This is a genomic window from Pseudomonas sp. W15Feb9B, from assembly GCF_000828175.1.
GTDB lineage: Bacteria > Pseudomonadota > Gammaproteobacteria > Pseudomonadales > Pseudomonadaceae > Aquipseudomonas > Aquipseudomonas parakoreensis.
On sequence record NZ_JTKF01000061.1, the window covers coordinates 1 to 56,776 of the forward strand.

55 protein-coding genes and 1 riboswitch (1 of these 56 cut by a window edge) are annotated in these 56,776 nt (G+C 60.3%); of the genes, 16 read left to right on the top strand and 39 right to left on the bottom strand.

What is annotated here, in order from left to right; genetic code table 11:
• The first annotated feature begins 171 nt into the window (after positions 1-171).
• The 3 genes from rdgC (at position 172) to sugE (ending at position 2,667) form a co-directional block, all read left to right on the top strand.
• Complete coding sequence (gene rdgC / locus OC71_RS24660) at positions 172-1,092, top strand: recombination-associated protein RdgC (RefSeq protein WP_003223096.1); 921 nt, start codon at positions 172-174, stop codon at positions 1,090-1,092.
• Positions 1,093-1,267: 175 nt separating this feature from the next.
• A complete protein-coding gene (locus tag OC71_RS24665) occupies positions 1,268-2,233 on the top strand; it encodes a bile acid:sodium symporter family protein (protein WP_041074305.1) in 966 nt (321 codons plus the stop codon).
• Between the two features lie 119 nt (positions 2,234-2,352).
• Positions 2,353-2,667: a quaternary ammonium compound efflux SMR transporter SugE gene (sugE, locus tag OC71_RS24670; protein ID WP_003223093.1), complete on the top strand. Its 315-nt coding sequence runs from the start codon at positions 2,353-2,355 to the stop codon at positions 2,665-2,667.
• Positions 2,668-2,790: 123 nt separating this feature from the next.
• Here sugE and OC71_RS24675 read toward each other — a convergent pair whose 3' ends face one another.
• The 4 genes from OC71_RS24675 to OC71_RS24690 form a co-directional block, all read right to left on the bottom strand.
• A complete protein-coding gene (locus OC71_RS24675; protein WP_041074307.1) occupies positions 2,791-4,665 on the bottom strand; it encodes an MFS transporter in 1,875 nt (624 codons plus the stop codon).
• A 97-nt stretch (positions 4,666-4,762) separates the two neighbouring features.
• The gene (locus tag OC71_RS24680; protein ID WP_041074309.1) at positions 4,763-5,914 is read right to left on the bottom strand and encodes a TDT family transporter; all 1,152 of its coding nucleotides are present in this window, start codon (positions 5,912-5,914) and stop codon (positions 4,763-4,765) included.
• 105 nt (positions 5,915-6,019) lie between these two features.
• On the bottom strand, positions 6,020-6,331 hold the full coding sequence (locus OC71_RS24685) for a cupin domain-containing protein (RefSeq protein WP_041074310.1): 312 nt from the start codon (positions 6,329-6,331) through the stop codon (positions 6,020-6,022).
• A 50-nt stretch (positions 6,332-6,381) separates the two neighbouring features.
• The gene (locus OC71_RS24690) at positions 6,382-7,569 is read right to left on the bottom strand and encodes an MFS transporter (protein WP_041074312.1); all 1,188 of its coding nucleotides are present in this window, start codon (positions 7,567-7,569) and stop codon (positions 6,382-6,384) included.
• 91 nt (positions 7,570-7,660) lie between these two features.
• On the opposite strand from OC71_RS24690, the gene OC71_RS24695 reads away from it, so the two are divergent.
• Both OC71_RS24695 and OC71_RS24700 read left to right on the top strand, forming a co-directional pair.
• Entirely contained in the window at positions 7,661-8,203 is a 543-nt protein-coding gene (locus OC71_RS24695) for a TetR/AcrR family transcriptional regulator (protein WP_041074314.1), read from the top strand.
• A gap of 247 nt (positions 8,204-8,450) precedes the next feature.
• Positions 8,451-11,921 carry a PAS domain-containing hybrid sensor histidine kinase/response regulator gene (locus tag OC71_RS24700; RefSeq protein ID WP_041074315.1) on the top strand — a complete coding sequence of 1,157 codons (3,471 nt, stop codon included), beginning with the start codon at positions 8,451-8,453 and terminating at the stop codon, positions 11,919-11,921.
• Between the two features lie 86 nt (positions 11,922-12,007).
• On the opposite strand, the gene rmuC is transcribed toward OC71_RS24700, so the two are convergent.
• Both rmuC and OC71_RS24710 read right to left on the bottom strand, forming a co-directional pair.
• Positions 12,008-13,372: a DNA recombination protein RmuC gene (gene rmuC, locus OC71_RS24705; protein ID WP_161794919.1), complete on the bottom strand. Its 1,365-nt coding sequence runs from the start codon at positions 13,370-13,372 to the stop codon at positions 12,008-12,010.
• A 175-nt stretch (positions 13,373-13,547) separates the two neighbouring features.
• Complete coding sequence (locus OC71_RS24710) at positions 13,548-13,871, bottom strand: sel1 repeat family protein (RefSeq protein WP_084234297.1); 324 nt, start codon at positions 13,869-13,871, stop codon at positions 13,548-13,550.
• A gap of 1,011 nt (positions 13,872-14,882) precedes the next feature.
• Here OC71_RS24710 and OC71_RS24720 point away from each other — a divergent pair.
• From OC71_RS24720 to OC71_RS24730, 3 genes are all read left to right on the top strand, one after another.
• The gene (locus OC71_RS24720) at positions 14,883-15,107 is read left to right on the top strand and encodes a hypothetical protein (RefSeq protein WP_007962908.1); all 225 of its coding nucleotides are present in this window, start codon (positions 14,883-14,885) and stop codon (positions 15,105-15,107) included.
• A 274-nt stretch (positions 15,108-15,381) separates the two neighbouring features.
• Positions 15,382-15,864: a hypothetical protein gene (locus tag OC71_RS24725; RefSeq protein WP_041074321.1), complete on the top strand. Its 483-nt coding sequence runs from the start codon at positions 15,382-15,384 to the stop codon at positions 15,862-15,864.
• Between the two features lie 146 nt (positions 15,865-16,010).
• On the top strand, positions 16,011-17,282 hold the full coding sequence (locus OC71_RS24730) for an OmpP1/FadL family transporter (protein ID WP_041074323.1): 1,272 nt from the start codon (positions 16,011-16,013) through the stop codon (positions 17,280-17,282).
• A gap of 179 nt (positions 17,283-17,461) precedes the next feature.
• Here the strand turns inward: OC71_RS24730 and OC71_RS24735 are convergent, their stop codons facing one another.
• The 14 genes from OC71_RS24735 to cobO form a co-directional block, all read right to left on the bottom strand.
• The gene (locus OC71_RS24735; protein WP_041074325.1) at positions 17,462-18,022 is read right to left on the bottom strand and encodes a glutathione peroxidase; all 561 of its coding nucleotides are present in this window, start codon (positions 18,020-18,022) and stop codon (positions 17,462-17,464) included.
• A gap of 54 nt (positions 18,023-18,076) precedes the next feature.
• Complete coding sequence (locus tag OC71_RS28600) at positions 18,077-18,202, bottom strand: hypothetical protein (RefSeq protein WP_256198942.1); 126 nt, start codon at positions 18,200-18,202, stop codon at positions 18,077-18,079.
• Complete coding sequence (locus OC71_RS24740; protein WP_041074326.1) at positions 18,199-19,407, bottom strand: MFS transporter; 1,209 nt, start codon at positions 19,405-19,407, stop codon at positions 18,199-18,201. Before OC71_RS24740 ends, OC71_RS28600 begins: the two co-directional genes overlap by 4 nt.
• 53 nt (positions 19,408-19,460) lie before the next feature.
• Positions 19,461-19,865 carry a MarR family winged helix-turn-helix transcriptional regulator gene (locus OC71_RS24745; RefSeq protein WP_007950413.1) on the bottom strand — a complete coding sequence of 135 codons (405 nt, stop codon included), beginning with the start codon at positions 19,863-19,865 and terminating at the stop codon, positions 19,461-19,463.
• A gap of 201 nt (positions 19,866-20,066) precedes the next feature.
• Entirely contained in the window at positions 20,067-20,798 is a 732-nt protein-coding gene (locus tag OC71_RS24750) for an adenosylcobinamide-GDP ribazoletransferase (protein ID WP_041074328.1), read from the bottom strand.
• A 1-nt stretch (position 20,799) separates the two neighbouring features.
• Complete coding sequence (gene cobC, locus OC71_RS24755; RefSeq protein WP_041074330.1) at positions 20,800-21,375, bottom strand: alpha-ribazole phosphatase family protein; 576 nt, start codon at positions 21,373-21,375, stop codon at positions 20,800-20,802.
• Positions 21,372-22,427, bottom strand: coding sequence for a nicotinate-nucleotide--dimethylbenzimidazole phosphoribosyltransferase (gene cobT / locus OC71_RS24760; protein ID WP_041074332.1), 1,056 nt, complete (start codon positions 22,425-22,427; stop codon positions 21,372-21,374). The genes cobC and cobT overlap by 4 nt, the downstream gene beginning before the upstream one ends.
• A complete protein-coding gene (gene cobU / locus OC71_RS24765) occupies positions 22,424-22,945 on the bottom strand; it encodes a bifunctional adenosylcobinamide kinase/adenosylcobinamide-phosphate guanylyltransferase (protein ID WP_041074334.1) in 522 nt (173 codons plus the stop codon). Before cobU ends, cobT begins: the two co-directional genes overlap by 4 nt.
• A gap of 138 nt (positions 22,946-23,083) precedes the next feature.
• On the bottom strand, positions 23,084-24,535 hold the full coding sequence (locus OC71_RS24770; RefSeq protein ID WP_041074336.1) for a cobyric acid synthase: 1,452 nt from the start codon (positions 24,533-24,535) through the stop codon (positions 23,084-23,086).
• Complete coding sequence (gene cobD, locus OC71_RS24775) at positions 24,532-25,524, bottom strand: threonine-phosphate decarboxylase CobD (protein WP_041074338.1); 993 nt, start codon at positions 25,522-25,524, stop codon at positions 24,532-24,534. Before cobD ends, OC71_RS24770 begins: the two co-directional genes overlap by 4 nt.
• Positions 25,517-26,425 (bottom strand): adenosylcobinamide-phosphate synthase CbiB, encoded by a 909-nt coding sequence (gene cbiB / locus OC71_RS24780; RefSeq protein WP_041074340.1) that lies wholly within the window; start codon positions 26,423-26,425, stop codon positions 25,517-25,519. Before cbiB ends, cobD begins: the two co-directional genes overlap by 8 nt.
• Positions 26,422-27,072: a 5,6-dimethylbenzimidazole synthase gene (bluB, locus tag OC71_RS24785; RefSeq protein WP_041074342.1), complete on the bottom strand. Its 651-nt coding sequence runs from the start codon at positions 27,070-27,072 to the stop codon at positions 26,422-26,424. Before bluB ends, cbiB begins: the two co-directional genes overlap by 4 nt.
• Positions 27,069-28,469 (bottom strand): cobyrinate a,c-diamide synthase, encoded by a 1,401-nt coding sequence (locus tag OC71_RS24790; RefSeq protein ID WP_041074344.1) that lies wholly within the window; start codon positions 28,467-28,469, stop codon positions 27,069-27,071. The genes bluB and OC71_RS24790 overlap by 4 nt, the downstream gene beginning before the upstream one ends.
• Positions 28,466-29,077 (bottom strand): cob(I)yrinic acid a,c-diamide adenosyltransferase, encoded by a 612-nt coding sequence (gene cobO / locus OC71_RS24795; protein WP_041074346.1) that lies wholly within the window; start codon positions 29,075-29,077, stop codon positions 28,466-28,468. Before cobO ends, OC71_RS24790 begins: the two co-directional genes overlap by 4 nt.
• Before the next feature lie 79 nt (positions 29,078-29,156).
• Positions 29,157-29,388: riboswitch (cobalamin riboswitch) on the bottom strand.
• Between the two features lie 164 nt (positions 29,389-29,552).
• Here cobO and OC71_RS24800 point away from each other — a divergent pair.
• Both OC71_RS24800 and OC71_RS24805 read left to right on the top strand, forming a co-directional pair.
• Positions 29,553-30,137 (top strand): hypothetical protein, encoded by a 585-nt coding sequence (locus OC71_RS24800; RefSeq protein WP_041074348.1) that lies wholly within the window; start codon positions 29,553-29,555, stop codon positions 30,135-30,137.
• A 66-nt stretch (positions 30,138-30,203) separates the two neighbouring features.
• A complete protein-coding gene (locus tag OC71_RS24805; RefSeq protein WP_041074350.1) occupies positions 30,204-31,517 on the top strand; it encodes a sorbosone dehydrogenase family protein in 1,314 nt (437 codons plus the stop codon).
• Between the two features lie 127 nt (positions 31,518-31,644).
• On the opposite strand, the gene OC71_RS24810 is transcribed toward OC71_RS24805, so the two are convergent.
• From OC71_RS24810 to OC71_RS24830, 5 genes are all read right to left on the bottom strand, one after another.
• The gene (locus tag OC71_RS24810) at positions 31,645-32,181 is read right to left on the bottom strand and encodes a C40 family peptidase (RefSeq protein WP_034156233.1); all 537 of its coding nucleotides are present in this window, start codon (positions 32,179-32,181) and stop codon (positions 31,645-31,647) included.
• A gap of 219 nt (positions 32,182-32,400) precedes the next feature.
• Positions 32,401-33,018 (bottom strand): C40 family peptidase, encoded by a 618-nt coding sequence (locus tag OC71_RS24815; RefSeq protein ID WP_041074354.1) that lies wholly within the window; start codon positions 33,016-33,018, stop codon positions 32,401-32,403.
• A gap of 225 nt (positions 33,019-33,243) precedes the next feature.
• Positions 33,244-33,948, bottom strand: coding sequence for a DnaA regulatory inactivator Hda (hda, locus tag OC71_RS24820; RefSeq protein ID WP_025111852.1), 705 nt, complete (start codon positions 33,946-33,948; stop codon positions 33,244-33,246).
• A gap of 219 nt (positions 33,949-34,167) precedes the next feature.
• On the bottom strand, positions 34,168-35,241 hold the full coding sequence (locus OC71_RS24825) for an AI-2E family transporter (RefSeq protein WP_041074356.1): 1,074 nt from the start codon (positions 35,239-35,241) through the stop codon (positions 34,168-34,170).
• 31 nt (positions 35,242-35,272) lie between these two features.
• Positions 35,273-36,331, bottom strand: a complete 1,059-nt coding sequence (locus OC71_RS24830) for a DUF2066 domain-containing protein (protein WP_041074357.1) — start codon at positions 36,329-36,331, stop codon at positions 35,273-35,275.
• 374 nt (positions 36,332-36,705) lie between these two features.
• Here OC71_RS24830 and purM point away from each other — a divergent pair, with 374 nt between their 5' ends.
• Genes purM through OC71_RS24845 form a run of 3 tightly spaced genes read left to right on the top strand, consistent with a single transcriptional unit; the run spans position 36,706 to position 39,136 of the window.
• Positions 36,706-37,764: a phosphoribosylformylglycinamidine cyclo-ligase gene (gene purM, locus OC71_RS24835; protein WP_041074359.1), complete on the top strand. Its 1,059-nt coding sequence runs from the start codon at positions 36,706-36,708 to the stop codon at positions 37,762-37,764.
• Positions 37,764-38,414: a phosphoribosylglycinamide formyltransferase gene (purN, locus tag OC71_RS24840; protein WP_041074361.1), complete on the top strand. Its 651-nt coding sequence runs from the start codon at positions 37,764-37,766 to the stop codon at positions 38,412-38,414. The genes purM and purN overlap by 1 nt, the downstream gene beginning before the upstream one ends.
• Before the next feature lie 8 nt (positions 38,415-38,422).
• A complete protein-coding gene (locus tag OC71_RS24845) occupies positions 38,423-39,136 on the top strand; it encodes a DUF3108 domain-containing protein (protein WP_041074363.1) in 714 nt (237 codons plus the stop codon).
• Positions 39,137-39,330: 194 nt separating this feature from the next.
• On the opposite strand, the gene OC71_RS24850 is transcribed toward OC71_RS24845, so the two are convergent.
• Complete coding sequence (locus OC71_RS24850; RefSeq protein WP_041074365.1) at positions 39,331-40,956, bottom strand: methyl-accepting chemotaxis protein; 1,626 nt, start codon at positions 40,954-40,956, stop codon at positions 39,331-39,333.
• Between the two features lie 130 nt (positions 40,957-41,086).
• On the bottom strand, positions 41,087-42,142 hold the full coding sequence (locus OC71_RS24855; RefSeq protein ID WP_041074366.1) for an amidohydrolase family protein: 1,056 nt from the start codon (positions 42,140-42,142) through the stop codon (positions 41,087-41,089).
• A gap of 129 nt (positions 42,143-42,271) precedes the next feature.
• Between OC71_RS24855 and OC71_RS24860 the strand changes: the two genes are divergently transcribed.
• Both OC71_RS24860 and OC71_RS24865 read left to right on the top strand, forming a co-directional pair.
• Complete coding sequence (locus OC71_RS24860; RefSeq protein ID WP_041074368.1) at positions 42,272-42,688, top strand: OsmC family protein; 417 nt, start codon at positions 42,272-42,274, stop codon at positions 42,686-42,688.
• Between the two features lie 61 nt (positions 42,689-42,749).
• Entirely contained in the window at positions 42,750-43,613 is an 864-nt protein-coding gene (locus OC71_RS24865) for a pirin family protein (RefSeq protein WP_041074370.1), read from the top strand.
• Positions 43,614-43,770: 157 nt separating this feature from the next.
• Here the strand turns inward: OC71_RS24865 and OC71_RS24870 are convergent, their stop codons facing one another.
• From OC71_RS24870 to OC71_RS24885, 4 genes are all read right to left on the bottom strand, one after another.
• Positions 43,771-44,499, bottom strand: a complete 729-nt coding sequence (locus OC71_RS24870; protein WP_041074372.1) for a dienelactone hydrolase family protein — start codon at positions 44,497-44,499, stop codon at positions 43,771-43,773.
• A gap of 68 nt (positions 44,500-44,567) precedes the next feature.
• Complete coding sequence (gene htpG / locus OC71_RS24875) at positions 44,568-46,472, bottom strand: molecular chaperone HtpG (protein WP_041074394.1); 1,905 nt, start codon at positions 46,470-46,472, stop codon at positions 44,568-44,570.
• A gap of 81 nt (positions 46,473-46,553) precedes the next feature.
• Positions 46,554-47,006, bottom strand: a complete 453-nt coding sequence (locus OC71_RS24880) for a PaaI family thioesterase (RefSeq protein ID WP_041074374.1) — start codon at positions 47,004-47,006, stop codon at positions 46,554-46,556.
• Positions 47,003-47,479, bottom strand: a complete 477-nt coding sequence (locus tag OC71_RS24885; RefSeq protein WP_041074375.1) for a PaaI family thioesterase — start codon at positions 47,477-47,479, stop codon at positions 47,003-47,005. Before OC71_RS24885 ends, OC71_RS24880 begins: the two co-directional genes overlap by 4 nt.
• A gap of 158 nt (positions 47,480-47,637) precedes the next feature.
• On the opposite strand from OC71_RS24885, the gene OC71_RS24890 reads away from it, so the two are divergent.
• On the top strand, positions 47,638-47,874 hold the full coding sequence (locus OC71_RS24890) for a hypothetical protein (protein ID WP_007962865.1): 237 nt from the start codon (positions 47,638-47,640) through the stop codon (positions 47,872-47,874).
• Between the two features lie 88 nt (positions 47,875-47,962).
• Here OC71_RS24890 and OC71_RS24895 read toward each other — a convergent pair whose 3' ends face one another.
• The 8 genes from OC71_RS24895 to OC71_RS24930 form a co-directional block, all read right to left on the bottom strand.
• The gene (locus OC71_RS24895) at positions 47,963-48,364 is read right to left on the bottom strand and encodes an MAPEG family protein (RefSeq protein WP_041074377.1); all 402 of its coding nucleotides are present in this window, start codon (positions 48,362-48,364) and stop codon (positions 47,963-47,965) included.
• Positions 48,364-49,101, bottom strand: coding sequence for a DUF599 domain-containing protein (locus OC71_RS24900; RefSeq protein ID WP_003223022.1), 738 nt, complete (start codon positions 49,099-49,101; stop codon positions 48,364-48,366). The genes OC71_RS24895 and OC71_RS24900 overlap by 1 nt, the downstream gene beginning before the upstream one ends.
• Before the next feature lie 257 nt (positions 49,102-49,358).
• Positions 49,359-50,672, bottom strand: a complete 1,314-nt coding sequence (brnQ, locus tag OC71_RS24905) for a branched-chain amino acid transport system II carrier protein (RefSeq protein WP_041074379.1) — start codon at positions 50,670-50,672, stop codon at positions 49,359-49,361.
• Positions 50,673-51,126: 454 nt separating this feature from the next.
• Complete coding sequence (gene sucD, locus OC71_RS24910; protein ID WP_003223019.1) at positions 51,127-52,008, bottom strand: succinate--CoA ligase subunit alpha; 882 nt, start codon at positions 52,006-52,008, stop codon at positions 51,127-51,129.
• Positions 52,008-53,174, bottom strand: a complete 1,167-nt coding sequence (gene sucC, locus OC71_RS24915; RefSeq protein ID WP_003223015.1) for an ADP-forming succinate--CoA ligase subunit beta — start codon at positions 53,172-53,174, stop codon at positions 52,008-52,010. Before sucC ends, sucD begins: the two co-directional genes overlap by 1 nt.
• A 199-nt stretch (positions 53,175-53,373) precedes the next feature.
• The gene (lpdA, locus tag OC71_RS24920; protein WP_041074385.1) at positions 53,374-54,810 is read right to left on the bottom strand and encodes a dihydrolipoyl dehydrogenase; all 1,437 of its coding nucleotides are present in this window, start codon (positions 54,808-54,810) and stop codon (positions 53,374-53,376) included.
• Positions 54,811-54,907: 97 nt separating this feature from the next.
• Positions 54,908-56,131, bottom strand: a complete 1,224-nt coding sequence (gene odhB, locus OC71_RS24925) for a 2-oxoglutarate dehydrogenase complex dihydrolipoyllysine-residue succinyltransferase (protein WP_041074387.1) — start codon at positions 56,129-56,131, stop codon at positions 54,908-54,910.
• Positions 56,132-56,173: 42 nt separating this feature from the next.
• Positions 56,174-56,776: the 3' end of a 2-oxoglutarate dehydrogenase E1 component gene (locus tag OC71_RS24930; protein WP_041074389.1), read on the bottom strand. The gene runs 2,229 nt beyond the window's last position; the window shows 603 of its 2,832 coding nt (coding positions 2,230-2,832); the start codon falls outside the window, past its right edge; its stop codon occupies positions 56,174-56,176.

Consider the following 56,776-nt stretch of genomic DNA (forward strand, 5'->3'; position numbering starts at 1 on the left):
AGCTAATCACCCTTCGCTTCGGTGTGGCGCGCATTCTACGGAGCGACCCAACCTCTGGCAAGCACTTTTTTAATTAATTTTCTCAGGCCTTCCAAAGGCTTAGAGAAGGGTTGGCCTATGCCACGGCGAAGACAATAATGCCCCCCTTTGTATAAAGGAGAGACTCACCCCATGTGGTTCAAAAACCTGCTGATCTATCGCCTGACCCAAGACCTGCCTGTCGATGCCGAGGCGCTGGAAACTGCACTGGCCACCAAACTGGCGCGTCCATGTGCAAGCCAGGAGTTGACCACCTACGGTTTCGTCGCGCCATTCGGCAAAGGCGAAGATGCGCCACTGGTGCACGTCAGCGGCGACTTCCTGCTGATCGCTGCGCGTAAGGAAGAACGTATTCTGCCGGGCAGCGTCGTGCGCGACGCGGTCAAGGAAAAGGTCGAAGAGATCGAAGCCGAGCAGATGCGCAAGGTCTACAAGAAGGAACGCGATCAGATCAAGGATGAAATCATCCAGGCGTTCCTGCCGCGTGCCTTTATCCGTCGTTCGTCGACCTTCGCTGCCATCGCGCCGAAACAGGGCCTGATCCTGGTCAACTCGGCCAGCCCGAAACGCGCCGAAGACCTGCTCTCCACAATGCGTGAAGTGCTCGGCACCCTGCCCGTGCGTCCGCTGACCGTGAAAACCGCGCCGACCGCCGTGATGACCGAGTGGGTCACCACCCAGCAAGCGGCCCCGGACTTCTTCGTTCTGGACGAGTGCGAGCTGCGCGACACCCACGAAGACGGCGGCATCGTGCGTTGCAAGCGTCAGGACCTGACCAGCGAAGAAATTCAGCTGCACTTGAGCACCGGCAAAGTTGTCACTCAGTTGTCGCTGGCCTGGCAAGACAAGTTGTCGTTCATGCTCGATGACAAGATGACCGTCAAACGCCTGAAGTTCGAAGACCTGCTGCAGGATCAGGCGGAGCAGGACGGTGGCGACGAGGCTCTGGGCCAACTGGACGCCAGCTTCACCCTGATGATGCTGACCTTCGGCGACTTCCTGCCGGCACTGGTCGAAGCGTTGGGTGGGGAAGAGACTCCGCAGGGGATTTAAACCTCTCTCCGGCGCCCTCCTTTATTGAGGGCGCCTGAAAAAAGCAAAGATCGCAGCCTTCGGCAGCTCCTACATTTGGAATGTGTTTCCCTGTATGAGCTGCCGAAGGCTGCGATCTTTTTGCTGGCACCGTATGCTTGGCTTCCTAACGCTTTCACATAATAAGGAACACGCCATGCGAGCACTGGCTGTACTGAGCCGCTTTGTCGGCAACACTTTCGCTTACTGGGTTCTGATTTTCGCCGTGATCGCGTTCCTGCAACCGGCGTGGTTTCTCGGTCTCAAGGGTGCGATCGTGCCGCTGCTGGGGCTGGTGATGTTCGGCATGGGTCTGACCCTCAAACTTGACGACTTTGCTGCCGTCGCCCGCCATCCGTGGCGTGTGGCGTTGGGCGTGGTCGCACATTTCGTGATCATGCCCGGTGTGGCGTGGTTGCTCTGCCAGATCTTCCATCTGCCACCGGAAATCGCGGTCGGGGTGATTCTGGTGGGCTGCTGCCCAAGCGGCACCTCCTCCAACGTCATGACCTGGCTGGCCCGCGGCGATCTGGCACTGTCGGTGGCAATTGCCGCTGTCACCACCCTGCTCGCCCCGCTGCTGACCCCGGCGCTGATCTGGCTGCTGGCTTCGGCGTGGTTGCCGGTTTCATTCATGGAATTGTTCTGGTCGATTCTGCAAGTGGTGCTGCTGCCGATCGTGCTCGGCGTGGTCGCGCAACGCGTGCTCGGCGACAGGGTGCGCCACGCGGTGGACGTGCTGCCACTGGTGTCTGTGGTCAGCATCGTGATCATCGTCACCGCCGTGGTGGCCGCCAGTCAGGCGAAGATTGCCGAATCCGGGCTGCTGATCATGGCCGTGGTGATGCTGCACAACAGCTTCGGCTACTTGCTGGGTTACTTCACCGGGCGCCTGTTCAAGTTGCCACTGGCGCAGCGCAAGTCGCTGGCGCTGGAAGTCGGCATGCAGAATTCGGGGTTGGGCGCGGCCTTGGCCAGCGCGCACTTTTCGCCGCTGGCGGCGGTGCCGAGCGCGTTGTTCAGCGTCTGGCACAACATTTCCGGGGCGTTGCTCTCGACGTACTTCCGGCGCATGAGCGAGAAAGAAGACCGTGAGGCGCTAGCGCAGCAGCCAGCCGACTGACCGGGAAACTTGATCCCCGGATTAATGCTCGGCAGACTATTTCGCTACGCGGGGACGACCCTGCGGCTCGATCGAGTTATCAATCTGGGGACGGCCCCGTCAATCGATGGAGGTCTCTCATGTCCTGGATCATTCTGTTTTTCGCCGGCCTGTTCGAAGTCGGCTGGGCCGTCGGCCTGAAATACACCGACGGCTTCACCCGCCCACTCCCCACCGTCCTGACCGTTGCGGCCATGGCCATCAGCCTTGGCCTGCTGGGCCTGGCGATGAAGGAATTGCCGCTGGGTACGGCTTATGCGATCTGGACCGGAGTCGGCGCTGTGGGCACGGTGATTGCGGGGATCATTCTGTTTGGTGAATCGATGGCGTTGATTCGCCTGGCCAGTGTGGCGTTGATCATTACCGGGTTGATTGGCCTTAAAGTAAGCGCTTAAGCCAATGGCCCCATCGCTGGCAAGCCAGCTCCCACAGGGATCTCCCATGAACACAATTCTTGTGTAAATCCAGAAAACCTGTGGGAGCTGGCTTGCCAGCGATGGGGCCAATTCAGATAACAACTATCTGACAGTCCCGCGCAACGCCCCCACCAACCCCTGCAGTTTCGCCGGCTCCGCCGCGTCCACTGTCACCGCCGAACCCGCCACCAACGTCACCCGCGACCACAACCGCTTGAACAGCCCCTTGTTCGGATCGCGGCTGAAGAAACTCCCCCACAACCCTTGCAACGCCAGCGGAATCACCGGCACCGGCGTTTCTTCGAGAATCCGCGTCAGCCCGCCCTTGAACTCATTGATCTCGCCGTCAGTGGTCAACTTGCCTTCCGGGAAGATGCACACCAGCTCACCGTCCTTCAGATACTGGGCAATCCGGGTGAAGGCCTTTTCGTAGATCTGGATGTCTTCGTTGCGTCCGGCAATCGGAATCGTCCCCGCCGTGCGGAAGATAAAGTTCAGCACCGGCAGGTTGTAGATTTTGTAGTACATGACAAAGCGAATCGGCCGACGCACCGCGCCGCCAATCAGCAGCGCATCGACGAACGACACGTGGTTGCACACCAACAGCGCCGCGCCCTCGTCCGGGATCGCCTCAAGGTTGCGGTGCTCGACGCGGTACATGGAATGGCTGAGCAGCCAGATCATGAAACGCATGCTGAACTCGGGGACGATCTTGAAGATGTAGGCGTTGACGCCGATGTTCAACAGCGACACAACCAGGAACAGCTGCGGAATCGACAGTTTGACCACACTCAGCAACACGATCGAAACGATCGCCGAGACCACCATGAACAGTGCGTTGAGAATGTTGTTGGCGGCAATCACCCGCGCCCGCTCGTTCTCGGCGGTGCGCGACTGGATCAACGCGTACAGCGGCACGATATAGAAACCGCCAAAAATACCGAGGCCGAGAATATCGACCAGTACCGCCCAGGTATGCGCAAAGCCCAGCACTTCGGTCCAGCTGTGGCCAGTGACGCTTTCCGGGATTCCAACGGAATGCCACCACAGCAGCAGGCCAAACACGGTCAGGCCGAACGAACCGAACGGCACCAGACCGATCTCGACTTTGCGCCCGGAGAGCTTCTCGCACAGCATCGAACCCAGCGCAATGCCCACCGAGAACACCGTGAGGATCAGCGTGACTACGGTTTCGTCGCCGTGCATCCATTCCTTGGCGTAGGCCGGGATCTGCGTCAAGTAAATCGCCCCGACAAACCAGAACCACGAGTTGCCGACAATCGAACGCGACACCGCAGGCGTCTGGCCCAGACCGAGTTTCAGCGTGGCCCAGGACTGGCTGAAGATGTTCCAGTTCAGACGCATTTCCGGCGAGGCCGCCGCCGCGCGCGGAATGCTGCGACTGGCGAGATAACCGATCACGGCAATGCCGACAATCGCGGTCGAAACCAGCGGCGCGTAGTGCGTCGAGGACATGATGATCCCGGCGCCGATGGTCCCGGCAAGAATCGCCAGGAACGTGCCCATCTCCACCAGACCGTTGCCGCCGACCAGCTCATCCTCGCGCAACGCCTGCGGCAGGATCGAATACTTCACCGGCCCGAACAGCGCCGAATGCGTGCCCATGGCAAACAGCGCCACCAGCATCAGCGACAGGTGATCGAAGAGGAAACCGATCGATCCGACGGCCATGATCGCGATTTCCGCGAGTTTGATCAGACGGATCAGCGCGTCCTTGGCGAATTTTTCCCCGAACTGCCCGGCCAGCGCCGAAAACAGAAAGAACGGCAGGATAAACAGCAGCGCACACAGGTTGACCCAGATCGAACGGTCACCTTCGATGGTCAGCCGATACAGAATGGCGAGGATCAGCGACTGCTTGAACACGTTGTCGTTGAACGCGCCCAGTGACTGGGTGATGAAAAACGGCAGAAAGCGCCGAGTGCGAAGCAGGTTGAACTGTGAGGGGTGACTCATCTTCCGTGTTTCCCTGAGGTCGGTAGAGAATGGCCTGGATCTGCTTATTGGAATCTCGATCGGCGATCCAGGCCACACCTTACCTAAACTTTTCAGGTTATTTCTTCAACCCTGCAATACAAGGTGAGACAAACAGCTCACCGCGCCACGCGCCTTGCACGGTGCGTTTACCGACGATCAGCCACATCACCGCCAGCAGACTCACCAGCACGCAGCCGACCACGCTGAAAAAACCCAGGTTCAGCGTGCTGGCGAGCTTGAGGGTCGCCAGCGAATACACGCCCAGCGGGAAGGTAAAACCCCACCAGCCGAGGTTGAACGGGATGCCGTCACGCAGGTAACGCGCGGTGATCAGCAGCGCCATCAACATCCACCACAAGCCGAAGCCCCACAGGGTGATACCGGCGACCAGCCCTACGCCTGCAGCGATTTCACCGATACCCGGCAGCCCGTTGGCGGCGAAGATCGCTGGTGCATCAGCGCCCAGCAGCAACATGCCCAACGCACCAGTGCCGATCGGGCCGAGGGCCAGCCAGCTCGAGGCGGCCATGTTTTCGTGAGGCAGTTTATGCAGCGCCATGCGCAGCAACAGGATGGTCAGAATGCTGAACGCCACCGGCAGGGAAAATGCCCAGAGCACGTAACTGGTGGTCAGCACTACCAGTTGTGCATGGGCATCAGCCAGATGCGGCGCGAGTAAGCCACCGCTGGCCGCCGCCACTTCTGCAGCCACCACCGGTAGCAGCCAGACGGCGGTCATCTGGTCGATGCTGTGTTCCTGACGGGTAAACATCATGTACGGAATCAACACACCGCAGGCCAGCGACATCGCCACGTCGAGCCACCACAGCACTTCGGCAAGATGAATCACACCCTCGCCCCAGCGTGGCAGGCCGAACAGCAGAAAGCCGTTAATGATGGTCGCCAGGCCCATGGGAATCGTGCCGAAGAACATCGATACGGTGGAGTGGCCGAAGATCCGCCGCGCTTCATCGAAGAATAGAATCCAGCGCGCGGCATAAGCGAAGGTAAACAAGGTGAACAACAGAATGTTGAACAGCCACAAACCTTCGGCCACCGCGTGCAACCCGGGGATCGCCACCGGCAATTGCGCCAGCGCCAAGGCGAGTACGCCGGTGCCCATGGTCGCGGCGAACCAGTTCGGGGTGAATTGACGGATCACTTCACGCGGATGCTGAAGCTGGCTTAACGGCTTGATGCCGGGTTTGGCTATGTTGGGGCAAGTCATCATGAGCTCCTGTCCTCAGGTGAGGTTGAGTCCATGGTAGAACCGAATCGAATATCTATATAACGGGTAATTTCTCTATCTGTTATCTACTTTGCAGATAAGCAGTCAAACACTGCCTTCGCTTTCGATTACCAGAATCCGCGCCACCCCCTGCGGGTGCGCAACGTGCTCAGTGCCGACCGAGGCGTAGAAAATGTCGCCGACCTCCAGCCGCACCTGCTTTTCTTCGCCCTGTTCGCGATAGTGCATCTGCACTTGACCGTCGAGCACCACGAACACCTCCTCGCCATCGTTGACGTGCCATTTGTACGGCTGATCAGTCCAGTGCAGGCGCGTGGTGATGCCGTTCATGTTGGCGATATCCAGCGCGCCCCAGGCACGCTCGGCGGTGAACGACTTGCTGCGGATAATCTTCATCTGTCGATCCGTGAAAGAAGGCCGGACAAAGGTAACTGAAACCACCGCGTTTATGGAGTGCTGCAAGCCTTGACTGCTTGCGGGCGCAGGCTGAGCAGCAGCGCGGCGACGGCCAGGGCGATCAATCCGGCGCCGTAGCCGTCGGTGGTCGCCAGCAACCCATAGGCTCGGGTCAAATGCCCGGCCAACAAGGCCGGCAGGCAGAACGCCAGATAACTCAGCGCGTAGTACGCCGACATCAAACCGGCCCGCTCATGCGGCAGGGCCAACGGCACCAGGCTGCGCACCGCGCCGAGGAAACCCGAGCCAAAGCCGCAACCGGCAACCAGTGTGCCGAGGAAAAACAGCGCCAGACTGGCACTGTGCACGCCAAGCAAAATCAGCAGCACGCCGACAGGCAGCAGACTGGCGCCGATTTGCAGGGATTTGCCGGCGGGACGATTGCGCAAAGTGAAAATCATCAGCGCCCCGGTCACGGTCAACGCCGAGACGGTCGCGCCGCCGATCAGGTTCGACGTCGAGCCGGTGGCGGTGCGCACCAGCGACGGCGCCAGTGAGGCAAAAAAGCCGCCGAGCGCCCAGGTTGCGGTGTTCAGAGGCAGCACACGCCACAAGGTCGAACGCGCCTGAACCGGCACATGCAGGGTTGGCCGCAGCGAAGCCCAGGCCCCGGCCTGCGGGGTGACGCTTTCCGGCAGACGCCAGACATACACCGCCTGCAACACAAACAGCGCCAGCAACAACCAGTAAGTCAGTTGCAACGGCGCCGGGGCGAATTCGGCCAGCAAGCCACAGCCCATGCTGCCCAGCGCCATGCCGAGCAACGGTGCGACGCTGTTAATCAACGGCCCATGCTGGCGGTCGGTGTCGAGCAGTGTGGCGCTCAAAACAGCGGTGGCCATGCCGGTGGCAAAACCCTGCAATACGCGGGCGCTGATCAGCCAGGCAACACTGTCGGCGCTGATAAACAGCAACATCGCCAGCGCATTGAGCAGCACGGCAGTGAAAATCACCGGTTTGCGCCCCAGATGATCGGACAGCGAACCGACCGTCAGCAGCGCTGCCAGCAGACTCAGGGCGTACACGCCGAAAATCAGGGTCAGCACCGCTGCCGAGAAGTGCAGTTGATCCTGATACAGGTGGTACAACGGCGTCGGCGCTGTGGAAGCAGCGAGAAAACTGAGTAAGGTGATCGCCAGAAAAATCAGGCTGCCACGGTTGGAAGCAAGGCTGGTCATGGGCACACTCCGCAAAAGCTAATTTTTTGCTTTTGCGGAGTGTGCGCTCGGCTTTGGCTTAAAGCAAATTCTTTGTGTTAAGGTCTGGCGCATGGCTATTAAAGAAGGTTTACGCCCCGGCGGCCGCAGTGCCCGGGTGCAAGAGTCGATTCATTCGGCAGTCCGCGCACTTCTGCAAGAACAGGAGCGCAGCACCGTGACCGTCCCGCAAATCGCGACGCGCGCCGGGGTCACGCCGTCGACGATCTATCGGCGCTGGGGTGATCTGGCAGCATTGCTCGCCGACGTCGCCCTCGCCCGCATGCGCCCGGACAGTGAACCGGCGGTGACCGGTGACCTGCGCGGTGATATCCGCGCCTGGGCCGAGCAGTATCTGGACGAGATGAGTTCGGAGCCTGGGCGCAACATGATGCGCGACGTGCAGGCCAGCGCCACGCCGGGGTATTGCGTGACGATCATTGGCGCGCAGTTGCAGACCATCATCGAGCGTCACCCTGACGAGTCGGCGCCGAGCGTTGATCATCTGATCAATCTGGTGGTGGCCCCGGTGGTGTTCCGGATTCTGTTTTCGGCGGCGGCGCTGGAGGTGGATGAGCTGCATCGGTTGATCGATATCGCGCTGAAACAGGACTGACGCTTTCGCTGGCAAGCCAGCTCCCACAGGGTCTGTGATGTTCACAAAATATGTGCCCACTGGAGTTCCTTGTGGGAGCTGGCTTGCCAGCGATGGGGCCTGACCGGTCACCCGAGAAACCACCCGGTTTCAAACCTGCGACACCCCGCCACGCCACGACCTTGGTCGACACTGACTAACCGCCGCACTCATGCGAGACTGTCCGCCCGGGCAGGATTGCCGGGGAGTCTTTTGTCGGGAGTGTTGCATGTCGCTGTCCACCGGGCTGATCGCCGCCGTCGCCCTGGCCTATATGGCCATCATGTTCGCCATCGCCTTCTATGGCGACCGTCGCAGCACGCCGTTGCCGCCGCGGATGCGCGCGTGGGTATACAGCCTGTCGCTGGCGGTTTATTGCACCAGTTGGACGTTCTTCGGCGCCGTCGGCCAAGCCGCCGAACAGCTGTGGTCATTCCTGCCGATCTACCTCGGGCCGATCCTCTTGTTGCTGGGCGCGCCTTGGGTCCTGCAGAAAATGGTGATGATCAGCAAACAGGAAAACATCACCTCGATTGCCGACTTCATCGCCGCGCGCTACGGCAAATCGCAATCGCTGGCAGTGGTGGTGGCGCTGATCTGTCTGGTCGGCGTTCTCCCTTATATCGCTCTGCAACTCAAAGGCATCGTCCTCGGTGTAAACCTGTTGATCGGCGCCGGTGCCGACGCCATGGGCACCCGCGCACAGGACACCGCGCTGATCGTGTCGCTGGTGCTGGCGCTGTTCACCATCGTCTTCGGTACGCGCAACCTCGACGCCACCGAGCACCACCGCGGCATGGTGCTGGCGATTGCCTTTGAATCACTGGTCAAGCTGTTCGCCTTTCTTGCTGTCGGCGCCTTCGTCACCTTTGGCCTGTATGACGGTTTCGACGACCTGTACAATCAGGCCATGCTCGCGCCACGACTGGAGCAATACTGGAAAGAAACCATCAACTGGCCGTCGATGGTGGTGCAAACGGGTGTGGCGATGATGGCGATCATCTGCCTGCCACGACAGTTTCATGTCACGGTGGTGGAGAACATCGACCCGCAAGACCTGCGCCTGGCCAAATGGGTGTTCCCGGCTTATCTGGCGCTGGCCGCGCTGTTCGTGGTGCCGATCGCCCTCGCCGGGCAGATGATGCTGCCGAGCCACGTACTCCCGGACTCGTTCGTGATCAGCCTGCCACTGGCCCAGGCCCATCCGGCCCTGGCGTTGCTGGCGTTCATCGGTGGTGCGTCAGCGGCCACCGGTATGGTGATTGTGGCCAGTGTGGCGCTGTCGACCATGGTTTCCAACGACATGCTCTTGCCGTGGTTGCTGCGCCGTAACAACGCCGAGCGCCCGTTCGAAGTGTTCCGCCAGTGGATGCTCTCGGTGCGCCGCGTGAGCATCGTGCTGATTCTGTTGCTGGCCTACGTCAGTTACCGCTTGCTCGGCTCCACCGCAAGCCTCGCAACCATCGGCCAGATCGCCTTCGCCGCCGTCACCCAACTGGCCCCGGCGATGCTCGGCGCGCTGTACTGGAAGCAGGCCAACCGTCGCGGGGTTTTCGCCGGTCTGGCCGCCGGTACGTTCCTCTGGTTCTACACGCTGATCCTGCCGATTGCCGCCCACAGTCTCGGCTGGTCGCTGAGCACGTTCCCGGGCCTTTCGTGGCTGCACAGTAACCCGCTGAACCTGCCGATCACCCCGCTGACCCAAGGCGTGGTGCTGTCACTGGCGGGCAACTTCACGCTGTTTGCATGGGTCTCGGTTTTGTCGCGCACGCGGGTCTCGGAACACTGGCAGGCCGGGCGCTTCATCGGCCAGGAAATCAGTGCTCGGCCGAGTGCGCGCTCGATGCTCGCGGTGCAGATTGATGATTTGCTGCAACTGGCGGCACGCTTTGTCGGTGAAGAGCGCGCGCGACAGAGCTTCATTCGTTTCGCTTACCGCCAGGGCAAGGGCTTCAACCCGAACCAGAATGCTGACGGCGAATGGATCGCCCACACCGAACGCCTGCTGGCCGGCGTGCTTGGTGCTTCTTCGACGCGCGCGGTAGTAAAAGCCGCCATCGAAGGTCGGGAAATGCAGTTGGAGGACGTCGTCCGTATCGCTGACGAAGCCTCGGAAGTCCTGCAATTCAACCGCGCCTTGCTGCAAGGCGCGATCGAAAACATTACCCAGGGCATCAGCGTGGTCGACCAGTCGCTGAAACTGGTGGCATGGAACCGGCGTTATCTGGAGTTGTTCAACTACCCGGACGGTTTGATCAGCGTCGGCCGGCCGATTGCCGACATCATTCGCTACAACGCCGAACGCGGCTTGTGCGGCCCCGGCGAGGCGGAAGTCCACGTTGCCCGGCGGCTGCACTGGATGCGTCAGGGCCGTGCGCACACCTCCGAACGCTTGTTCCCCAACGGCCGGGTGATCGAGCTGATCGGCAATCCGATGCCCGGCGGCGGCTTCGTCATGAGTTTCACCGACATCACCGCGTTCCGCGAAGCCGAGCAGGCGCTGACCGAGGCCAACGAAGGTTTGGAGCAACGGGTCAGCGAGCGCACCCAAGAGCTGTCGCAGCTCAACGTTGCACTGACTGAAGCCAAGGGCCATGCCGAGGCCGCGAATCAGTCGAAAACCCGTTTCCTCGCCGCCGTCAGCCATGACCTGATGCAGCCGCTGAACGCCGCGCGCCTGTTCTCTGCCGCCCTGTCCCATCAGGACGACGGCTTGAGCAGCGAAGCGCAGAAACTGGTGCAACACCTCGACAGTTCGCTGCGTTCGGCAGAAGACTTGATCAGCGACCTGCTGGATATTTCCCGGCTGGAAAACGGCAAGATCAACCCCGATCGCAAGCCGTTCGCGGTCAACGAGCTGTTCGACACCCTCGGCGCCGAATTCAAGGCGCTGGCGCAGGAACAAGGGCTGACGTTCCGGGTGCGCGGCAGTCATTTGCGCATCGACAGTGACATCAAGCTGCTGCGACGGATCTTGCAGAACTTCCTGACCAATGCGTTTCGCTACGCCAAAGGCCCGGTGCTGCTGGGCGTACGCCGTCGCGGCAGTGAACTGTGTCTGGAAGTGTGGGATCGCGGACCGGGGATTCCGGAAGACAAGCAACAGGTGATTTTCGAGGAATTCAAACGCCTCGACAGCCATCAGACCCGCGCCGAAAAAGGCCTTGGCCTGGGCCTGGCGATTGCCGACGGTTTGTGTCGCGTGCTTGGCCATACCCTGCGCGTACGTTCGTGGCCGGGACGCGGCAGCGTGTTCAGCGTCAGCGTGCCATTGGCCCGGACGCAAGCGCTGCCGCAAAACGCCGCGGTGGAGTTGAACGGCAAGTTGCTCAGCGGCGCGCAAGTGCTGTGCATCGACAACGAAGACAGCATTCTGATTGGCATGAACAGCCTGCTCACCCGCTGGGGCTGTCAGGTGTGGACGGCGCGCAATCGCGAAGAATGCGCGGCGTTGCTCAACGATGGCGTACGACCGCAACTGGCACTGGTCGACTATCACCTCGACCACGGCGATACCGGAACCGAGCTGATGGCGTGGCTGCGCACCACGTTAGGCGAGCCGGTGCCGGGGGTGGTGATCAGTGCCGATGGCCGCCCGGAGACGGTGGCGCAGGTGCATGCGGCAGGGCTGGATTATCTGGCCAAACCGGTGAAACCGGCGGCGTTGCGGGCGTTGTTGAGTCGGTATGTGCCGCTGTAAAGCAAAAGATCGCAGCCTGCGGCAGCTCCTACATGGGATTTGCATTCATCCTGTAGGAGCTGCCGCAGGCTGCGATCTTTTGCTCTTCACTCTGGCAGTTCGACCAGCCCGTCGACATCGGTCATCGCCCGTTCCAACAAGTCCGCCGGCAGACTCTTGCTCGCCCGCGCACCGAGCAGTTTGAGCTGTTCACTGCGGCTGACCAGGTTACCGCGCCCTTCCGTGAGTTTGTTGCGCGCCGAGCTGTAGGCCTTGTCCAGCTGTTGCAGGCGATTGCCGACTTCGTCCAGATCCTGAATGAACAGCACGAATTTGTCGTACAGCCAGCCGGCACGCTCGGCAATTTCCCGGGCGTTCTGGCTCTGCCGTTCCTGCTTCCACAGGCTGTCGATCACCCGTAACGTCGCCAGCAACGTGGTTGGGCTGACGATCACGATGTTGCGGTCGAACGCCTCCTGAAACAGCGTCGGCTCAGCTTGTAGAGCGGCGGAAAATGCCGCTTCGATCGGCACGAACAGCAAGACGAAATCGAGGCTGTGCAGGCCTTCCAGACGCTTGTAATCCTTGCCGGCCAGGCCTTTGACGTGACTGCGCAGCGACAGCACGTGCTGCTTGATCGCGATCTGGCCGAGGGTGTCGTCTTCAGCGGCGACGTACTGCTGATACGCCGTGAGGCTGACCTTGGAGTCGACCACCACCTGCTTGTCGCCCGGCAGGTAAATGATCACGTCCGGCTGGAAGCGCTCGCCGTCCGGCCCCTTGAGGTTGACCTGGGTCTGGTACTCGCGACCCTTCTCCAGACCGGCGTGTTCCAGCACCCGCTCAAGAATCAACTCACCCCAGTTGCCTTGGGTTTTCTGGCCTTTAAGGGCGCGGGTCAGGTTGGTCGCTTCGTCACTCAGACGCAGGTTCAATTGCTGCAGACGCTCCAGCTCTTTGGCCAGCGAAAAGCGCTCGCGGGCTTCGGCCTGATAACTCTCTTCCACGCGTTTTTCGAAGGACTGGATGCGCTCTTTCAGCGGATCGAGCAACTGGCCGAGACGCTGTTGACTGGTCTCGGCAAAGCGCTGTTCACGCTCATCGAAGATCTTTCCTGCCAGCTCGGCGAACTGCGCGCGCAACTCATCGCGCGAGCCTTGCAGGTCGCTGAGACGTTGTTGATGGCTTTCCTGTTGCTCGCGCAGTTCGGCGTTCAGCGAAGCGGTCTGAGCGTCGAGGCGGCGCAATTCGGCCTCTTTGTTGGCACGCTCGATGTTCCAGGCGTGGGACGCGTCACGGGCGTCATCGCGTTCGATCTGCAACAACTCGACTTCGCGGCGCAGAGCCGCCAACTCCGCCTGCCTGGCGGCATTGGCCTGGCCGAGGTCGACGATTTCATCGCGGCTGGCTTCCAACTGCGCGTTAAGCCCGTCCTGCGCCAGTTGCGCCATGGCCAGGCGCTCTTCGAGCAAGGCGACCTCGGCTTGCCGATCGCTGGCCCGCCGCTGCAGTTGCCAGGCCAGCGCCAGCAGCGGTAATCCCGCGCCCGCCAGACCGAGCAACACGCTGGTCAAGTCCATAGCCATAGCCACTCCTGCCGATCCGATAAAGCCTGAAGGTTAACCAAGGCGTGGGGTGTTGGACAGCTCAGTCTTCGAGCAGACCGAGTTCCCGTTGTGCACGACGGTCGCCGGCGCGAGCGGCCTGGCGCAGCAGATCCTGGCCGATGCGCCGATCCCGGGCATTGCCGCACTCGCGGCACATCAATTGGCCGAGGCGACTTTGCGCCGCGACTACGCCTTCGCGTGCCGGTTGCTTGAGCAGACGCCCCGCCAGATGCTTGGCATTACGGCTATCGCCCAGCCGCGGGCTGTCGAGCAGCCATTCGGCCACACGCACGGAAAATCGCTTGGGAGAGGTAACACGAGGGTGTTCGGAGGTAACAGAGTCTGATACTGAGCGAAACTTCATAAAACACTGTGGGACAGATCGGAAGGCGCGCCACTCTACTCTCTTTTTCGTACAGGTAAAGTCGAAAAAAAACCCGGCACGCCCGTGCTAGAGCAAGCGCTAGGGACAATCCACAGAAGCTGTGGATAACTCAGTGGACAACCGCTCCCGAACTCGCGCAAAGCCTTGTGGAATGGGGCTCGCAGTCAAACTGACGATTTTTTCACCAACAAAAAAAGACGATATTTTTCATTGACTTAAACTTTTGATGCAGGCAGCCACCGGGGTCAGGATTGATATGACGGTGAGGTTACCGTCTGCGCAACTAATGTGCACAAGTACCTGTTACCCGGTTATATCGATGCGCTTTTTCGGGTCGTTTTGCACCCTGAGCAGTGGATAAGCGGGTTGGCGATGGGCATGGCTGCACGCTTTTGTGGCGACGGACGGCTTCTTCGCGAGCAGGCTCGCTCCCACATTCGGTCCCTGTTCTCCTGTGGGAGTGAGCCTGCTCGCGAAAGGGCCAGCCCTGTCACCCACGATCCGCGCCACCGACCGAAATCTTTTTTGCCGCAGGGTTTGCATTGTCCAGGACGTTCCGTTACTATCCGCGGCGTTAGTACCAAGCTGAAAGTCAATTCCGGTCGAACACATCCCCACGGTCAACCTTCTTCCCAGAAGCCCTTCACCGAAAAAAGCGGGAACGACCCCTCGATGGTTTCCAGGTAAATCTTGCGCCAGCACAGCCTTTGAATGAATGCAAAGGGTGCTGCGAAGACCACTTACTCTGACCGAACCAACCTGCAAATTGATCAGGATCTTCACCCCGGGCCCAGAACCTCTGCCCTCGATGTGTTGCCTGTCCTCCTAAGTACCTACCTGCCAGCCCAAGCGCGCCAACTTATCAGCGCTTCAAACTGGCTGCTTTGTTCCAGTCGGGTTCTTTGTTCGACCAATGGTGGTCGACATTACTGGAACGTTTTAACGTTGCACGGTTCTTATCCGTGTCATTTGTAGGAACACCTAATAACTATGTCTACTCAAATCCAGACTCAGGATGCCATTCGCACCCTAACCAACGCTTTTGCCCCAATGAACTGCCTGATCATGGCCGCTCGCAAAGGCTGCTTCAGCTTCACCGTGGTCAATGAACACGGAATCGCCCGCCACAGCGAGCGTCTGTACCCCGATCAATACTCCAGCGCCGAGCCGCTGCAGGCCATTATTGATCGTACGCGTCAGGCCTTGATTGCCTGAGGGCCGAAAAGGGTGCAAAAGCAAAAGCCCCGCACATAATGCGGGGCTTTTTATTGCCTGATGTTTCGCTTTTAGCTTTTGACGTCTAAGCACCATCGGATATAACGCGACTGACCCAGCGCCGGAAATATTTTAAAAACAGGCCTTTACGACGTGAATATGACACTACACTTCAACTCAAGCGGCTTGATCCGCTTTCGGCGAGCCTGAGTCGATCCACCGCTGCCAAGGCCCCTTCAGGTTTCGCCGCCCCATTACAAGAATCGAGGGCATTATGGGTATCGCTGCCAGCGAACTGTGTCGCTACGTGATCCGTCCCACATTGATTTATCTGGGGCGTCACTGCGCAACCGCCGAATCCCTGCTGCTGGGAATCGCCGCCAGCCAGTCCGCCCTCGGCTCCGCCCTGCATGACCGCCGTGGCCACGGCCTTTACCGGATAGCCGAGCATCGCCACCAAGCCCTTTGGGATCACTACCTGGCTCTGGATCCGGAGCGCGCGAGCCTTGTTCGCGGTCTCGCCAGCCAGCATGCTTTTCTTAGCGGCCCGCACCTGGAATTGACCGTCAATCTGCGTTACGCCACCGCCATCGCCTGGCTGCTGGTAGAAGAACAACACCCCACCCTCCCCGCCCCGGGCGATCTGCTGGGCATGGCGCGAATCTGGCGTCAGACCTTCCAGCCGCAAGGCCGTCTGCGCGACTTCACCTACGCCTGGCAAACCTGTGTTTCACCGGTGAATCAGGTCGCGTGTTGACTGGCAAGTTTTAGAAGATCGCTCAACAGGTCGCGAATCTGGTCGGATTGTCCTACAAAACCGCTCTAAATCAAGGCATAGGGACTATAGCGCTGGAACGAAAATGTTGGTAATTTTCGCCCCGGTGATCACCAGGAGTTCTAATAATGAAAAAAGTCATGCTCAAAACCACCCTTAGCCTCGCCGTTACCATGGCATCCACCCAGATCTTCGCAGCTGGCTTTGCCATCAACGAACACAGCATCAGCGGGATGGGTACTGGTTACGCTGGGCGATCCTCTTCTGCCGACGACGCAAGCACTGTTTATGGCAACCCTGCCGGCATGTCGCGCCTCACGCGCGAACAAGTCACCGGCGGTGTTGCATTCCTCGATGCCAAGACCGATATCAGCGACGCCAGCTCCAGCCCTAACGGCGGCAGCAACAAAGGCGACATGGTGCCCTTCACCTCCGTACCTATGGGCTTCTACGTCAAACCGATCGATGAGCACTGGGCATTCGGCCTCGGCGTGTACGTGCCGTTCGGCCTGATTACCGACTATGAAAAAGGCTTTGGCGGCCGTTACTTCGGCAGCAAGTCCGAAGTACAAGTCATCACTTTCCAGCCAACTGTCAGCTACAAGTTTAACGACGTGGTGTCGATCGGTTTTGGTCCGACCATCAACCGCATCGACGGCACGCTGGAATCCAACCTGTCGATCACCCAGGCCGCGCCGGACGGCAAGGTCAAGATCAAGGGTGACGACACCGCGCTGGGCTACAACATCGGCGTGCTGGTACAAGCCACCGACACCACGCGTCTGGGTCTGACCTACCACTCGAAAGTCGATTACAAGCTCGAAGGCAACACCAAGGTCAACTACGGCGTATTGGGCGCCGTCGGTCTGGGCGCCGAGCAGAAGTACGACGCTTCGCTGAAGATCACCACGCCTGAATCGGTGGACTTCTCGGTGACTCAGGCGATCAACGATCGCTGGAACGTCTACGCCGGTTCGACCTGGACCCGCTGGAGCCAGTTGAAGAAGATCACCGTTGAAAACTCGGGCGTCCAGCCGCTGCTGGCCGGCCAGTTCGGCGAGATCACGGAAGAGCAGAACTGGCACGACTCCTGGGCTTACGCCGTGGGTACTTCGTACCAGCTGAACAAGGAATGGGTACTGCGTACCGGTCTGACCTTCGACCAGTCGCCGACCAACAACGTCGACCGCTCGCCACGCATCCCTACTGGCGACCGCACAATCTTCAGCATCGGTGCCGGCTGGAGCCCGACCGAAGACCTGACCATCGACGTGGCTTACTCGTACCTGAAAGAAGAGTCGGTCAAGGTCCACAACCAGAACGATCGTGGCCAGACCTACGACGCCAAGTATGAAAACTCGGCAAACGGTTTCGGTGTTGGCGCTACTTACCGCTTCTGATGCTGCACGGCGAGGCTAAACCTCGCCCACAGAAAAGCCCCGCTCTCTTTGCAGAAAGCGGGGCTTTTTTGTGCCTGAGATTTACAACCTGTAGGAGCTGTCGAGTGAAACGAGGCTGCGATCTTTTGATCTTGTTTTTTAAGATCAAAAGATCGCAGCGTTCCGCAGCTCCTACAGGGTCATGGCTGCAGTGGTTTTGAGGCGATGGCCTTTTCAACTGCCGCAATAAACTCTGGATCATCCGGTTTGGTCAGGCTGGAGAAATTGGCAATCACCTTGCCTTGCCGGTCGATCACGTACTTGTAGAAATTCCACTTCGGCGCACTGCTCTGTTCGGCCAGCACCTTGAACAGGTGAGTCGCATCGTCGCCACGAACCTTCTGCGGCTCGGTCATGGTGAACGTCACGCCGTAGTTGGCGTAGCAGACCTTGGCGGTTTCGGCGCTGTCCTTGGACTCCTGCTTGAAGTCATTGGAGGGCACGCCGAGCATTTCCAGGCCTTGCGCCTTGTAATGCTGATTGAGCGCTTCGAGGCCCTCGAACTGGGGGGCGAAGCCACAGAAACTGGCGGTATTGACCACCACCAGCGGCTTGCCGGCGTAGCGCTGGCACAGATCGACGGATTCCTTGGCGCGCAACTTGGGCAACGAACCTTGCAGCGCCTCCGGGCAATCAGCCGCCTGGGCCAGTCCGGTCAACGCCATCAGCAACGCGGGTACAGCACACCAGCGCATGAGCATGTCGGGCATCCTTTGAGCAGTCATCAGACTCCCGACGTTACTCGTCATCCAAGCCTACAAGCAAGCGCCCATGCCCAACTGCATCAACGCCAGGCCGCCCTGATGCCAGCCCCACCACACCAGCGCCAGCAACAGGGCACCGAGTGCAGTGAAAGCAATTCGTGGCCAGGAGCGCTTCATACGGCGCCGACAGTCGGCTGCAGACGCGCCACCGGACGCTCGCGTACCGGCCAGTTCAGCGCGGCCGCCAGCAGGCTCAAAAGAATCGCCACTTGCCAGATCAAGTCATAACTCCCGGTACGGTCATACACCACGCCACCCAGCCAGCCGCCGAGGAACGAGCCAAGCTGATGAAAGAGGAACACGATGCCGCCGAGCATGGACAGATTGCGCACACCAAACAAGGTCGCCACCGTGCCGTTGGTCAACGGCACCGTCGACAGCCACAGGAAGCCCATGGCCATGCCGAACAGGTACGCCGACGTCGTCGTCACCGGCAGCCACAGGAACAGCACGATCACCACCGCACGCAGCAGGTACAACGCCGTCAGCAGACGCGGCTTGGACATGCGTCCGCCGAGCCAGCCAGCGGTATAAGTGCCAAAGATATTGAACAGACCGATCAGCGCCAGCACCGTGGTGCCGACGGTTGCCGGCAGATGTTGATCAACCAGATAGGCCGGCAGATGCACACCGATGAACACCACCTGAAAGCCGCAGACGAAAAAGCCGAATGCCAACAGCCAGAACCCCGAGTGCGAACAGGCTTCGCGTAACGCTTCGGACAGGCTCTGTTCATGGCCCAGCACCGGCAGCGGCTTGTCCTTGAGCATGCTCACCAGCGGCACGATCAGCGCCACCAGCAGGCCCAGCACCAGCAACGCCGCCGACCAGCCGAGCCAGCCGATCAAACCCAGTGTGCCCGGCAACATCGCAAATTGACCAAAGGAGCCGGCGGCACTCGCAATGCCCATGCCCATGCTGCGCTTTTCCGGCGGCACCGCACGCCCGACCACGCCGAGGATCACCGAAAACGAGGTGCCGGACAGGCCGATACCGATCAATAGACCCGCACTCAGCGACAAGGTCAGCGCCGAATCGGACAGCCCCATGCACACCAGGCCCGCGGCATACAGCACGCCGCCGACCAGCACCACTTTCGCCGCACCGAAACGGTCAGCCAGCGCGCCAGTGAACGGCTGCGCCAGGCCCCAGATCAGATTCTGCAAGGCAATGGCGAAGGCGAACACTTCGCGCCCCCAGCCGAACTGCGCACTCATCGGCGACAGGAACAGACCGAAGCCGTGTCGCACGCCCAATGACAACGCCAGAATCAGCGCACTTCCCAGCAACACCCAACCGCACGTACGCCACATCGATGTCATTGTTATTCTCCGTTCGCGGGTATATACCCGCTTAAATCCGGAAAAACCGGCCTTCAGGCCAGTTCATCCAACAGTCGCAGCAAGGTTTCACGCTTCTCGGCGCCCAGGCGATCGATCAATCGCTGTTGCGCCGCTTCCCAGGCCGGTAGCGCCGCCGCGAGGCGCTGTGCACCGGTTTCGGTGAGCCGGACGATGCGGTTGCGCATGTCCTCGCCCTCGGCCAGCGCCACCAGGCCCTCACCTTCGAGTACCCGCAGATTGCGCCCCAAAGTGCTGCGATCCAGACCCATGGCTTCGGCCAGTTCCGAGATGCTCGGTTGATCCAGACGCTGCAGATTGCACAGCAAAGAATACTGGGCAACGTTGATCCCGAAGCCGTCGAGAGCGCCGTCATAATGCCTGCTGACGCCACGAGCGGCGCGACGCAGGTTGGTGCACAAACACTGAGAAGGAAGCATGATGCGTGTATATACCCGCGACTGTGTTAAATCAAGTTACACATGAGTTTATCAATAAGGATTGTGGCGTCTGACACATCCCCATCGCTGGCAAGCCAGCTCCCACAGTTTTTTGCAAGTGTTCAAAAAATCTGCAAACGCCTCAATACCTGTGGGAGCTGGCTTGCCAGCGATGAGGTCCGAACAGGCAACAGACACCTGTCAGACCAACACCACCCCAACCAGCACCGCCATCTCCAGCAATTCCAGCAACGCCCCCGCCGTATCGCCCGTGGTCCCGCCCAACCGCCGAATCATCACCTGCCGCAGCCAGACAAACCCGACGAACGCGACAACCAGCGCAACAATCGCTTTCACCCCGGCAATCAGCAAACAGGCCAGCGCACTCGCCCCAAGCACCCACCAACCGGCCCTGCGCGGCAAATGATCAGCCAACGCCTGCCCCAGACCTCCCGCGCGCACATACGGCGTGGTCAGAAACAGCCCCAGCAACGCCGCGCGCCCCAGCAGCGGCACGATGATCAACATCACCGCGTGCCCTTGCTCGACCAGCGCCAGCAACGCGCAAAACTTCAGCAGCAACACCAACAACAGTGTCACCACGGCAATCGGCCCGCTGCGCGGATCCTTCATGATCGTCAGCGTGCGCTCGCGATCACCGAAACCACCAAGCCAGGCATCAGCGCTGTCAGCCAGACCATCCAGATGCAGCGCGCCGCTGAGCAGCACCCACACCGTCAGCAGCAACGCCGCATGCAACAACAGCGGCGCGCCGGCCAATACCAGGTTGAATACCCAGAGGATCACCCCGAACAGCAGCCCCACCAACGGATAAAACAACAGCGAACGCCCGAGCTGTTGCGGCTCCGGCATCCCCGGCAGACGAATCGGCAAGCTGCTGAGAAATTGCAGGGCGATCCACAGTGGCAGCATCTCAGTGACCTTCCTTGAGCACGCCATCGGCCTCGACGCTGAGCGCGAACAGCGAAGCATGCGCGACTTCGACATTGAGCAACTGCTCACGTGGCAAACCTCGCGCCTGCGCCAGCAACAGACGCATCACGCCGCCATGACTGATCAACAAAACGCGTTCACCGGCATAGGCCTGATGCAAACGCGCAACCGCGCCCAGCACGCGCGCCGCAAAATCAATGACCGGCTCACCCTGCGGCGGCGTGAAAGCATACGGATCGGCCCAGAACAACCCCAGCGCCTCGGCATCGGTCTCCATCAGTGCCGCTGCGCTCTGCCCTTCCCAGGCACCGAAATGCAGTTCCTGCAGGTCCTTGTCCAACTGCACCGGCAGATTCAGTTGCTCGCCCAGCTCTGCAGCGAACCGCGCGCAACGCTGCAGCGGCGAACTGATCAAGCGATCCCACGGCCCGCCCGCCAGCACCGCCGCACGCATCTGCGCCCAACCCTTTTCCGTGAGCGCATCATCGAGGCTACCGCGCAATCCGCCGCCCAGCTCCGTCTCACCGTGGCGCAGCAGGTCCAGACGCAACGTCATGCCGGACGATCCGCCACCGCCGCTTCGGCGAACGTCGCCATCTGCCCGTGCAGGTCGCAGGCCAGACGCAACAGCGGCACAGCCAACGCTGCCCCGCTGCCCTCGCCCAGTCGCAAACCGAGTTCCAGCAGCGGTTCGGCGTGGAGGGTTTCCAACACATGACGATGGCCCGGCTCGGCGCCACGATGGCCGAACAGCAACCACTCGCGGCAGGCCGGATTCAGCCGCACCGCGACCAACGCGGCGACCGTGCAGATAAAGCCGTCGACCAGCACCGCCACGCCTTCCTGCGCACAGGCCAAGTACGCGCCGACCAGTGCGGCGATTTCAAAACCGCCGAGGTTGAACAAGGTTTGCAGCGCATCGCCACGTTGCGCCGCGTGCAGCGCCAGTGCGCGCTCGATCACTTGTGCTTTATGGCTGACGCCTTCGGCGTTCAACCCGGTGCCGGGACCGGTCAGGTGCGCCACCGGGCAATCGAGCAAGGCACACGCCAGTGCACTGGCGGCAGTGGTGTTGCCAATGCCCATTTCGCCACCGATGAACAACTGTGCGCCCGCCGCTTTGGCGCGCAGCACGCTGTCACGACCGGCCTCCAAGGCGAGTTCGCCCTGCGCTTGGGTCATCGCCGCGCCCTTCGCGAAATTCGCCGTGCCCGGGCCGATGTTAAGGTGGCGCACGCCCGGCAGGTTCAACGATGGCGTTACCGTACCCAGATCGACCACCTCCAATTGCGCATCAAGCTGGCGCGCCAGCACGCTGATCGCCGCACCGCCGCTGACAAAGTTGAGCAACATCTGCCCGGTGACTTCCTGCGGGAACGCGGAAACGCCTTCCGCGACCACCCCGTGATCACCGGCGAAAATCGCGATCCAGACTTGCTTAAGGGTCGGCTTGATCTGTCCCTGCAATCCGGCCAGTTGCACCGCCACGCTTTCGAGGCGACCGAGGGAACCGGCCGGTTTGGTCAGTTGCTGTTGGCGCGCCGCCGCCTGTTCAACGATCTCGGCATTCACGGATTGGCACGGGTTCAACCACCACGCTTGAGTCATAACGCAGGTCCTTTCAGGGTCAGGGGCAGGCCGGCGACGGTCAGGACGACTCGCTGACAACGCTCGGCCAGAGCTTGATGCAGCCAACCGGCTTCATCGACGTAGCGGCGAGTCAATTCGCCCAGCGGCACGACACCCATTCCGGTCTCGTTGCTGACAAAAATGATTTCCCCCGGCAATGACGCCAGGCAGTTCAGCAGGGCTTCACGCTCAGCGGCGAGACGCGCGGCGTCATCGAGCATCAGCAGATTGGTCAGCCACAGCGTCAGGCAGTCGACCAGCAGGCAACGCTCGGCACTGGCGTTTTCACGCAGGACGCGGGCCAGTTGCAGCGGTTCTTCGATCAACGCCCATTCGGCCGGACGCCGGGCGCGGTGATGGGCGACGCGTTCGTTCATCTCGCCGTCCAGCGGCTGGCTGGTGGCGATGTAAGTGACCGCCAGTTGGCTGTCGCTGGCGAGTTTTTCCGCCAGGCGACTTTTGCCGGAGCGGGCGCCGCCGAGGATCAGTTGGTGCATGGGGACATCCTGAAAATTATGTGTTGAGGCCACTGACCCCTTCGCGGGCAAGCCCGCTCCCACAGTGATCGCAGTGGCTGAAACACCTCACTCCCCTGTGGGAGCTGGCTTGCCAGCGATGGGGCCTGGGCAGGCCACTCAAATCCCGCAGAGCTGACGCAACAAATCGGTATCCAGATGCTGCTCCACCAGATCCGCCAACCGCTCGATATCGCGCTCGCGCAAGCCGTGGTAATCCACCTCCTGCACATCGCTCAACCCGGCCCAGCGCAGCAACGCGGCACTGGCTTGCGGTGATTCGAACAAGCCATGCAGATAAGTGCCGAACACCTGCCCGTCCAGACTCTGCGCGCCGTCGCAACGACCGTCATCCAGATGCACCGCCGCATTCTCCAGCGCCGGCCCCACCGTCACGCCCGCATGGATTTCATAACCACTGATCTCAGCGTTTTCCAGCGCCAGATGCCCACGGACATTGCGCAATTGCTTCTCGGCTTCCAGCGTGGTTTCGAACGCCAGCAAACCCAGTCCGGCACTGGAACCCGGCGCGCCTTCGAGACCCAGCGGATCGTGCACTTGCTCGCCGAGCATTTGCAGACCGCCGCAGATCCCCAGCAACTTGCCGCCATAGCGCAGGTGCCGATTGATCGCCGTGTCCCAGCCGCTGGCGCGCAGATACGCCAGATCGCTGCGCACGCTTTTCGAGCCCGGCAGAATGATCAGGTCGGCAGCAGGGATCGCCTGCCCCGGGCCGATGAATTGCAGATCGACCTGCGGGTGCAAACGCAGCGGATCGAAATCGGTGTGATTGCTGATGCGCGGCAGCACCGGTACCACCACTTTCAGCACTTGCTCGGCCTTGTCGGTCTGGCGCTGGTCGATGCCGTCCTCGGCTTCCAGGTGCAGATCCATCACATACGGCAGCACGCCCACCACCGGTTTGCCGGTGCGCTGTTCCAGCCAGTCGAGGCCCGGTTGCAGCAAGGCGATGTCACCGCGAAAGCGGTTGATGATGAAGCCCTTGACCCGCGCCTGCTCACTCGGCGACAGCAACTCCAGCGTGCCGACCAGGTGCGCAAACACCCCGCCGCGATTGATGTCGGCGATCAGCAGCACCGGGCAATCCACCGCTTCGGCGAAGCCCATGTTGGCGATGTCTCCGGCACGCAGATTGATCTCGGCCGGCGAGCCAGCGCCTTCAACCATCACCAGCGGATAGGCCGCGCTCAGCCGCTCGTGCGACGCGAGCACCGCTTGCATGGCGATGGCTTTGTAGTCGTGATAGGCCACTGCGTTCATGCTGGTGACCGCACGGCCATGGATGATCACCTGCGCGCCGGTGTCGCTGTTGGGTTTGAGCAGCACCGGGTTCATGTCGGTGTGCGGTTCGAGATGCGCCGCTTGTGCCTGCACCGCTTGCGCCCGGCCAATCTCGCCGCCGTCGGCGGTCACCGCGCTGTTGAGCGCCATGTTCTGCGGTTTGAACGGCACCACCGCCACGCCCTGACGGGTGGCCCAGCGGCACAGCGCCGTCACTAGCGTGCTTTTACCGGCGTCGGAGGTGGTGCCTTGCACCATCAGGGTGGTCATTTCGATTCCTTGGCAAAGGCTTGCAGCGCCTGTTCGAGGCGCGCTTCTTCAGCGGCGTTGGCGGGCAGGCCAAAACGCAAACTGCTGTTGTGAGTGAAGATGCGCAGAAGGATCCCGCGTCGGGCCATGAACTCGTGCAACGCAGGCGCGTGCTCGGTGATCAGCCACTGAAACAACGCACAACCCCCGTGGGGTTTGAAGCCATAGCGCTCCAGCAGCAGCGCCAGACGCTCACTGGCCTCATCGCTGCGAATACGTTGCCGAGTGTGCGCTTCGGTGTCCTGCAAACAGGCCTGACCGAGCACCCGCGTCGGTCCGCTGACTGCCCATGGCCCGACCTGCTCCGCGAGCAATCTGAGCAACTTGCGCTCGGCCAGCACAAACCCCAGACGCACCCCGGCCAGACCGAAAAACTTGCCGAAGGAGCGCAACACTATCAGGCCAACCTGATGGGTGTGCGAGGCCAGACTCAGTTGCGGCGTGTTATCCATGAACGCTTCATCGACCACCAGCCAGCCGCCGCGCTGGGCCAGCCGCGCATGCCAGTCGAGCAGCCGCGCCGGGGTCAGGCTCAGGCCGGTGGGGTTGTTCGGATTGACCACCACCAGCACGTCGAGGCTGTCGAGAAAGAACTCCACTTCCTGCTCCAGCACTTCGCGCACGATGTAACCACTGCGACGCCAGGCTTCGGCGTGCTCGGCATAACACGGCGACAACACACCGACCTTGCCGGCGCGGCGCAAACGCGGCAGCAGCTGGATCGCCATTTGCGAACCGGCCACCGGCAGCACCTGCGAGGCGCCGTAGTAATCGCACGCGGCCTGCTCCAGCCCGTCATCGGTTTCCGGCAAGCGTGCCCAGGCGCGCAACGGAATCTGCGGCACCGCAAATGGCCACGGCGCAAGGCCGCTGGACAGGTCGAGCCAGTCGGCCTCGGCAATCCCGTAATCGAGTGCAGCCTTGCGCAGCCGGCCACCGTGCTCAAGCATAGAATTCAGCCCCCACGCAGAGAATCAGCAGCCATAACCATACCCCGCGCTGGACCAATTGCCAGCCGCGATCAATCGAATCGGCATCCGCTGGCGCACCTTCGCCCAGTTGCGGACGCTCATGCAGTTCGCCGTGATAGATCGCCGGGCCGCCCAGTTCGACATTCAACGCACCGGCACCGGCCGCCATCACCGGACCGGCGTTGGGGCTGTCCCATTGCGGGCCCTGGCTGCGCCAGCATTTCCAGGCGAGCCGGGTGTTCCCCAGCAGCGCGTAGGTCAGCGCCACCAGTCGGGCCGGAATGTAGTTGAGCACGTCGTCGATTTTTGCCGCGCACCAGCCGAAGCGCTCGAAGCGTTCGTTGCGATAGCCCCACATTGCGTCGAGCGTGTTGCTCAAGCGATAGAGCACCACCCCTGGCGCGCCGGCCACGACAAACCAGAACAGCGCGGCGAACACCGCGTCACTGCCGTTTTCCAGCACCGATTCGGTGGCGGCGCGGGCGACGGCGGTGCTGTCCAGTTCGCTGGTCTGGCGACTGACCAGATAGCCGACGCGTTTGCGCGCTTCTTCCAGATCATCAGCGCGCAAGGCGCAGGCTACCGGCGCGACATGCTCACCGAGGCTGCGCATGCCGAGGGCGCAATACAGCGCCAGAATCTCGACGATCCAGCCCACGTACGGTGCCCAGGAAAACGCGGTCGCGAGCAAGGTCAGCGGCAGCACCGCGATCACCCACGCGGTGACCCCGTGACTGCGCCAGCCACGTCCGCCCGCATTGAAACGGCGCTCGATGCGCCCGGCAAAATTGCCGAACGCCACCAGCGGATGCCAGCGTTTCGGTTCACCCAGCAGCGCATCCAGCGCGACCGCGGCGACACTCAACAACGCCACACTCATTGACTCACTCCCCAATAATTTTCGTACAGCAACTCATTGAGCGGCCGCGCCTGCGCCCACCCTTCGAGTACCAGCATCGGCGCCGGATAGAATGCCTTGACCGGCCCCAGGCACAACACCGCCAATGGCTTGGCCCCGGCCGGCAGCTGCAGCAGATCGGCCAGCGCCTGCGGTTCGAACAGCGACACCCAGCCCATGCCCAGTCCTTCGGCACGGGACGCCAGCCACAGATTCTGAATCGCGCAGGACAGCGAGGCCATGTCCATTTCCGGCAGCGTACGACGGCCGAAAATATGTTTTTCGCGATCGTCCATCAGCGCCGCGACCAGCACTTCGGCACAGTCGTTGATGCCTTCAACCTTGAGCTTCATGAACTCATCAGAGCGCTCGCCGAGGGCTTCGGCGGTACGCACACGTTCTTCTTCGACGAGGTTCTGGATCTGCCCGCGCAAGGCGCGATCGCTGATGCGGATAAAGCGCCACGGCTGCATCAGACCGACGCTGGGCGCCTGATGCGCGGCTTCGAGCAGACGGCGCAGCAGCTCCGGCTCGACCGTGCCGCCGGTGAAGTGGCGCATGTCGCGGCGTTCGGCGATGGCTTTATAGATCGCTGTGCGCTCGGCCTCAGTGTATGCGTTGTCGGTCATGGCCCCATCGCTGGCAAGCCAGCTCCCACAGGGGATCGCGTTTCTTCAGGCATGACACCGGCCACTGTGGGAGCTGGCTTGCCAGCGATGGCGGCCTTGAGATCTGGCGCAAACAATGCGGCAATCGTCGTCGGATTCGACGGAAAGTAAAAATGCACGTACGACGCCGTCATCCGCCCCTCCCGATAAACCGCCTCCGCCCCGCGCCCGCCATTCGGGCTGATGCCCCGGGCAATCGGCGTCAGCTCGGTGCTGGTCAGGGAATGGTGATAGGTGTGGCCGCGCAACGAACCTTCTGGCAAATCCACCGCTTGCAGTGCCAGTGCCGCCAGACGTTTTTGCATCACCGCCTCACCGCGCAGCAGGCCGACCAGTTCGGCACGAGTGCCGTCGACATCGGTCAACGCGTCGAGCAGATAGAGCATGCCGCCGCACTCGGCAAGCAGCGGTTTGCCGGCAGCGTGGTGCGCGCGAATCGCATCCAGCATCACAGTATTTTGCGCCAGCGCGACATGGTGCAATTCCGGGTAACCACCGGGCAGATACAGACTGTCGGCGTCGGGCAACTGCGTATCGCGGATCGGCGAGAAGAAACTCAACTCGGCGCCCATCGCCCGCAGCAGATCGAGACTGGCGCCGTAGGTGAAGGCAAAGGCCTCATCGCGAGCGACGGCGATGCGCACGCCGTCGAGCAGCGGTTCGGCAGGGATCACTTCAGGCGCGGCGAATGCCACGGCCGGTGGCAGCGCTACCTCGCAACTGCTGGCCAACGCTTCGGCGGCCGCGTCGAGACGCAGGTCCAGATCATTCAATTCGCTGGCCTGCACCAGACCGAGATGGCGGCTCGGCAACTCGATCCCGGTTTCCCGCGACAGCGCGCCGTACCAGCGCAAACCTTCGGTGAGGCTGCCTTCGAGCAATTGCGCATGACGCAAGGTGCCGACGCGGTTGGCCAGCACGCCGGCGAATGGCAGGTCCGGCTGATAACGCGCCAGCCCCAGCGCCAGGGCACCGAAAGTCTGGGCCATGGCGGTACCATCGATCACACCAAGCACCGGCACACCAAAATGGCGCGCCAGATCAGCGCTGGACGGCGTGCCGTCGAACAGGCCCATCACGCCTTCGATCAGGATCAGATCGGCTTCGGCGGCGGCTTCCCACAACAGGCGGCGGCTTTCCTGCTCGCCAACCATCCACATGTCCAGTTGATACACCGGCGCACCGCTGGCGCGCTCGAGAATCATCGGGTCGAGGAAGTCCGGGCCGCATTTGAACACGCGCACCTTGCGCCCCTGATTGCGATGCAAGCGAGCGAGCGCGGCGGTGACGGTGGTCTTGCCCTGACCGGAGGCCGGCGCGGCGATCAACACCGCCGGGCAGTGACGTGGTTGATTCAAAGTTCGACGCCTTTCTGCGCTTTGATGCCGGCCTGGAAGGCGTGCTTGAGCATGCCCATTTCGGTGACGGTGTCGCCCATTTCGATCATTTCCGGCTTGGCCGCGCGGCCGGTGACGATCACGTGCTGCATCGGCGGACGCGCCTGCAGGTCGCTGAGCACTCGATCCAGATCGAGGTAGCCGTGTTTCAGGGCGATGTTCAGTTCATCCAGCACCACCAGGCCGATCGACGGATCGCGCAGCAGCTCGCGGGACACTGCCCACGCAGCTTCGGCGGCGGCGATGTCACGTTGGCGATCCTGGGTTTCCCAGGTGAAGCCCTCGCCCATCACGTGAAAGCGCACTTGCTCGGGGAAGCGGCGGAAGAACAACTCTTCGCCAGTGCTGTTGCGGCCCTTGATGAATTGCACCACGCCGCACTGCATGCCGTGACCCATGGCACGGGCAAGCATGCCGAACGCCGAGCTGCTTTTGCCTTTGCCATTGCCGGTCAACACCAGCACCAGGCCGCACTCGTCAGGGGAATTGGCGATGCGTTCGTCGATCACGGCTTTTTTGCGCTGCATACGCGCCAGATGGCGTTCGTCGCGCTCGGGGGAATCGGTCATGGGGAGCTCTCCGTTGAGGCTGGATAACGGCGGGCAGGCACAAGAATAGACGGCAAAAAGCCTGGCATCGCCCACCGTGATGCCGCTGGATGGATCAGGCCGGTCTCCGGGCTCATGAGCGGCGAATCGCCTGACTGCGCGCCTTCCCGCGTCGGTCGACACAGTGGCTCAATGCGCAGTTTTCACTCATTTACCGTTGCGGGGGCAGCGCCGGGATCGTGATCGTGCTTCACCTGAAGACAACCCTCACCGGCTTCCCTGTTTCACTCTGTCGACACGCGTCACAGAGCACCTGAAACAAGCCGCGAAGGTTAGAGGGTTGGGGGTGGAGCGTCAATTAAAGAGGGGGCCGTCGGGCGAATAACTGCCGTCGATCAATTATCTGGCGCCAATCTTGTGCCACACTGAGACAAGTGATATCAAAGAGCCATGCTTTTGATTGAAAAAGCACACCACAACAATAAGGATGATGACGATGCAAGGCATGATCATCAGCAACCCGCGCCTGGAATTCCTGCGCCCGGTGCTTGAACGCTGGTTTGACTGTATTGACCGTTACAACGCGGTACGCGGTGACAACGACACGCCCTACTGGCATGACGAGAAAGCCAATCTCGGCTTGCTCTCCGCTGCGGCCTGGATGGCCGAGCTGGTGACCCTCTGCGATACCACCACCCGCAAGCAGAACGAAGACGGCGAGCGCAATGCCCGCGCCGACCTGTTCATCGCCGGGGCCGAAGACCGCGCCTACCTTCAGGCCACCCAGCGCTGGCCGCGGGTCAACAACCTCAACCTGACTCAGGCCCTGCTGGACATCACCAGCGATGCCAAACGCATCAGCTTCGCCAGTGACCTCAAACTCGGCTGTCTGTTCGTCGCCCCGCAGAAGGCTCAGCACAGCGCCAGCCCGGAAGAACTGCAGGACATGGTCGACGACCTGCAAAAGGAACACTGCTGCGCCGTGGCCTGGTATTTCCCCTACGCCTACCGCAAATTGCGCAGCGAAGCGGGTAACTATCACCCGGGCATCGCCGTGCTGTTCAAAGAGGCCCGTGGTTGAACGGTTGAACCATCGGGTGCGCAGGGTTCTCTATGATTAAGCATGCATTCATAGGGAAGATCAGCAATGCGCAAAACCCGACTCGCTCTCGTCATCGCTCTCGCCGGAGGGCTCACCGCCTGCGGTGAATCCTCCAGCCTGCAAGTTTCCGACGGCACCGGACCGTCACCGAAACTGCCTGAACCGAACAAAACCCTGATCCCGACGGTGAACATCGCCCCAGCGGTCGGCTGGCCTGCAGGTGGCAAACCGACCGCCGCAGCCGGTACGCAAGTGGCTGCATTTGCCGAAGGCCTCGATCATCCGCGCTGGCTCTACGTGCTGCCCAACGGTGACGTATTGGTGACGGAAACCAACGCGCCGCCCAAGCCGGATGACAGCAGCGGTATTCGCGGCTGGGTGATGAAGAAAGTCATGGGCAAAGCTGGTGCCGGCGTGCCAAGCCCGAACCGCATCACCCTGCTGCGCGACGCCGATCACGACGGCGTGGCCGAGACCCGCACGGTGTTTCTGCAGAACCTCAACTCGCCGTTCGGCATGACCCTGGTCGGCAACGATTTGTACGTCGCGGACACTGATCGCCTGCTGCGCTTCCACTACGAACCCGGTGCGACGGAGATCAAGACGCAGCCGATCAAGGTTACCGACCTGCCGGGCGGTACGCTGAACCATCACTGGACCAAGAACGTCATCGCCAGCAAGGACGGCAGCAAGCTGTATGTCACCGTCGGCTCGAACAGCAACGTCGGCGAGAATGGTCTGGATAAAGAGGAAGGTCGCGCCGCGATCTGGGAAGTGGATCGCGCCACCGGCAATCACCGGATCTTCGCCTCAGGCATTCGTAACCCCAACGGCCTGGCGTGGGAACCCACCACAGGCGCGCTGTGGACAGCAGTCAACGAACGTGACGAAATCGGCAGCGACCTGGTGCCGGACTACATCACCTCGGTCAAGGACGGTGGCTTCTATGGCTGGCCTTTCAGCTATTACGGCCAGCACGTGGATGTCCGGGTGAAGCCGCAGAATCTGGATCTGGTGGCCAAGGCCATCGCTCCGGACTATGCCGTCGGCCCGCACACCGCGTCACTGGGCCTGACCTTCGCCGACGGCAACAACTTGCCGGCGCAGTTCAAGGAAGGCGCGTTTATCGGCCAGCACGGCTCGTGGAACCGCAAACCGCACAGTGGCTATAAGGTGATTTTCGTACCATTCGCCGCCGGCAAGCCGAACGGAGCACCGGTGGATGTACTGACCGGCTTCCTCGACAAGGACGAGAACGCATTGGGCCGCCCGGTTGGCGTGGTGATTGACCAGCAAGGTGGTTTGCTGGTGGCCGATGATGTGGGGAACAAGGTGTGGCGGGTTTCGTCCGCCAAGTAATCTGACACGCCCCAAAACAACTGTGGGAGCGAGCTTGCTCGCGAAAGCGTCAAGTCATACAACATCGCAATTGAATGACACAGCGCATTCGCGAGCAAGCTCGCTCCCACATTTAAATCTTCAGCGGTTACGGGTTATGCGCCAGATGCTCCGGCTGCAATACCCGCTTGGCACTCAGATACGCCTTCTGCCAATACGCCTTCGACAGGCTGTCCAGCTTCACTGTGCCGCCGGTTGCTGGCGCATGCACGAAGCGACCTTCCCCCACGTAGATCCCCGCATGGCTGACCTGAGAGCCACCATTGGTGGCGAAGAAGATCAGGTCGCCAGTCTGCAAACCCTCTTTGCCGACATTCGGCGCTTGCATCACGATCATCTCGCGGGTGGAGCGCGGCAAGGAGATGCCAGCAGCATCACGGTAGACGAAGCCGATCAGGCCGCTGCAATCAAACCCGGAGTCTGGTGTGTTGCCACCCCAGCGATAAGGCGTGCCAACCAGGCCCAGCGCACGAAACAGCACGTCTTCAGCAGCCGGCGAAAAAGCTTGGGAAGGCCCGAACACCACCGGAGCGCGCACCACGGGCGCAGGCGGCGGAGTGCGGCTGGCGCAAGCGCTGAGCAGCGCTGCGAAGAAAATCAATGTGAGGCGGGCCGACATCGTCATAAGCAGAACATCCTGATCTGGCTGCGGCTTTCTCTGCCGAATGGACAGAAACAAAACCGCCTGCGGAGCACGCAGGCGGTTTGCCATCAATATAGATACAGGATTCTAGCGGCTACACGGCAAACTTCAAGTAAGACTTTAACTTCACCTTGTAAAGTCTAGGTCTACTCCCTTGCCGGGAACCGTTTTTGTCGCCACGGACGTGGCGACAACGGGGAATTACTTGCGAGCGGTAACCACGGTCGGTGCCATTGCGAGGGCGCGCTTGGCTTCGATGAAGGTCTTGCTCCAGTAGCTGTCACCCAGGCTGTCAATGCGGACACCGCCGCTGCGACGGCTGCTGGAATGAATGAACTGGTTGTCACCCAGGTAGATCCCGGCGTGGCTTACACGACCGCGACGACCATTGGTGGCGAAGAACAGCAGATCGCCCGGCTCAAGATTACCGCGCGAGACCAGAGGCGCATCCACATTGATCATTTCGCGGGTGGAGCGCGGCAGATTCATGCCGGCCTCTTCGCGGAACAGATAACCGATGAAACCGCTGCAGTCGAAACCGGCTTCAGAGGTACCGCCGAAACGGTAACGGGTACCGATCAGGGACATGCCGCGTTCGAGGATGCTGTCGGCCAGAACCGGAAGCTCATAGGGCTTCTTGCCGTTGAAATCGGCGAGTTCTTTTTCGGTAGCCAGCTCTTCCTGGTAAATAACGGAAGACTGGGCGGTGGCAGAATTTTTAACCTGTTGAGGCTGCTCTTGAACTGGAGAATGAGCAGCGCAACCGAACAACAGGGTGACGAGTGCGAGAGGCACGAGGGGTGCGAAGCGATTTAGCATGGGCACGACCGTGGCTGAAGTTGTAAAGAAGCCGAGACTATGCCCGCTATCGGCCTCATTTGCAAATTCAATCGATCTTTTTGTGACTTCCCGGTTTCTCGTTTACATCTAAGCGCTTAAGCCCATTTGACTCGATACGCGGTCTGCATACGTTGCGGAAACGCGGATTTTCTGGCGCCTGAAATATGTCGAAACGTGCTGAAAGCCTCGTATTTCAAGGGCTGGCTACCAACCGAGGGTCTCTTTCAGGAACGGAATTGTCAGCTTGCGTTGCGCCTGCAACGAGGCCTGATCCAGCTGTTCGAGCAGGTCGAACAATGCACTCATGCTGCGGGTGCCACGGGTCAGAATAAAGTGTCCGACTTCATCGGTCAGGTGCAGGCCGCGACGCGAAGCACGCAATTGCAGGGCACGCAATTTGTCTTCATCGGAAAGCGGGCGCATCTGGAAGATCAGCGCCAGCGTCAGGCGCGATTTGAGGTCAGCCAGTTTCACCGGCAGCTCGCGTGGCGAGGTTGAAGCGGCAATCAGCAAACGCCGACCGCTGTCACGCAAGCGGTTGAACAGATGAAACATCGCCTCTTCCCAGTCCGGCTTGCCGGCAATCACCTGCAAGTCATCCAGGCAGACCAGTTCGTACTGCTCAAGGTTGTCGAGGATTTCGATACCGCGATCCATCAATTCGGCCAGCGGCAGGTACACCGCCGGCTCACCCATCTGCTCAAAGCGCAGGCAAGCCGCCTGCAACAGATGCGTACGCCCTACCCCGTGCTTGCCCCACAGGTAGATCAGGCTTTCGGTCCAACCGGCGTCGGCTTCGCATAGGCGCTCGACATAGCCGAGTGCAGCGGCATTGGCGCCTGGGTAGTAGTTGATGAAGGTGGCGTCGTCACGCAGACGCACACCTAGGGGCAGCTGAATCGGTTTCATGCTGACTGAACAGTTCTCAAGGAACCGTTAGTGGCCTCTGTGTAAAGTTTGCGAAGTTTATACCCGTGAAGCTGAGCGCACAATGCGACAGACCCCAAGCAAAATCAAAGGTTTGCGTTAACACGCTGGTTTTATGACAGTTTCTCTGACGCGTTAGCGAAACAATCCACCGCAAAACACGGGCCAACCCGGCACAATGCCGGACCGCCCGTGATCGGATCACAGCTCGGGCTCATCGGTCCCGCTGTAAATATCCGAGTCCTTGTACAAATCGTGCACGTGACGCACCAGCACCATGATCACCGCCGCCACCGGCAATGCCAGCAGCACACCGGTAAAGCCGAACAGCTCGCCGCCGGCCAGAATCGCGAAAATCACCGCCACCGGATGCAGACCGATCCGGTCACCCACCAGCAAAGGCGTCAGCACCATGCCTTCGAGCGCCTGCCCGACCATGAACACCGCAACGATTCCGATCATCGGATACAGATCACCACCGAACTGGAACAAACCGGCAATCAGCGCCGCGCCAATCCCGATCACGAAGCCCATGTACGGCACGATGGCCGCCAGACCGGCGATCAGGCCGATCAACAGCCCCAGTTCCAGTCCAACGATCATCAGGCCCGCTGCGTAGATCACGCCCAGCGCCAGCATCACCAGCAGTTGCCCGCGCACAAACGCGCCGAGCACCTCATGGCACTCACCCGCGAGCGAGACGATGGTTTCTTCACGATCACGCGGCAGCAGGCTGCGGATCTTGGCCATCATCACGTCCCAGTCGCGCAGCAGGTAGAAACTCACCACCGGAATCAACACCAGATTCGCCAGCCAGCCGATCAGCGCCAGGCTTGAAGCCGTGGCCTGACTCAGCACCACACCGACGATGTCAGTGGTCTGCCCCATGTGCTCGCTGATCGCGGCCTTGACCTTGTCGAACTTCCAGAAACCGTCCGACAGGCCCAGTTTCGACTGCGCCCACGGCAGCGCCGTGTGCTGCAGCCAATCGAGCATCTGCGGTGCCAGTTCGTACAAGCGCAGCAACTGCTTGGCGAGCATCGGTACCAACACCAGCAACAACGTGGTGACGATCAGGGTGAACAAGGCAAACACCGCGATCACGCCCCAGGTGCGGGACAGACCGAGCCGCTCCAGACGATCCACCAGCGGATCGAAAAGGTACGCCAGCAGCAACGCCACCAGAAACGGCGTGAGGATCGGGTGCAGCAACCAGACAAACGCGCAAAGCAGGACTACCCCACCGAGCCAGAACCAACGCCGCGTATCGGCCATGTATCACTCCTGCTTCTATATAAAGAAAGACTTACCAGCGAAACCGCAACGAAGGTGCTACCGGTGCAGGCGTCGGTGCCGCAACAGGCGTCGCACCTGCGACGGCTGGCTGCGGCGCTGCCACTGGCGTAGGCGCTTCGGCCGGCAATTCCTGCAACTTCGCCAACGACAACTGCGCGCGCAACTGATCGGCACTGCCGTTGACCCGATACACGATGCGATCACCCTCGACACTTTGCAGACGCACACCAAACGGTTCGAGTAACCGCAGCAGTGTGGCGTAATGCTCAAGATTCATGCCCTGCACTTCCAGGGTCTGTTGGCCCGAAGCACCAGGCTTGGCGACAAAGCGCGGCGCCAGACGCTCGGCCACCGCCAGCATCACGGCATCGGCCACACCAGCCTGATCGGCACCCTGCACGCTGCCGGCCTCTTTCTGATCGCCCAGCCACAGATGCCACTTGGCCTGCCACTGCCCACCCTCTTCGTGCGCATGCACCGCCAACAAGGCATCCGCACCGTAACGCTCCGAAGCGCCGCGCAATGGTGCGGGATCGGTGCCATCCAGCACTGGCGCGGTGGCCACCAGTTGCTCACTCAAATCAGCCAGCGGCAAACGCAAGGGCAAACCACGATGCTGAGCCGCCGCACGCAGTGGTGCCGCCGCTGCCTGACCGTCACCGACCAGGCTCGAACCTTCAGTCGAATCGTTCAGCCACCAACTCAGGATCGACGGCCGGCTCGCGCCCCACAACGACAATCCCGCACGACGCAGCGCCTGCTCAGTGGTGGCCGGGTCGAAATCGACTTTCAGCACTTCCGGTGGCCCGGCATCAAAACCGAACTGGCTGATGATCTGCTGCGGGTCTTTGCGAATCGTCGCCAACCCTGGATTTTGCACAGCCTTCGGGTCGCCGGTCAGGCGCAATACCAGCGTATCCAGCGCCGCCTGCGTGGCGCGATCGCGCTCTTCCGGCGCCTGGCTGCTGACCGGCTGACGCACTTGATAGAGACCTTTGAGGTTTTCGGCATGACTCGCCAGGCTGACCACGGACAAACAACCCACAACCAACAATTTACAAAAACGCATGGAAAATTCCCGTCGACAGGAGCGGCTGGAACAGGCCGCGTGAACCGGTTAAGCAAGGCTGTGACAATCTGCCATCGCAAAACATTCACACGGCGGCGGTAAGTTTTTGCACAGGGATAACGATAGACGGTTAATCGGTACACCTTATACAGGCAGCCACCCGGCACAATTGCAAAAAATTTCCGCTGATTATGCCCCTGCCCGTCGGCGCGAGGATGGCCGCTGCCCCTCAAGCCTGATAAAATCGCGCGCCTTCGCAGACCGGCAACAGCCGGGCACCCCGAAATTCGCGCAAGGCCATCGCCCTCTCGATTTCGATGTTCCCGCTGAACTCGGTCGTTACCCCTGAATCCCCTCCCCTAAAGGCCTGGATCATGAGCAAGCAACCCTCCCTGAGCTACAAGGACGCCGGTGTAGACATCGACGCCGGTGAAGCATTGGTCGAACGCATCAAGAGCGTCGCCAAGCGCACTGCGCGCCCGGAAGTCATGGGCGGCCTGGGCGGTTTCGGCGCCCTCTGCGAGATCCCGGCCGGTTACAAACAGCCGGTGCTGGTATCCGGTACTGATGGCGTCGGCACCAAGCTGCGCCTGGCGCTGAACCTGAACAAGCACGACAGCATCGGCCAGGACCTGGTCGCCATGTGCGTCAACGATCTGGTGGTGTGCGGCGCAGAACCGCTGTTCTTCCTCGACTACTACGCCACCGGCAAGCTGAACGTCGACGTAGCTGCCACCGTGGTCACCGGTATCGGTGCAGGCTGCGAACTGGCTGGCTGCTCTCTGGTTGGCGGCGAAACCGCTGAAATGCCTGGCATGTACGAAGGCGAAGACTACGACCTGGCCGGCTTCTGCGTCGGCGTCGTGGAAAAAGCCGACATCATCGACGGCTCGAAAGTCGCCACCGGTGACGCGCTGATCGCCCTGCCATCGTCCGGCCCGCACTCCAACGGCTACTCGCTGATCCGCAAGATCATCGAAGTGTCCGGCGCCGACATCGAAACCGTTCAGCTCGACGGCAAACCGCTGACCGACCTGCTGATGGCCCCGACCCGCATCTACGTGAAGCCGCTGCTCAAGCTGATCAAGGACACCGGTGCAGTCAAGGCCATGGCCCACATCACCGGTGGCGGCCTGCTGGACAACATCCCGCGCGTTCTGCCGAAAGGCGCTCAGGCCGTGGTTGACGTGGCCAGCTGGACTCGCCCGGCGGTCTTCGACTGGCTGCAAGAGAAAGGCAACGTTGACGAGACCGAGATGCACCGCGTACTGAACTGCGGCGTTGGCATGGTCATCTGCGTGGCTCAGGAGCACGTTGAAGTGACCCTCAACACCCTGCGTGATGCCGGCGAGCAGCCTTGGGTCATCGGCCAGATCGCTGCCGCTGCCGAAGGCGCTGCTCAAGTCGAGCTGAAAAACCTCAAGGCTCACTGATGTCCCAGACCTGTGATGTCGTGGTGCTGTTGTCCGGCACCGGCAGTAACTTGCAGGCTCTGATCGACAGCACGCGGACCGGCGACAGCCCGGTCCGCATCGCCGCGGTGATTTCCAACCGCGCCGACGCCTACGGCCTGCAACGCGCCAGTGATGCGGGTATCGCCACCCGCTCGCTGGATCACAAGGCCTTCGAAGGTCGCGAGGCCTTCGATGCGGCCCTGATCGAACTGATCGACGAATTCAAACCGAAACTCGTGGTGCTGGCCGGCTTCATGCGCATTCTTAGCGCTGATTTCGTGCGTCACTACCAGGGTCGCCTGCTCAATATCCACCCGTCGCTGCTGCCCAAATACAAAGGGTTACACACTCATCAGCGGGCGCTCGAGGCCGGCGACGCGGAACACGGCTGCTCCGTGCACTTCGTCACCGAGGAACTCGATGGTGGGCCACTGGTCGTACAGGCAGTAATACCGGTAGAGTTGCACGACACGCCGCAGACACTTGCGCAGCGAGTGCATGTCCAGGAACACCTGATCTACCCGATGGCTGTACGCTGGTTTGCCGAAGGCCGACTGGCACTCGGTGAGCAAGGTGCTTTACTGGATGGCCAGTTACTCGCGGCCAGCGGCCACTTGATTCGACACTAGGAGATTTTATGCGTCGCGCCCTGCTCTTCGCTTGCGCTCTGCTCGCCCTGCCCTTCGCGCAGGCGGCAGACCTTCAACCGTTCTCCGCCAGCTACACTGCCGACTGGAAACAGTTGCCCATGAGTGGCACCGCCGAACGCAGCCTGACCAAGGAAGCCAACGGCGTCTGGAAACTCAGCTTCAAGGCGTCGATGATGATCGCCAGCCTGACTGAAGAAAGCACCCTGACCCTGGACAAGGACACCCTGCTGCCGCAGTCCTACCACTTCGAACGTGGCGGTCTGGGCAAAGCGAAAAAGGCTGATCTGGACTTCGACTGGAACAGCAAGATGGTCACCGGCACCGACCGTGGCGACGCGGTGAAGATCCCGCTGAACCGTGGCATGGTCGACAAATCGACCTATCAACTGGCGCTGCAGCACGACGTCGCCTCCGGCAAGAAGACCATGAGCTACCAGGTGGTCGATGACGGTGAAGTCGATACCTATGACTTCCGTGTACTGGGTGCCGAGAAAGTCGACACCAAGGCCGGCAAGATCGATGCAATCAAGGTCGAGCGCGTGCGCGATCCGACACAAAGCAAGCGCACTACCGTGCTGTGGTTCGCCAAGGATTGGGATTACCTGCTGGTCCGCCTGCAACAGGTTGAAACCGACGGCAAGGAGTACAACATCATGCTCCAGGACGGCACGGTCAACGGCAAAACCGTTAAAGGCAGCTGATCCGCCGCTACAACAAAAAGCCCCGCAGATGCGGGGCTTTTTTGTGCCTGCAGTTTTCGCGACGACACATATCCCCCTGTGGGAGCGAGCCTGCTCGCGAAAGCGTCAGTTCAGCCGACATGTTTGTGGTTGATACACCGCTTTCGCGAGCAGGCTCGCTCCCACAGGGTTCAGCTCGATCTTCAGCGGTCAGATCAGACCGAAAATTTGGCCACCATATTGTTCAAATCCACCGCCAGCCGCGACAACTCCTGGCTCGCCGCACTAGTCTGATTAGCCCCGGCAGAAGTCTGCGTCGCCAGATCGCGGATATTCATCAGATTGCGGTCCACCTCCCGCGCCACTGCCGCCTGCTCCTCCGAGGCGCTGGCGATCACCAGGTTGCGCTCGTTGATCAAGGTGAACGCCGAGGCGATTTCTTCCAGCGCCTCACCCGCCGCCTTCGCCAGTTCCAGCGTTGAATTGGCGCGAAGGCTGCTCTGCTGCATCGAATTGACCGCCGAATCGGTGCCCTGCTGGATACCGCCGATCATCTGTTCGATTTCCTGGGTCGATTGCTGCGTGCGATGCGCCAACGCCCGCACTTCATCGGCCACCACCGCGAAGCCGCGACCGGCATCGCCGGCCCGCGCGGCCTCGATCGCAGCGTTTAGCGCGAGCAGGTTGGTCTGCTCGGCAATCGAGCGGATCACATCCAGCACCTTGCTGATGCCGTGAACCTTCCGTGCCAGATCCTCCACCTGCGTGGCATTCGACGTGACGTCATCTGCCAGGGATTCGATTGATGTCACGGTCTGTCGGACCTGCTCGCGACCACGCTGGGCGATGCGATCAGATTCGCGTGACGCCTCGGACGTCGCCACCGCATTGCTCGCCACTTCCTCAACGGCAGCCGTCATCTGATTGACCGCCGTGGCGGCCTGTTCAATCTCCAGGCTCTGCTGGTGCAGCCCACGTGTGGCGTCTTCGGTGACACAACTCAGCTCCTCCGAAGCCGAAGCCAACTGACTGGACGACTCGGAAATCTGCCGGATGGTGTCGCGCAGGTTGTGCTGCATGCTTTTCAGCGCCTGCAGCAGCCGCGCCGGTTCGTCCTTGCCGGAGATATTGATATCGCCCGTCAGATCGCCACCGGCCACCACTTCCGCCACGCCCAGCGACTGCGTCAGAGGCAAGACGATGCTGCGGGTCAGCAACAGCGCCAGACCGATGGTGATCAGTGCAGTGATGCCGATCATCACCCCGACCCAGACCCGCGAATTGATGAAGACCAGGCGCGCCGCTTCGGTGGCAAGGTTGGCGTTGTGCTTGTTCAGCTCGACCAACTCTTTGAGGGTGACCGCCATGTCGTCGGCCAAGGGGCTCATCTCACCGTTGAGAATGGCCGCCGCCTCCTCCACCCGATTCTGCGCGGACAACTGCATGACCTGCGCCTGAAACTCCAGATACTGGTGCTCGGCGACCTTGAAGCGGTCGAACAACTTGCGCTCTTCGGGCAGCACGATCAACACGTCATAGCGTTGCTGGGCTTCGCTCAACACACCGCGCAGGTCATTGAGCTTGGCGACATTCTGCGCCAGCGCCTGCGGATCCCGATTGAGCAAAAGACGCATGGTCAGCGCACGCAGGCGCAGCATGTCCTGACTCATCTCGCCAACCGCCATCACGCTCGGCAGCCAGTTGTTGTCGACCTCATCCGACTGGGCGCGCATGTTCGACATTTGCAGCAGGGCGAACGCCCCCAAGGCAAACACCATCAAGGCCAACACACCAAAACCCAGGCCGGCACGCGGCGCAATATTGAGACTACGGATGCTCATTACTCTGGTTCCTTCCAAAAGCGCTGCATCAACCCTGCAGCTGGTTGCTCTAGAAGGTATCGGCCCCGCGCAAATTTGCGTAAGACGAAAAGGTGATATCAAAAGGCCTTGATACTTCGAACCTTCGGCATTAACGATTCAGCGCGGATTTCGCGGACTTTGCTGCTGTTCGCGGCAATATCGCCAGGAAATTATCCCGGGCGACTTTACGCGCCACGTCTTCGGGCAAGGCATCAAGGAACGGCGTGAAACTGCGCATTTCCTCACCGAGCTTGTTGAATCGGCCTACAACATCCGAACCCAGCATAAAGCGCTCAGGGTATTTCTCCACCAATGCCAGCCATTGCGCACGCGGCTTGCCCTGCTCATCCAGCAGATACGGCGTGAGCATGCTCCACGACAGATCGATGAACAGATTCGGGTAAGCCTCCAACATCCGGCTGACGGTGGGCAGAAGGAATTCCAGCTGCGTCTGGTGCCGATGGATCTCCGCACTGGTGCCGGCGTGCGCCCAGATGAACCGGGTGTGCGGGTGATTTCGCAGCGGTTCTTCAACTTCCTTCAGGTACAGCGGATTTTTCTCACGCTTGGAGGTGATGTTGGAATGCAGCATCACCGGCAGATCGTTTTCGGCGGCCAGGTGATATATCCGCTTCATCGCTTCGTTATTGGCCCGAGGGGTATCGCCAGCGGTCAGTGCCGTCAGGTCATCATGGCGGGTGAACACTTCGCCGATGCCCTGCCACAGACCCGGATACAGATCGAGCAGGCGCTGAATGTGTGCGGCAGAGTTCTTGTCGTTAGGGTTGAAGCCCGAGAGGAATGGATGAAAGTGCAGACGCTGCTCCGGCGTCAGTTTCTGCACGGCATCGGCAACGATCATATCGGTGGCGCTGTACCAGTAGGCGTCGGCGTCATCACCGGCGTAATAGCGGGGACGTTTGGGTTCGTCTTCATGCCATTTCTTCGCCACGGGAATGCCGGAAATCATCACATGGTCGATGGAATTGTCCTGCATGGCCGTGAGCAATTTCGCCATGCCGGCGGTTTCCTGGAAAAAATCCACATAGTGCAGGTGCGCATCGCTGTAAGTGTAATCGCGGGCGCTGGCGGTACCGGCATATGCCAGCAGGCAGGCAAGACTCAAACGAAACAGGGACACAAGTAATCTCCGACAGGTAGGCATAGCCTAGACCTTGAGCCGACAACAAGGGTTCATCCTGCAGGAAAGTGGAACGCGCCTCCTTAGGAATGCTCTATAACTGCAAGGTCTTTTTTGATCGCACGACTTTTTCCTACTGCCAGTGAGGTTGCCATGACTGTTACCGTCAATACCGTCTCCGCCGAAGGTTTTCGTCACACCGTACAGATCGATGACCACGAATTGTTTGCCGACGTGCCGAAGTCTGCCGGCGGCGAAGGCTCGGCACCCGAGCCACACGACTACTTCGACGCCGCGCTCGGTGCCTGCAAAGCCCTGACCCTGAAAATGTACGCGAAGAAGAAAGACATCCCGCTGACCGGCGTGGGTGTCGAGGTCAAACGCGACAACAGCGAAGAGCAGAAAGGCAAATATGTCCTGCATGTGACGCTTACCCTCAAGGGCGTCCTCACCGATGCCCAGCGTGAAGAACTGCTGCGCGTCGCCGATCGCTGCCCGATCCACAAACTGATGACCACCACCGACGTCAGCATCGAAACCCACGCTCCACAAGGCTTCGACAGCCAGTAATCACCCTCTTGCCAGCGGCGGGTTATGCTTCTGGCATCACCCGCTCAGCCTGGAATGCACCATGGATACGCAACCACTGATCATCCGCCCGCGCGCCGAAGACGTCGAAGGCCAGCCGATCCTGCGCCCGCTGCCGTCAGCCAAATGCCGCAGCGTCGGGCCATTTGTATTTTTCGACCACATGCTCGAGACGGTTTATCCGACGGGCAAAGGCATGAACATCCGACAGCATCCGCACATTGGTCTGTCGACCCTGACCTACCTCTTCGAAGGGCAGATCCAGCACAAGGACAGCCTTGGCTCCGATCAAGTGGTCAGCGCCGGCGATGTCAGCTGGATGACCGCCGGCAGTGCGATTGCCCATGTCGAGCGCACGCCCGAGCCGTTGTGGGCGCAAAGCTTCACCATGCACGGCTTGCAGATCTGGCTGGCTTCGCCCAAGGATCATGAGCAAGGCCCTGGGCATTACAGCCATCACCCGGCCGCAACCTTGCCGGTCAGCAATAACCTTGGCGTGCAGATTCGAATGATTGCCGGGTCAGGCTTTTGCCTGGAATCGCCGGTGCCAGTGCTTTCTCCTACGCTGTATGCCGAAGTGAAGATGCAGACCGCGACCACACTGCTGATCCCGACCGAGCACGCAGAACGCGCGGTGTATGTGCTGAGTGGCGATGCGCAATTGAATGGCGAGCCCCTCGAACCCCACGCGCTGGCGGTGTTGCCGGGCGGGGAAGCGATGAGTCTGTTTGCCGAGAGCGATGTGCACGCGGTGGTGTTTGGCGGCGCAGCACTGGACGGGCCACGGCGGATCAACTGGAATTTCGTCGCGAGCGATCCGGCGGCGATCGATGAGGCGCGGCGCAAGTGGGCGGCCGGGGATTGGCCGACGGTACCGGGGGAAGTTGAGCGGATTGAATTGCCTTAGCTCTGTGTCGCCTGTTAGTCAGCCATCGCTGGCAAGCCAGCGCCCACAGGTTTAGCGCCGGACAAATATCCAGTAAACGAATCGAACACTGTGGGAGCTGGCTTGCCAGCGATGAGGCCAGATCAGGCACCGACCGAGTCAATGCCTGACTGCACAATCAGCCTTTGAACACTTCTTCCAGCAAATCATGCATCGACTTGAACGCACGCTTGGCGGTCTTCGCGTCGTACATCATCTTGCCTGGCACATTGGCATGCGGATCGGTGAATGAGTGCACCGCACCGCCATAGCTGAGCAACTGCCAATCGACCTTCGCCGCGTTCATTTCATCTTCGAACGCCGGCAATTGCTCTTTCGGCACCAACGGGTCGGAAGCACCGTGCAGCACCAGCACCGAGCCCTTGATGTTCTGCGCATCGGCCGGGTTCGGCGAGTCAAGCGTGCCGTGGAACGACACCGCCGCCTTCACCGGTGCACCGGTACGCGCCAGATCCAGCGCACAGCAACCGCCGAAGCAGAAACCGAACACTGCCAGCTTCGAGGTATCGACCGCCGCCTCGCCCTGCTTCTGCAGTTGTTCGAACGCCGCCTGCATACGCTTGCGCAGCAGTGCACGATCGTTCTTCAGCGGCATCATCGCCGCGCCGGCCTCGTCAGCGTTCTGCGGACGTACTGCCTGGCCATACACGTCAGCAATCAACACCACGTAGCCCTTGGCCGCGACCGATTTGGCGATTTCTTCCGCCCCGGCGCTGACGCCCATCCAGTTCGGCGCCATCAACAGGCCCGGGCGCGCGCCCTTGTGCTCGGCGTCGAACGCCAGACGACCTTCATAGGGCTGGCCATCCAGCTGATAGACCACGGAACGAACAGTAACTTGGCTCATTTCTGACTCCTGATTAGTTAAACACCAGAATGAAAAAACCCGCCGAAGCGGGTTTTTCTACATCGTGATTAGGCTGACAGCTCAACCAGCAGCTTGTTCAGACGGGTCACATAAGCGGCCGGGTCTTTCAAGCTTTCGCCAGCCGCCAGAGCGGCCTGATCGAAGAGGATGTGCGACAGGTCGCCAAAACGCGCTTCGTTCTGCTCGCCATCGAGTTTCTCGATCAGCGGGTGGCTCGGGTTGAATTCGAAGATCGGCTTCGACTCCGGCACTTTCTGTCCGCTGGCTTCGAGGATCTGGCGCATTTGAAGGCCCAGGTCCTGTTCGCCGATGGCCAGAATGGCTGGCGAATCGGTCAGACGGTGAGAGACGCGAACCTCGGCAACGGTGTCGCCCAGCGCGGTTTTCAGGCGCTCGACCAGACCTTCTTTGGACTTGGCGACTTCTTCTGCAGCTTTCTTGTCCTCTTCCGAGTCCAGGTTGCCCAGATCAAGGTCACCGCGTGCCACGTCGACAAAGGTCTTGCCGTCGAATTCGCTGAGGTAGCTCATCAGCCACTCGTCGATACGGTCGGTCAGCAGCAGCACTTCGATGCCTTTCTTGCGGAAGACTTCCAGGTGCGGGCTGTTCTTGACCTGCGCGTAGGTTTCGCCGGTGAGGTAGTAGATCTTGTCCTGACCTTCCTTGGCGCGCGCCAGGTAGTCAGCCAGACCGACAACTTGCTCGCCGTCGTCGCCTTGGGTCGATGCGAAACGCAGCAGACCGGCAATTTTTTCCTTGTTGGCGAAATCTTCTGCCGGGCCTTCTTTCATGACCTGACCGAAGTTTTTCCAGAAGCCCTTGTATTGCTCAGGCTCGTTCTTCGCCAGTTTTTCCAGCATGTCCAGCACGCGCTTGGTCAGCGCCGACTTCATCGAGTCGATGATCGGATCTTTCTGCAGGATTTCCCGCGACACGTTCAGCGACAGGTCGTTGGAATCGACCACACCTTTGATGAAGCGCAGGTACAGGGGCAGGAACGACTCGGCCTGATCCATCACGAACACGCGCTGCACATAGAGCTTCAGGCCTTTCGGCGCTTCACGCTGGTACAGGTCGAACGGCGCGCGGGCCGGCACGTACAGCAGCGAGCTGTACTCGAGTTTGCCTTCGACTTTGTTGTGGCTCCAGGCCAGCGGGTTTTCGAAGTCGTGGGCGATGTGCTTGTAGAACTCCTGGTATTCCTCGTCCTTCACTTCAGTGCGCGGACGGGTCCACAAGGCGCTGGCGCGGTTGACGGTTTCCCATTCAACGGCTGGTTTCTCTTCGCCCTCGGCAGCAGCCACCTCTTTCGGCAGCTCGATCGGCAGCGCGATGTGGTCGGAGTATTTCTTGATGATGTTGCGCAGACGCCAGCCATCGGCGAACTCGTCTTCACCGGACTTCAGGTGCAGGACGATGCGGGTACCGCGCTCTGGTTTGTCGAGGGTGGCAACTTCGAACTCGCCCTCGCCTTTCGACGACCAGTGCACGCCTTCGCTGGCAGGAGTGCCGGCGCGACGGCTGTACACATCGACTTTGTCGGCAACGATGAAGGCGGAGTAGAAGCCCACACCAAACTGGCCGATCAGGTGCGAATCTTTCTTCTGATCGCCCGAGAGATTCTTCATGAAATCGGCGGTACCGGATTTGGCGATGGTCCCCAAGTGGGTGATCACATCGTCACGGTTCATGCCGATACCGTTGTCTTCGAGGGTGACGGTCTTGGCGTCCTTGTCGAAGCTCACACGGATTTTCAGTTCAGCGCCACCTTCGAGCAATTCCGGCTTGGCCAGAGCTTCGAAGCGCAGCTTGTCGACAGCGTCAGAGGCGTTCGAGATCAATTCGCGAAGGAAGATTTCCTTGTTGGAATACAGCGAATGGATCATGAGGTGCAGCAGCTGCTTTACCTCGGTCTGGAAGCCCAGGGTTTCCTTTTGAGTTTCCACACTCATGGTCATCAAACTCCAATCAGATGGCAGTGGCCGCGACCCGGAGGGTCGGCGGCGGGTTGTTCACTGAGTTGGGGGCACCGTTCAGGATTTCAAGGGCTCATCGATTTTGAAGTGTGCACGGGCGGTGGCGATCGGCTCGCTCTCGGTACTTTGCCAGGCCGTGATGGCGACGTTGGCCACGCGCCGGCCCTGACGGCAGACCTGACATTTGGCCCAAGTGTCGCGAAACTGCCCGGCGCGCAGGTAATCCAGGGAAAAATCGATGATCTTCGGTACCCCGGGCGCTCCGGTGAAGATCAACAAATGCAACGCGGCTGCCAGCTCCATGAATCCGGCGATCACCCCGCCATGGATCGCGGGCAATAAAGGGTTACCAATGTTGTCCTTGTTCGCCGGCAGCTTGAACAGCAGGTCATCACCGACTCGCGAGCATTCGACGCCGATCAGCCCGGCGTAGGGAATCATCTGCAGCAAAGGCGCGTAATCGCCCTGGGCGTGAGCCAGCAGCAGTTGTTGCTTCCAGTCATCGCTCATCGAAGTTCTCCTTTGATCCTGCCACCAAATCCCTGGGTGCCTTTCAGCCCCTTGCCCATGCGCATGAATGTGCCAACAACATGGGCTATGGGTCGCTGCGGATCATCCTGATAGGCAAAACCGCGAGCGAAGATCACATCGGTGGTGACCCGATAACACTCGGCGAAACCGTAGACGTCCTTGTTCGGCTCGGCGGCGTGCATGTAGTCGATGCGCAGGTCCAGGGTCGGGCAGACTTCGAATTCCGGGAGCACGCACAATGTGGACATACCGCATGCGGTGTCCATCAGCGAAGTAATCGCGCCGCCGTGGATGACCCCGGTTTGCGGATTGCCAACGATTTGCGCGCTGTACGGCAGCTTCACCGTCAGCCCTTCGCTGCTGGCGCTGTGCACCGTCAAACCGAGCACCTGACAATGGCGCAGGGCGGAGAGAAAGCGTGTCGCGCGCTCAAAAACGGGGTTTTCAGCCATTTGATAATTACTCTCGTTAGAGCCTTTTGCCAGTAGTAAGCAATACGGCAAAAGTTCCACTGAAAAACAAACTTATATATCTGAACAAAATGAGGAACTTAACCTTTGGCGCTGCGCTCTTAAGGCCAGTAGTTATTTTCCATAAGGAGAAACACCCCATGCGTAAGACTTTAGCTATTGCCTTGATGTTGACCGCTTCCCTCGGTCTCGCTGCCTGCGATAAAAAATCCGAGGACAAAGCTCAAGATGCCAACCAACATGCTGAGCAAGCTCAGCAAGACATGAACAAAGCTCAGGATAAAGTGAACGACGCAGCAAAAGAAAACGCCGAAGCTGCCAAAGCTCAGGCTGAATCGAATCAAGCTGCTCAGGAAGAAGCTGCCAAGAAGCAATAATTGCGACTTGATGCAGAAAAAGAAAACCCGCCAAGTGCGGGTTTTCTTTTGCCTGTGATTTTTGGTCAGTCTTGGCTTAGAGGCTTTCTTAGAGCAATACGGTTCTAAAAGTCGGACTAATCATCAGCAACAAACTGCAGAGCAGGCCGACCAGCCACACCAGACTGCGCAGGGCTGGTTTATCCGCCAGGTACAACCACACGTAAAGGATCCGCGCGATCACAAAGATGATTGCCAGAGCATCAATCAACCAGCCTTGGGTTTGCGTGGTGTGCGCCATCAGCACACCCACGGCGAACAGGATGAACGCTTCGATGCAGTTCTGATGCGCCGCCAGCGCCCGCGCGCCATAACCAGTGAGTTGCGCCTGTTGTTGGCGCGGCAGGTGGTTGTTGTAACCGCCCTGCTCTTTCATGGCTTTACCCACCGGCATACGCGCGATGTAGATCAACAATGCACTGATAAACACACACCAGAACGGAATACTCATCAAGCGGCCTCTTTATTGGTTTCGGGCAATGGCGCCTCTGTAGGGGTATAGACCATCACATCGAGCACGTCGGAATGAAACTCGCGGCGGTACAACACTAGAACCACACCGGCACTCATCAACATGAACAACCACGGGCTGACAAACCACGCCAGCATGCTCATGCCGAAGTAGTAGGAACGCAGACCGAAGTTGAACTGGTTGGCCGCCATCGAAATCACCCGTGCCGCCCGCAGTGCGAACGCCTTGCGCTCCTGCTCGGACACTTGGCGCTCGCCGATCATTGGCGCTGAGCCGACCAGTACCGCGGCAAAGTTGTACTGACGCATGCACCAACTGAACGTGAAAAACGCATAGACGAACACCAGCGCCAGGCACAGTAATTTAATCTCCGACATGCCCTGCGATGCCTGTTGCACCATCGGGATATCCGCCAGCAACGACACGGCGCGTTCGGACGCACCGAGCACGGTAAGAATGCCAGCGAGGATGATCAAAGTGCTGGAGGCGAAGAACGAGGCGTTGCGTTCCAGATTGCCGATGACGCTGGCATCGGCGATGCGGTTGTCACGCAGGAGCATGCGGCGCATCCAGTCTTCGCGGTACAGGTGCAACACACTGGCCAGGCACGCAGTGTCGCGGGCCTTCCACGACGCATAACGGGTGTAGCCGCCCCAGCAGATGACAAACCAGAGCGCGGCCAGCAGGTGGATCAGGTTGGCTTGGATAAACGACATGCAATTCCCTGTGGAGTATGGATGCTACCTGTGGGAGCGAGCCTGCTCGCGAAAGCGGCGTATCACACAACATTGATGGCGGCTGACACAACGCTTTCGCGAGCAGGCTCGCTCCCACATTAAGACTTCGGCAACCTTTCGACGTTAGCTCGCGAAAAAAGACACTGCCAGACGCCCATAAAAAATGCCCCGTATCGATTGATACGGGGCATTTCAGTTTAAGCGCTGAAGACCCGCTTGTGGCGGGTCAGACAACGTCAGGCAACGGCTTCGCTGCGCTTGCCCAGCAGGCGATCGCAGACCACGGCGACCATCAGGGTCATCACGCATGGCACCAGCCACGCCAAACCCTGCTCGCTCAGCGGCAGGTGCGCCAGCTGCGACGGCATCCAGTCAGCCAGACCGGCGCCCTTGAGCGCGTCGATGGTGCCGAACAGGAACGACACCAGCATGACCGGGCCGAGGATCCGCCCGTGTTCGTGCCAGAAGTCCTTGCAGAAGCTCAGGGCCACCAGAACGATGCACGGCGGGTAGATTGCGGTCAGTACCGGGATCGAGAACGCGATCAGCTTGGTCAGGCCCAGGTTCGACACCAGCAGCGAGAACGCGGCCAGGATGATCACCAGGGTCTTGTAGGACAGTGGCAGTACGCGACTGAAGTATTCGGCGCAGGCGCAGGTCAGACCGACCGCTGTGACCAGACAGGCCAGGGAGATCAGCACCGCGAGGAAACCGCTGCCCAGCGAACCGAAGGTGTGTTGCACGTAAGCATGCAGCACTGCCGCGCCGTTAGTGGCACCGACCGCGACTTCATGGCTGCCGGAGCCGAGGCGGAACAGGCTGATGTACACCAGCGCCAGACCGACACCGGCGATCAGGCCGGCAATGATCGCGTAACGGGTGATCAGCGCAGGCGACTCGACGCCACGGGAGCGGATCGCGTTGACGATGACGATGCCGAAGACCAGCGCGCCGAGGGTATCCATGGTCAGGTAACCATTGATGAAGCCCTGGGAGAACGGTGCCGCGACGTATTCAGGCGTAGCCTGGCCAATATCACCGGCCGGCAAGGCGAACGCGGCGATGCCGAGTACCGCCAGGGCGATGATTTTCAGCGGCGCGAGGAAACGCCCCACGGTATCGAGCAGACGGCCCGGATACAGCGAGATGAAGAACACCAGCAGGAAGTACACCGAGCTGTAGAGGAACAGCGCCAGAGGGCTTTCGCCGGTCAGCGGCGCCAGACCCACCTCGAATGACACGGTCGCGGTCCGCGGGGTGGCGAACAGCGGGCCGACCGCCAGGTAGCATGCCGCGGCGAGCACACCGCCGGCGATCTTGCCGATCGGGCTGCTCAGCGCATCCATCGCACCACCGACCTTGGCCAGGGCGACGACGGTGACCACCGGCAGGCCGACTGCCGTGATCAAAAAGCCCAGCGCCGCCATCCAGACGTTAGGTCCGGACTGCAGGCCGACGATAGGCGGGAAAATGATGTTGCCGGCCCCGACGAACAGGGCAAATGTCATAAAGCCCAGTGCCAGGATGTCCTGACCTTTCAAAACTTTCATTAAGGAAATACCACACTACTGAATCGGAATTTAGAGGGGGATTTCCCTTTTGGGTCAGGGAAATGCTGTCAGTCCGTATGGGGCTGACCCGTTTAGCGCGTTGCATGCCTTGTGGGCGGCAGACGCAAAAATGGCTGCTAGCCTAACGAATTTGTCTGACAAACGCACTGTTTGAGGGCGAACTATCCGATACACGACGTGTACGTGTCGCGTTTACGCATCTATTTTTCCTAACCACAACCCTGTGGCGAGGGAGCTTGCTCCCGCTGGGTTGCGGAGCTGCCCCAATGCAGACCATTGGGTTCTCGCTGTTAGATGGTTTTACGCCTGCTGCGCAGTCGAGCGGGAGCAAGCTCCCTCGCCACAAAAATCCACTCAAATCCCATATGCCAGAAACAACAAAGGCCACCCGAAGGTGGCCTTTGTCTGGTGAAGCGTCAGTCAAGCACGAGGCTTACTTGACAGCCCAACCGGTCAGCTCGGCCAAGGCCTTGCCGATGTCTGCTAGCGAACGCACGGTTTTCACGCCTGCGTCTTGCAGCGCAGCGAATTTCTCGTCTGCAGTGCCTTTGCCGCCAGAGATGATTGCGCCAGCATGGCCCATGCGCTTGCCCGGAGGAGCAGTCACACCCGCGATGTAGGAAACAACCGGCTTGGTCACGTGTGCCTTGATGTAGGCAGCCGCTTCTTCTTCAGCCGAACCGCCGATCTCGCCGATCATCACGATCGCTTCGGTCTTCGGGTCTTCCTGGAACAGCTTCAGGATGTCGATGAAGTTCGAACCCGGGATCGGGTCACCACCGATGCCGACGCAAGTCGACTGACCGAAACCGGCGTCAGTGGTCTGCTTCACAGCTTCGTAGGTCAGGGTGCCGGAACGCGAAACGATACCGACCTTGCCTGGCAAGTGAATGTGACCTGGCATGATGCCGATCTTGCATTCGCCTGGAGTGATCACGCCTGGGCAGTTAGGGCCGATCAGGGTAACACCCAGCTCGTCGCACTTAACTTTAGCGTCCAGCATGTCCAGGGTAGGAATGCCTTCGGTGATGCAGACGATCAGCTTGATGCCGCCGAACGCTGCTTCCAGGATCGAGTCCTTGCAGAAAGGAGCCGGAACGTAGATCACGCTGGCGGTAGCGCCAGTGGCAGCGACTGCGTCTTTAACGGTGTTGAACACTGGCAGACCCAGGTGCTCGGTGCCGCCTTTGCCCGGAGTTACACCACCAACCATCTTGGTGCCGTATTCGATGGCTTGCTGGGTGTGGAAACTACCTTGCGAACCGGTAATACCCTGGCAGATAACTTTGGTGTCTTTATTGATCAGGACGCTCATTATTTGCCCTCCGCAGCTTTGACAACTTGTTGAGCAGCGTCGGTCAGGCTGGTAGCAGCGATGATGTTCAAACCGCTTTCTGCCAGTACTTTAGCGCCCAGCTCAGCGTTGTTGCCTTCAAGGCGAACAACAACCGGGATTTTCACGCCGACTTCTTTCACGGCGCCGATGATGCCTTCGGCAATCATGTCGCAGCGAACGATGCCACCGAAGATGTTGACCAGTACTGCAGCGACGTTGGTGTCGGACAGGATGATCTTGAAGGCTTCGGTCACGCGCTCTTTGGTAGCACCACCACCTACGTCGAGGAAGTTGGCTGGCTTGCCGCCGTGCAGGTTGACGATGTCCATGGTACCCATGGCCAGGCCGGCACCGTTGACCATGCAGCCGATGTTGCCTTCCAGGGCTACGTAGTTCAGTTCGAACTTGGCAGCGTGCGCTTCGCGCGGATCGTCTTGCGACGGATCGTGGAAAGTCTTCAGCTTAGGCTGACGGTACATGGCGTTGGCGTCGATGTTGATCTTGGCGTCCAGACAGTGCAGATCGCCGTCAGCCTTGATCACCAGCGGGTTCACTTCCAGCAGGGCCAGATCGTGATCCTGGAACAGTTTGGCCAGACCGACGAAGATCTTGGCGAACTGGGCAACTTGCTTGCCTTCCAGACCCAGTTGGAACGCCAGCTCGCGACCCTGGAATGGCTGAGCGCCAACCAGTGGATCGATAGTGGCTTTCAGAATTTTTTCTGGAGTGTCGTGAGCGATTTTCTCGATGTCCACGCCACCTTCGGTGGAAGCCATGAACACGATGCGACGGCTCGAACGGTCAACGACAGCGCCCAGGTACAGCTCTTTAGCGATATCAGTGCACGATTCAACCAGGATCTTGGTGACTGGCTGACCATTGGCGTCAGTCTGGTAAGTCACCAGACGCTTGCCCAGCCACTGCTGTGCGAAGGCCTTGGCGTCTTCTTTGTTGCGAACCAGCTTGACGCCGCCCGCTTTACCGCGACCACCGGCGTGGACCTGGGCTTTGACAACCCACTCGCTGCCGCCGATTTTGTCGCAAGCTTCTGCTGCTGCTTCCGGGGTGTCTACTGCGTAACCAGTGGAAACTGGCAGGCCGTATTCAGCGAACAGCTGCTTACCCTGATACTCGTGAAGATTCATGCTTTTTACCGTCTTCGTTAGGTACTGCGCATTCGGCGCTGCGCTCTTGATGAGTGCCGCGCCACCTGTGACTGCTGCTTGCGTAGCCTTCCGGTTACCCGGTTCAGCTACGCAAGACTGCGTCCAGCGGACATTCCGCGGTGAGACTTGCTCGCAAGGCTCACGACGGGCCGTTACCGCCGTGGTTTCTTATTGTGTCTTAACGCTTCTTGCGGTTGGCAATGTGGATGGCGCCGCCATTCACAGCCAGAGCAGCTTCGTGCAAGGCTTCAGACAGGGTCGGATGGGAGAAAACCATCATGCCCAGGTCTTCAGCGCTGGTGCCGAATTCCATACCGATCGCGCCCTGCTGAACCAGTTCTGCAGCGCTCGGGCCAATCACGTGCACGCCCAATACGCGGTCAGTCTTGGCATCAGCGATGACCTTGACGAAACCACCGGTATCGTTGGCGGCCATGGCACGGCCGGAAGCGGCGAACGGGAAGGTGCCGACGTTAACTTCAACGCCTTCGGCTTTCAAGGCCTGCTCGGTTTTGCCAACCCACGCGATTTCCGGGTGAGTATAAATAACCGAAGGGATCAGGTCATAGTTCATCTGAGCCTTGTGGCCCTTGATGCGCTCGACAACCATGATGCCCTCTTCCGAGGCCTTGTGCGCCAGCATCATGCCGCGCACCACGTCACCGATGGCGTAAACGCCCGGTACGGTGGTGGCGCAGTGATCGTCAACGTGCACGAAACCGCGCTCGTCCAGGGTCACGCCGCTGTCGGCAGCCAGCAGATCAGTGGTCACCGGACGGCGACCAACGGCTACGATCAGCTTGTCGAAAGTGATGGTCTGTTCGCCGTTGGCATCGGTGTAGTTAACAACGACTTCGTCGCCGTTCACTTTCGAACCGGTCACGCGAGCGCCCAGCTTGATGTCCAGACCCTGTTTGGTCAGGGTTTTCAGTGCTTCCTTGGAAACAGCGGTGTCGGCTGCCATCAGGAAAGTGTCCAGGGCTTCCAGGACAGTCACTTCTGCACCCAGACGCGACCACACCGAACCCAGTTCCAGACCGATCACGCCAGCGCCGATCACGCCCAGACGTTTAGGGACGGCCTGGAATTCCAGAGCGCCAGTCGAATCGACGATGACTTTCTGATCGACCGGAGCCGGTGGAATGTCGATCGGACGCGAACCTGGAGCCAGGATGACGTTTTCGGCTTCGATGACTTCAACCGAACCGTCCGGCTTGGTGACTTCGACCTTCTTGCCAGCCAGCAGCTTGCCGTGGCCCTGGATCGAAGTCACGCCGTTGGCCTTGAACAGGGTGGCAACGCCGCCAGTCAGGTTCTTGACGATGCCAGCCTTGCGGCCAACCATCGCAGCGACGTCCATTTTGACTTCGCCGGTCGAGATACCGTGAACGTTGAAGCTCTCTTTTGCTTCCTTGTACTTCCAGGAGCTGTCCAGCAGCGCCTTGGACGGAATGCAGCCGACGTTCAGGCAAGTACCGCCGAGGGCCTGTTTGCCTTCAGCGTCGGTGTACTTCTCGATGCAGGCAGTGGTGAGACCCAGCTGCGCGGCCTTGATGGCAGCAACATAGCCGCCAGGGCCGGCACCGATCACTACTACGTCAAATTTCTGCGACATTCAAAAAATCCTCTTTAGCGAAAAGCTTCAAGCCGCGCGCTGCGGGCCGTACCGCCGTTGCCGACGGTACGCCACCCGCAGCGCATGGCTGCTTCTATCAGATATCCAGCAACAGACGAGCCGGATCTTCCAGCAGGTTCTTGATGGTCACCAGGAAGGTTACAGCTTCTTTGCCATCGATCAGACGGTGATCGTAGGACAGTGCCAGGTACATCATCGGACGGATCACGACCTGACCGTTGATGGCCATAGGACGCTGGATGATGTTGTGCATGCCCAGAATCGCTGCCTGCGGCGGGTTGACGATCGGAGTCGACATCATCGAGCCGAAGGTACCACCGTTGGTGATGGTGAAGGTACCACCGGTCATCTCTTCCATCGACAGTTTGCCGTCACGGGCTTTTTTGCCGAACGTGGCGATGCCGCCTTCGATTTCAGCCAGGCTCATCAGCTCGGCGTTACGCAGAACCGGAACAACCAGACCACGGTCGCTGGAAACGGCAACACCGATGTCGGCGTAGCCGTGGTAGACGATGTCCGCGCCGTCGATCGAAGCGTTGACCGCCGGGAAGCGTTTCAGCGCTTCGGTGGCCGCCTTGACGAAGAACGACATGAAGCCCAGGCGTACGCCGTTGTGGGACTTCTCGAACAGGTCCTTGTACTTCGAACGCAGGGCCATGACTTCGGTCATGTCGACTTCGTTGAACGTGGTCAGCATGGCCATGTTCGACTGGGCTTCAACCAGACGCTCGGCAACCTTGGCACGCAGACGGGTCATCGGCACACGTTTTTCAACGCGGTCGCCAGCGGCGAACACAGGAGCAGCAGCGGCTGGAGCAGCAGCTTTTGCAGGCGCGGCAGCCGGAGCGGCTTTCTTCGCGGCAACAGCAGCCACCACGTCTTCCTTGGTCACACGACCGCCTTTGCCGGTGCCGGCAACGGAGGCGATGTTGATGCCGTTCTCTTCAGCCAGCTTGCGCGCAGCCGGAGCAGCAACAGGATCGTCTTCGCCTTCGGCAGCAGCCGGGGCAGCGGCAGCAGCGGCCGGAGCAGCAGCGGCGGCTGGGGCAGCGGCAGCAGCGCCGCCTTCAACGATGGAGCCCAGGACTTCGTCGGACAGAACGGTGTCGCCTTCGTTCTTGACGATTGCGCCCAGCACGCCGTCGGCGGTAGCCAGCACTTCCAGTACGACTTTGTCGGTTTCGATGTCGACGATCAGTTCGTCACGTTTGACGGCATCGCCCGGTTGTTTGTGCCAGGTGGCAACGGTGCCATCGGCAACCGATTCCGGGAAAGTGGGGGCTTTGATCTCGATAGCCATTATCTGTGGTTCCTTAAATTCGGTTTCAGGTGCGCGAAGGCGTTAAACGGTAAACGCGTCTTGCAGCAGTTTTTCCTGCTGCTCGGCGTGCATCGATGCGTAACCACATGCAGGTGCAGCAGAAGCCTCACGACCCGCGTACTCGAGTACGAGAGATTTGTTGAGGTTACCGATGCTGCGACGCAGGTGGTGCTGGCTGCAGTACCAGGCGCCCTGGTTCATTGGCTCTTCCTGACACCAGACGGCCGCTTTGGCGTTGGTGTAAGGCGCCAGGACTTCTTTCAAGTCGTCCTCAGGGAATGGATACAGCTGCTCGATACGCACGATGGCGATATCGTCACGGCCTTCGGCACGACGTTTTTCCAGCAGGTCGTAGTAGACCTTGCCGCTACACAGAACAACACGCTCGACCATTTTCGGGTCCAGGGCGTCGATTTCCGGGATCACGGTCTGGAACGAACCTTCGGCCAGATCTTCCAGGGTCGAGATGGCCAGTTTGTGGCGCAGCAACGACTTTGGAGTCAGAACGACCAATGGCTTGCGCAGCGGGCGAATCACCTGACGGCGCAGCAAGTGGTAGATCTGCGCCGGAGTGGTCGGCATGCACACCTGAATGTTGTGCTCGGCGCACAGTTGCAGGTAACG

Coding starts and splice junctions, on each gene's coding strand:
- rdgC (WP_003223096.1), top strand. CDS start 172: ATGTGGTTCAAAAACCTGCTGATCTATCGCCTGACCCAAGACCTGCCT.
- OC71_RS24665 (WP_041074305.1), top strand. CDS start 1,268: ATGCGAGCACTGGCTGTACTGAGCCGCTTTGTCGGCAACACTTTCGCT.
- sugE (WP_003223093.1), top strand. CDS start 2,353: ATGTCCTGGATCATTCTGTTTTTCGCCGGCCTGTTCGAAGTCGGCTGG.
- OC71_RS24675 (WP_041074307.1), bottom strand. CDS start 4,665: ATGAGTCACCCCTCACAGTTCAACCTGCTTCGCACTCGGCGCTTTCTG.
- OC71_RS24680 (WP_041074309.1), bottom strand. CDS start 5,914: ATGACTTGCCCCAACATAGCCAAACCCGGCATCAAGCCGTTAAGCCAG.
- OC71_RS24685 (WP_041074310.1), bottom strand. CDS start 6,331: ATGAAGATTATCCGCAGCAAGTCGTTCACCGCCGAGCGTGCCTGGGGC.
- OC71_RS24690 (WP_041074312.1), bottom strand. CDS start 7,569: ATGACCAGCCTTGCTTCCAACCGTGGCAGCCTGATTTTTCTGGCGATC.
- OC71_RS24695 (WP_041074314.1), top strand. CDS start 7,661: ATGGCTATTAAAGAAGGTTTACGCCCCGGCGGCCGCAGTGCCCGGGTG.
- OC71_RS24700 (WP_041074315.1), top strand. CDS start 8,451: ATGTCGCTGTCCACCGGGCTGATCGCCGCCGTCGCCCTGGCCTATATG.
- OC71_RS24710 (WP_084234297.1), bottom strand. CDS start 13,871: ATGAAGTTTCGCTCAGTATCAGACTCTGTTACCTCCGAACACCCTCGT.
- OC71_RS24720 (WP_007962908.1), top strand. CDS start 14,883: ATGTCTACTCAAATCCAGACTCAGGATGCCATTCGCACCCTAACCAAC.
- OC71_RS24725 (WP_041074321.1), top strand. CDS start 15,382: ATGGGTATCGCTGCCAGCGAACTGTGTCGCTACGTGATCCGTCCCACA.
- OC71_RS24730 (WP_041074323.1), top strand. CDS start 16,011: ATGAAAAAAGTCATGCTCAAAACCACCCTTAGCCTCGCCGTTACCATG.
- OC71_RS24735 (WP_041074325.1), bottom strand. CDS start 18,022: ATGCTCATGCGCTGGTGTGCTGTACCCGCGTTGCTGATGGCGTTGACC.
- OC71_RS28600 (WP_256198942.1), bottom strand. CDS start 18,202: ATGAAGCGCTCCTGGCCACGAATTGCTTTCACTGCACTCGGTGCCCTG.
- OC71_RS24740 (WP_041074326.1), bottom strand. CDS start 19,407: ATGACATCGATGTGGCGTACGTGCGGTTGGGTGTTGCTGGGAAGTGCG.
- OC71_RS24745 (WP_007950413.1), bottom strand. CDS start 19,865: ATGCTTCCTTCTCAGTGTTTGTGCACCAACCTGCGTCGCGCCGCTCGT.
- OC71_RS24750 (WP_041074328.1), bottom strand. CDS start 20,798: ATGCTGCCACTGTGGATCGCCCTGCAATTTCTCAGCAGCTTGCCGATT.
- cobC (WP_041074330.1), bottom strand. CDS start 21,375: ATGACGTTGCGTCTGGACCTGCTGCGCCACGGTGAGACGGAGCTGGGC.
- cobT (WP_041074332.1), bottom strand. CDS start 22,427: ATGACTCAAGCGTGGTGGTTGAACCCGTGCCAATCCGTGAATGCCGAG.
- cobU (WP_041074334.1), bottom strand. CDS start 22,945: ATGCACCAACTGATCCTCGGCGGCGCCCGCTCCGGCAAAAGTCGCCTG.
- OC71_RS24770 (WP_041074336.1), bottom strand. CDS start 24,535: ATGACCACCCTGATGGTGCAAGGCACCACCTCCGACGCCGGTAAAAGC.
- cobD (WP_041074338.1), bottom strand. CDS start 25,524: ATGCTTGAGCACGGTGGCCGGCTGCGCAAGGCTGCACTCGATTACGGG.
- cbiB (WP_041074340.1), bottom strand. CDS start 26,425: ATGAGTGTGGCGTTGTTGAGTGTCGCCGCGGTCGCGCTGGATGCGCTG.
- bluB (WP_041074342.1), bottom strand. CDS start 27,072: ATGACCGACAACGCATACACTGAGGCCGAGCGCACAGCGATCTATAAA.
- cobO (WP_041074346.1), bottom strand. CDS start 29,077: ATGACCGATTCCCCCGAGCGCGACGAACGCCATCTGGCGCGTATGCAG.
- OC71_RS24800 (WP_041074348.1), top strand. CDS start 29,553: ATGCAAGGCATGATCATCAGCAACCCGCGCCTGGAATTCCTGCGCCCG.
- OC71_RS24805 (WP_041074350.1), top strand. CDS start 30,204: ATGCGCAAAACCCGACTCGCTCTCGTCATCGCTCTCGCCGGAGGGCTC.
- OC71_RS24810 (WP_034156233.1), bottom strand. CDS start 32,181: ATGACGATGTCGGCCCGCCTCACATTGATTTTCTTCGCAGCGCTGCTC.
- OC71_RS24815 (WP_041074354.1), bottom strand. CDS start 33,018: ATGCTAAATCGCTTCGCACCCCTCGTGCCTCTCGCACTCGTCACCCTG.
- hda (WP_025111852.1), bottom strand. CDS start 33,948: ATGAAACCGATTCAGCTGCCCCTAGGTGTGCGTCTGCGTGACGACGCC.
- OC71_RS24825 (WP_041074356.1), bottom strand. CDS start 35,241: ATGGCCGATACGCGGCGTTGGTTCTGGCTCGGTGGGGTAGTCCTGCTT.
- OC71_RS24830 (WP_041074357.1), bottom strand. CDS start 36,331: ATGCGTTTTTGTAAATTGTTGGTTGTGGGTTGTTTGTCCGTGGTCAGC.
- purM (WP_041074359.1), top strand. CDS start 36,706: ATGAGCAAGCAACCCTCCCTGAGCTACAAGGACGCCGGTGTAGACATC.
- purN (WP_041074361.1), top strand. CDS start 37,764: ATGTCCCAGACCTGTGATGTCGTGGTGCTGTTGTCCGGCACCGGCAGT.
- OC71_RS24845 (WP_041074363.1), top strand. CDS start 38,423: ATGCGTCGCGCCCTGCTCTTCGCTTGCGCTCTGCTCGCCCTGCCCTTC.
- OC71_RS24850 (WP_041074365.1), bottom strand. CDS start 40,956: ATGAGCATCCGTAGTCTCAATATTGCGCCGCGTGCCGGCCTGGGTTTT.
- OC71_RS24855 (WP_041074366.1), bottom strand. CDS start 42,142: ATGCCTACCTGTCGGAGATTACTTGTGTCCCTGTTTCGTTTGAGTCTT.
- OC71_RS24860 (WP_041074368.1), top strand. CDS start 42,272: ATGACTGTTACCGTCAATACCGTCTCCGCCGAAGGTTTTCGTCACACC.
- OC71_RS24865 (WP_041074370.1), top strand. CDS start 42,750: ATGGATACGCAACCACTGATCATCCGCCCGCGCGCCGAAGACGTCGAA.
- OC71_RS24870 (WP_041074372.1), bottom strand. CDS start 44,499: ATGAGCCAAGTTACTGTTCGTTCCGTGGTCTATCAGCTGGATGGCCAG.
- htpG (WP_041074394.1), bottom strand. CDS start 46,472: ATGAGTGTGGAAACTCAAAAGGAAACCCTGGGCTTCCAGACCGAGGTA.
- OC71_RS24880 (WP_041074374.1), bottom strand. CDS start 47,006: ATGAGCGATGACTGGAAGCAACAACTGCTGCTGGCTCACGCCCAGGGC.
- OC71_RS24885 (WP_041074375.1), bottom strand. CDS start 47,479: ATGGCTGAAAACCCCGTTTTTGAGCGCGCGACACGCTTTCTCTCCGCC.
- OC71_RS24890 (WP_007962865.1), top strand. CDS start 47,638: ATGCGTAAGACTTTAGCTATTGCCTTGATGTTGACCGCTTCCCTCGGT.
- OC71_RS24895 (WP_041074377.1), bottom strand. CDS start 48,364: ATGAGTATTCCGTTCTGGTGTGTGTTTATCAGTGCATTGTTGATCTAC.
- OC71_RS24900 (WP_003223022.1), bottom strand. CDS start 49,101: ATGTCGTTTATCCAAGCCAACCTGATCCACCTGCTGGCCGCGCTCTGG.
- brnQ (WP_041074379.1), bottom strand. CDS start 50,672: ATGAAAGTTTTGAAAGGTCAGGACATCCTGGCACTGGGCTTTATGACA.
- sucD (WP_003223019.1), bottom strand. CDS start 52,008: ATGAGCGTCCTGATCAATAAAGACACCAAAGTTATCTGCCAGGGTATT.
- sucC (WP_003223015.1), bottom strand. CDS start 53,174: ATGAATCTTCACGAGTATCAGGGTAAGCAGCTGTTCGCTGAATACGGC.
- lpdA (WP_041074385.1), bottom strand. CDS start 54,810: ATGTCGCAGAAATTTGACGTAGTAGTGATCGGTGCCGGCCCTGGCGGC.
- odhB (WP_041074387.1), bottom strand. CDS start 56,131: ATGGCTATCGAGATCAAAGCCCCCACTTTCCCGGAATCGGTTGCCGAT.